Origin of the sequence: Exiguobacterium sp. s141, from assembly GCF_018618085.1 — a bacterium.
GTDB classification, from domain to species: domain Bacteria; phylum Bacillota; class Bacilli; order Exiguobacteriales; family Exiguobacteriaceae; genus Exiguobacterium; species Exiguobacterium mexicanum_A.
In genome coordinates, this window is the sequence record NZ_JACSLJ010000011.1 from 1 (window position 1) to 43,713 (window position 43,713).

Sequence of the window (43,713 nt, forward strand, 5' to 3'; positions counted from 1 at the left end):
TCCTGAGCCAGGATCAAACTCTCCAAAGAATTTGATATAGCTCTTTAAAAATGACGAAGCTTGCGCTTCATTCAAAAATTGTAAAACTTATTTTTGCCTCATCGTTCAGTTTTCAAAGTTCGTCTGTCGCTCATTGGCGACTCTTAAAATAATACAAGTCATCGACACAGTTGTCAACCACTTTTTTTATTCTTTTCCGCTGCCATCAGCGGCAACGTTTATTACTTTACCGCATCCCTAAATAGAACGCAAGAGTTTTTGCAAAAGTTTTTCTAAAAAAGTTTTTAGCCTCTTTAAACCGGCAACATTCTCCATAGAAAAACCTCTCGCCCGTAAGAGCGAGAGGTTAAAACGATTCTTTACTGTTGGTGTCTCATCGTCGGGAACAATAGAACATCACGAATCGATGGTGCATTCGTCAACAACATGACGAGGCGATCGATTCCGATTCCAAGACCACCCGTTGGTGGCATTCCGTATTCGAGCGCCTCAAGGAAATCGTTGTCCAATTCATGGGCTTCGTCATTCCCTGCTTCTTTCTCAAGAAGTTGAGCTTCGAAACGCTCACGCTGATCAATCGGATCATTCAATTCCGTGAAGGCGTTCGCATGTTCACGACGAACGATGAACAATTCAAATCGATCCGTGAAGCGTGGATCTGTATCGTTCTTTTTCGCCAATGGCGATACTTCGACAGGGTGACCTGTGACAAACGTCGGTTGTAACAATGTTTCTTCGACTTTCTGCTCAAAGAATTCATTGACGATGTGACCGAATGTCATGTGGTCTTGAATCTCGACACCGTGCTCTTTTGCAAGCGCACGTGCATCTTCATCAGACATCTGTTGCCAGAAATCGACGCCTGTTTCTTCTTTAACCAAGTCGACCATGTGCGCACGTTTCCAACCGATAGCCAAATGAATCGTATCTTCTCCATATTGAACGTCCGTCGTGCCAAGCACTTCTTGGGCTACGTGAGCTACGAGTTCTTCCGTCAAATCCATGATGTCATTATAGTCCGCATACGCTTCATACAATTCAATCATCGTGAACTCTGGGTTATGACGTGTTGAGATCCCCTCATTACGGAAGACACGGCCAATCTCATACACGCGCTCGAGACCACCGACGATCAAACGCTTCAAATGAAGCTCGATGGCGATCCGCATATATAATTCCATATCAAGTGCATTATGGTGCGTCAAGAACGGACGGGCCGCCGCTCCACCTGCGATTGTATGCAACATCGGCGTTTCGACTTCCAAGTAACCGCGATGGTTCAAGAAATTCCGAATTTCCGAGATGATGCGGCTACGCAGAATAAACGTTTGACGCGAATCGTTATTCGTAATTAAATCCAAATAACGTTGACGATAGCGTTGCTCAACATCTTTTAAGCCATGGTATTTATCAGGAAGCGGACGAAGTGCTTTTGTTAAGAGTTCGAACTCTTCAACATGAATCGACAATTCGCCGACGTTCGTCTTGAACAACTTCCCTTTCACACCGACGATGTCACCAAGGTCAGATGATTTGAATAAATCGAACGGTTCGTCACCTACGTCATTTTTACGAACGTAAATTTGGATTTGTCCTGTGACGTCTTGGATGTGGGCAAAAAAGACTTTCCCTTTTCCACGTTTCGTCATGATTCGTCCGGCAAGCGTCACTTCGACGTCTTGTTCGGCCAAGGCTTCTTTTTCAATCGCCTCATATTGTTCATGTAATTCACCGGCGTGGGCAGAACGTTCGAACCGACGTCCGAACGGGTCAAGCCCTTGTTCACGCATCTCGGTCATTTTTTCAAACCGAACCTGCATTTGGTCGTTCATTTCCAACTCGTGACTCACTACTCCATTCACTCCTCTATACGTATTGGGGATGTCTAATAAAAAACTGTCAGCCTCACGGCCAACAGCACAGCCTAAACCGTTTGCTTGTGTGGTTCACTTTTTCGCCAAACAAGCTTACCACAAATCAATTTTTTTCACTAGTTCACACTTCTTGCATTTGTCGCTCGAGCTGTTCCACAAAATGATACAACACGATGCCAAAAGCATCTCGCGATTCCGTTTCGTTGATTTGCTTCCGAACCGGGCCGCTGCCTTTCAACCCTTTCAAGTACCACGCCGCATGTTGACGCATCTCGCGAACGGCCGTCACTTCTCCTTTGATGGCAATCAAGCGATCGAGGTGCAACATACAGATGTCGATTTTTTCACGCGCCGCTGGTTCTGGCGGAAGTTCACCCGTTTCCAAATACTGCACCGTTTGATACAGCATCCATGGGTTACCAAGTGCTGCCCGCCCGATCATGACGGCATCGACACCGTAGTGATCAATCGCATGTTTTGCTTCTTGAGGTGTCGAGATATCGCCGTTACCGATAATCGGAACCGTCGCAATCTTCTTGGCTTCGCCAATCCAATCCCAATTCGCTGTTCCTTCATATTGTTGAGACCGCGTACGACCATGAATCGCAATCGCCGCCGCTCCTCCAGATTGAGCCGCCCGAACATTGTCGAGAATATAAATATGGTCTTCGTCCCAACCGAGGCGCATTTTGACCGTGACCGGCTTATCGACCGCTTGCGACACGGCGTTCACCATCTCATAAACTTTATCCGGGTCAAGCAACCATTTGGCACCCGCCTCACACTTCGTGACTTTCGGGACTGGGCAACCCATATTGATATCAATGATGTCCGCATTCGTGTTTTGATCCACGTACTGGGCCGCTCTGACGAGTGTGTCTTTCGAACCACCAAAAATCTGAAGGCTGAGCGGTTTTTCCCGTTCATCGACGTAGAGCATCCGGAGCGTTCTTGCGTTCTCCAATAAAATCCCTTTATCGCTGACCATTTCAGCACAGACGAGTCCCGCGCCAAATTCTTTAGCGATCAAACGAAACGCAGGGTTTGTCACTCCGGCCATCGGGGCAAGGACGGCGCGGTTCTTTATATCGATATTACCAATTTTGAACCCTGACACTTCTCCACTTCCTTTGCTAACGTTAAACCGAGTTGACCAATGATTGTAACGGTCCGAGACGGACGACATCTTGCCGTTCCGACTCAGGGAGGGCTTCAAGTAATGCCCGCACCGTCATTCCCTTTACCTCGACCACCGGAGCAATCTCCGCGAACGGGGCAAGTACAAAAGCGCGTTCATGCATCCGTGGATGCGGAACAGTTAACTGCTTCGATTGTATATCTTCGCTGTTATAGACCAAGATGTCAAGGTCGATTGTACGCGGTCCGTTTTTGAATAACCGCTCTCTCCCTAGGTCCCGTTCAATCTGTTGGAGTTGAAGCAAGGCCGCTTCCGCAGAAAAGGACGGCTCAACTTCGACGACCATATTGTAGAAAGATGGCTGATCTGTGTATCCGACCGGAGCCGTCTCATATACGGACGACTCTTTCATCACCTGAAGACCGTTTGCCGCCATCGCTTGAATCGCTTCTGCCAGATAGTTGGCACGCTCCCCGATGTTTGATCCCAGCGCTACGTACATCATACGTTCCGTCTCCGTGTCATCTCGATTGCGACTGAGTCATAATGACCCGGGATGGGCGGGTCCGGCTTGATCACTTTGACGGTGACGCTTTGAATCTTGTCGCTGTGGGCCAAGACAGCCGTCGTGATGCGCTCGCCCAGCGTCTCGAGCAGATTGACCGGCTCCCCAGTGACGATGTCTTCCGTCAATTGATAGAGTCCCGCGTAACTGACGCCGTCTGCCAAATCGTCCGATTGTCCGGCCGGCGCCAAATCCAACTCACACATTAAATCGATGTTGAACCGTTGACCGAGTCGATTCTCTTCTGCAAACACACCGTGATAGCCATAAAAACGCATCCCATCCACAAACATCTTATCCAATTTGTCCGCCTCCCAGCATCGCGTCCATCATGAGTGACGCTCGTTTATTCTCTCGTACGTCATGGACCCGAATCCACGCACAGCCTTTCATGATACCTAGACACGTCGTCGCCAGTGTCCCTTCCAGTCGTTCTTCGGTCGGTAGATCAAGCGCTTGCCCGATTAATGATTTCCGCGACGTCCCGAGTAACACCGGATAACCGAGGTTCGTGATCACGTCGAGTCGATTCATCAGTTCCATGTTTTGCGCATAGTCTTTCGCAAAGCCGATTCCCGGGTCTAACCAAATCATCTCATCCGGCACACCTGCCGCTTGAGCGATTTCAATCGATTCATACAAGTCACCGACGACCTCCTCGATGAAATGTCCATAATTTCGATTGTCGCGATTGTGCATCAAAATGATAGGAACATTAAACGCCCGTGCCACTTGTGCCATCGATTGATCACCCCACTTCGAGCCCCAGACGTCATTGATGATATCGGCCCCGGCTTCTAATGCTGCCTTTGCCACCACCGGTTTGTACGTATCGATCGAGATGAGCACGTCGAGCTCTTGCTTCAGTTGACGAATGACAGGAATGACTCGCTCGATTTCTTCTTCCGCCGAGACGAACCGGGCTCCCGGCCGTGTCGATTCCCCGCCGATATCAATCGCGTCCGCTCCGTCTTGAACGAGTTGCTTGGCGTGAGCGACCGCCTGTTCGAGCGCCGTATACCGTCCTCCGTCCGAAAACGAATCCGGTGTCACATTTAAAATTCCCATGATTTTTGTCATCGCGTTCCTTCCCTTTCAATCGCATGCAACAAGACAGACCAACATGCTTTAAATTTTACTCCGTCTTTTCCTGGATAACTGTTCCCGGCATAGTCTGTGACCGGAGCAATCTGTTGAACCGAATTGGTCAACCAAATCTCGTCTGCCTGTGTAAGTTCAGCAAACGTCACATCACGTTCCTTCACATCAAACGTATCCATCACCCAACGTCGCGTGACCCCAGCCAGAGGTCCCGTCGCGAGCGGCGTCGTCCAAAGTTGGTCAGCTTCGACCCAAAAGACGTTCGAAACGAGCCCTTCTACGACATGTCCTGAGTCATCGGCGAACAGTCCTTCCGCCTCCCGATCAACGAGCATGCGCTTCCCTAATATATTGTTCATATAATGATGGGATTTTAAGCGGAATGCCGCTTCGGGCCGACTTCTCGGAAACGGGATGGCTTCCAGCCGTTTTTCCGTGGGCTGGAACGATTCCGGTAACGGCTTGACGAGCAGTGTCACGTTCGGACGAGTGTAGCGTCCGTCGTAGAGTCCAAGTGGCGCCACCCCCGCGGACACGTTCAAGCGCACATACAGGTTCGGGGTCCCGTTTTGACGAACGACGTCTTGAATCGCCTGCTCCATCTCTTGTTTCGTATACGGTAAATCAATCCATAGTTCCGCTAAGCTCTTTTCGAGACGTTCCCAGTGAAGATCAAACAAGAACGGGATGCCATTGAACGTTCGAAACGTCTCGAACAGGCCCATCCCATATAAAAATCCGTGATCTTCCACCGGAATCGTTACTTCAGAGCTGCCCCGCAGTTCGCCATTATGCCAAAGCCACATGACGATACACCTCGACGAAATTACGAATCATGTCTTTGCCGTGTTCTGTCAAAACCGCTTCCGGATGAAACTGCACCCCTTCAATCGGTAACGTTTCATGCCGGAGTGCCATAATCTCTCCTAGGCCCGTCTCGGCCGTGACTTTCAAGCACGACGGTAAGGTATCTCGTTCGACCGCGAGCGAATGGTAGCGTGTCACGATTGTCTGTTGCGGGATGCCGTTAAACAGCGTGTTTCCGTCATGTTGAATCGCTGACGTCTTGCCATGCATGAGCCGCTCGGCATGGACGACTTTTCCGCCGAACGCTTGAGCAATCGCTTGATGTCCGAGACAGACGCCAAGGATTGGGAGGCGACCGGCAAACGCCTGAATCGCATCGATGCTGATACCCGCCTCACTCGGTGTGCACGGACCAGGCGAAATGACGAGATAACTTGGGGCGAGCGCTTCAATTTCCTCGATCGTGATGTCATCGTTACGACGGACGACGAGTTGTTCACCGAGCTCCCCAAAGTATTGAACTAAATTGTATGTGAACGAGTCATAGTTATCGATGAGTAAAATCATACCGTCGCCTCCGTCATTTCTTTCGCCGTCCATAGCGCTTTCGCCTTGGAAAGTGATTCGGCGTACTCCGCTTCAGGATCCGAATCAATCACAATCCCGGCACCCGCCTGAACATGGGCGATTCCGTCCTTCACGACCATCGTCCGAATCGTGATGTTGAACACGAGGTCATCATCCCAACTAAGCCAGCCGTATGAGCCGGTGTAAATCCCACGCCGGACCGGTTCGAGTTCCTCGATGATTTCCATCGTCCGGATTTTCGGCGCCCCGGTGATGGTGCCGCCCGGGAACATCGCGCCGAGTGCTTCGGCTCCCGATACGCCGTCCCGCATCAAACCGCGCACGTTCGAGACAATATGTTGGACGTGCGAGTACTTCTCGATGACCATCAGTTCATCGACATGCACTGTCCCGTAAGCCGCGACTTTGCCCAAGTCGTTTCGTTCAAGGTCGACGAGCATGACGTGTTCGGCCCGCTCTTTCTCATTGTCGAGCAGCGTCCGAGCCAGTTCCAGATCTTCCGCCTCATCCCGGCCTCGCGGTCTCGTTCCGGCGATCGGACGGGTCGAGATGGCGGCGCCATGTTTTTCAATCAACAGTTCTGGTGAAGCCGACACCATCGTGAGCGAGTCGTCAACGAAATAACCCATATACGGTGAGGGGTTCACTTTCCGGAGCGTGTCGTAGATGTGACGCGGGTGTGCGAGCAGCGGTTCCGACTGCCGGACGCTCAAATTCACTTGGAACACATCGCCCTCGACGATGTAGTCTTGAATCTTTTGCACGGCCGCAACGAATTCATCCTGTGACAGCGAACGGGATCGCTCGACCGTTCCGCTCGTAAGCGGCGGAAACGCATAATGTGTTTCTGTTCGCCAAAGGGCGGCAAAGCGCTCGAGCTTCGCCTCCGCTTGCTCATCGGCCGTGACCATCACGTATAAGAGCGATTCTTCTTCATCGAAGACCGCTACTTCATCGAACAGCAAGAATGAAACGTCCGGTGTTGCCAAATCGTCTTCCGCTTGCCGTGGTAAACGTTCGAGGGTACGGGCTACATCATAGCTCACATAACCGATCATCCCGCCGAAAAATGGGGGAGCACCAGCTGGCCGCTCGGTAGCGTAACGGGCTCGTACCGTTTCGACGATGTCGAGCGGCTCACCGTACAGTGTTTCGGTCGCCTCTACTGTGACGAACGTTCCGACCCCATCTTTCACGTGAAGCGTAGCGAACGGTTCGACACCGGCCATCGTATAGCGACCGACTCGTCCACTCTCTAGCCACGCGTAGTTGTTCTTTCCTTCGGTCAATGTCATGTACGTGTCGTACATTTTCTCTTTTGTCATGCGCATGGTTTTGAACGCTGTTTGTCTCACGCCACATTCCCCCGTTCCACTGATTCATGCCTTTAATTGTACACAAGAAAAGGCAGTTACCGAAAGAAGTTGTCTCCCGGTAACTGCCGTTTGTTTACGAGCGTACGCTATCTGATTCTTCATCGAATTGATAGAGCGGTGTGCTGAGGTAGCGTTCTCCGTTTGACGGGATAATCGCCAGCACGTTTTTCCCTTTGCCGAGACGTTTGGCCGTATCGACAGCGGCAGCGATCGCCGCCCCAGACGAGATGCCTCCGAGCACGCCGTTCGTTTTGGCCGCAAGACGTGCGTATTCGAACGCCTGATCGGTCGTGATTTGAAGGACACCTTCATAAATCTCCGTATCGAGAATCGACGGGATGAACCCGGCCCCGATCCCTTGGATTTTATGCGGGCCTGGTTTACCACCCGACAAGACCGGTGAATCGACCGGTTCGACCGCGAGGATTTGAACGTTCGGATAGTGGGCTTTCAACACTTTACCCGCTCCCGTGATTGTTCCGCCTGTCCCGACGCCGGCGATGAACGCATCGACTTGAAGGCCTGACGCATCGAATGCGTCGACGATTTCAGGTCCCGTCGTCATCTCGTGCACGTTCGGGTTGGCTTCATTGTTAAACTGCTGCGGGAGGAAATAACCGTTTTGTTCAGCCTCTTCCGTCGCACGGCGAATCGCTCCGCCCATCCCTTCAGGACCCGGCGTCAAAATGAGTTCGGCACCGTAGCCACGAAGCAAATTGCGACGTTCCATGCTCATCGTTTCCGGCATGACCAAAATCGCTTTATAGCCTTTGGCCGCACTGACCATGGCGAGACCGATTCCCGTGTTCCCACTGGTCGGTTCGATAATCGTATCTCCTGGTTTCAAGACCCCTTCTCGTTCAGCCGCTTCAATCATCGCGAGCGCAATCCGGTCTTTTACGCTAGAGCCCGGGTTCATATACTCCAATTTCAAGTAAACCGTGGCATCTTCAGCGCCAGTCAATCCATTCAACTTCACAATCGGTGTCTTTCCAATCAAGTCTGTTACTGAATCTACGATACGCATTTCATTTCCTCCTCCATAATTCCGACTATTCCGATATTGTAATCATACCCTATCAGATTCAAAATATGCAATTTGGAGCAAAGCGGTCAGCGTGCTTGTTGTTTCATCGTTTCTAACTGTTCCGCCGAGAAGTGGTATTTCTCGCCACAGAAATGACAAACCGCTTCAGCGCCGCCATCTTCTTCAATCATGTGACGAATCTCTTCGGCACCGAGTCCGATAATCGCGCTCTCCATACGGTCGCGACCACATGTGCAATTAAATTGGACCGGTTTTTGATCCAACACTTCGAGGCTGTCGCCAAGGAGCATATGGAGCATCTCTTCCGGTGTTTTCTCTTCACCGATGAGCACCGACACTGGCGGGAACGTCTTGAGCGCCTGTTCAAGCGCTTGAATCGTCTCTTCTGACGCATCCGGCATCAATTGAACGATAATGCCACCAGCCGCAAGAATCGATTCATCTTCTGGAAGGACGAGCACACCCGCACCGACGACTGACGGCACTTGTTCTGACGTCGCGAAGTAGTACGTGAAGTCTTCGCTAATCTCACCCGTTTGAATCTCAGATGAGCCGCCGACAAAGTCTTTCAAACCGAGGTCTTTAATCACCGAAATCGTCCCGCGTCCGACGGCTTCGCCGACTTTCAACTTCGTCAAACCGTGATCATTCACAAACGTGCCGCCTTCGACACGAGGATGTGACACGTAACCGCGCACGTCTCCTGCCGTATCAGCATCGACGATGATTTTCCCAATCGGTCCATCTCCTTCGACTTTGAGCGTCACGCGAGCGGCTCCTTTTTGCATCGCACCAATCATCGTCCCGATCGTCATCGTGCGTCCGAGCGCCGCTGAAGCGACCGGTGTCGTCTGGTGACGAAGTTGCGTTTCAAAGATTGTTTTCGTCGTCCGGACGGCAAACGCGCGGACTTCCCCGTTGAACCCGAGGGCACGGACGAGGTAATCGGCTTTCATTTGGTCAAGTAATGCTTGTTGTTCTGGTTGAATCATATTGAGTAACTCCTTTAAGTTTATTTCTGGTTGCGCTCATAGATGAGACGAAGCCCATCGAGCGTCAAAAATGAATCGACGACATCAATCGTCTCGGCATGCTCGCTAATCAAACGCGCGAGACCGCCCGTGGCAATCACGGTCGCTTCTCCGACTTCACGCTTCATACGACCGACAATGCCATCGACTTGTGCGACATAGCCGTAATACGTCCCGGACTGCATCGCTTGAATTGTATTTTTCCCAACGACCGTAGGCGGTGTCGCGAGCTCGATGCGCGGCAGCTTGGCCGCCCGTTGATAGAGCGCCTCGACCGAAATCATGATCCCCGGTGAAATGATGCCTCCGTGATAACGGCGGTTCTCATCAATATAGCAGTACGTCGTCGCCGTTCCGAAATCGACGATGATGAGTGGTCCATCATACTTGGCGATTCCAGCGACCGCGTTGACAATGCGGTCCGCTCCGACTTCACGCGGATTATCAACATGAATGTCGAGACCGGTTTTCACGCCGGGACCGACAACAATCGGTCGGACGTTAAAGTAGCGCTGCGACATCTGCTCGAGCGGAAAGATGACCGGTGGAACGACCGAAGACAGAATCACACCGTCAATCTGATCGAATGAGACGTTCGAATGATCGAACAGCGATTTCACGAGCATGCCGTATTCATCGGTCGTTTTCGTGCGGTCTGTCGAGATGCGCCAATGATGGACGAGTGTCTCGCCGTCATACATCCCAAGGACAATATTTGTATTCCCAACATCAATCACTAAAATCATGATAGCGTTCCTCACTTTGTTGTCAATTACAGTTCGCTCGAATTATAACACGAAAAAAGACGAATGCCTTGTTTAGGGCATTCGTCTCTTACACTTACCGTGATTCGTTGTTCGGGCGTTCCGTCGGTGTCGCTTCCGGCTTATCGCCTTCAGGGACAACGTCCGGCTTCGCTTCTTGAACGACTCCAGGCTGGTCGATGACTTGTCCGTGCTTGACGGCCGCCTCATCTTTCTTCGCTTCGTCGTTTGCATCATCTTTCGATGGTTCAGACGGCTCTTCCGGTTCGTGCGGAAGATATTCGCGCGTCTTAATCAAGTGACGAATCTGTTTCGAATCGAGCGTCTCGACTTCGAGCAACGTCTTCGCGACGAGTTCGAGATCGTCTTTACGATCCGTCAAGATTTGTTTCGCTTTCGCGTAACAACGGTTGATGATATCCCGGATTTCGAGGTCGATATCTTGTGCAATCGCATCCGAGTAGTTCTGTTCCGTTTGGAAGTCACGGCCGAGGAAGACTTGTCCACCATGGTTTGACCCAAGTTGGAGCGGCCCGAGCTTATCGCTCATCCCGTAATCCATGACCATCTTCCGGGCGATACCAGTCGCACGTTGGAAGTCATTACTTGCTCCGGTTGACACTTCACCGAAGATGACGTCTTCCGCCACACGGCCCCCGAGGAGACCGACGATTTTATCTTCAAGCTCAGGTTTCGTCATGAAGTAGCGATCTTCTTTTGGAAGCATGACGACATAGCCGCCTGCGTTACCGCGAGGAACGATCGTCACTTTATGCACTTCATCTGCATTCTCAAGTTCAATCCCGATAATCGTATGACCCGCTTCATGATAGGCGACGATTTGGCGTTCTTTCTCCGAGATGACACGGCTCTTCTTAGAAGGACCAGCGATGACGCGGTCAATCGCTTCCTCGACATCCACGACTGATACCGCTGAACGGTCAGACCGGGCTGCGACGAGCGCCGCTTCGTTCAATAAGTTTTCAAGGTCAGCACCCGAGAATCCAGGCGTCCGCTGAGCAATCGACTTCAAGTCGACTGTCGAATCAAGTGGCTTGTTGCGCGCATGAACTTTAAGAACTTCTTCCCGACCTTTGACGTCTGGACGATCAACCGTGATTTGACGGTCAAAACGGCCTGGACGAAGCAAGGCTGGGTCAAGGATGTCCGGACGGTTCGTCGCGGCAACCATGATGATGCCTTCATTATCGCTAAATCCATCCATCTCGACGAGAAGTTGGTTAAGCGTTTGTTCACGTTCGTCATGGCCGCCACCGAGACCAGCGCCACGTTGACGTCCGACCGCATCGATTTCGTCGATAAAGATGATACACGGTGCATTCTTCTTCGCGTTCTCGAACAAGTCACGAACACGTGATGCCCCGACACCGACGAACATCTCAACGAAATCAGAACCTGAAATCGAGAAGAATGGAACACCAGCTTCGCCTGCTACAGCGCGGGCGAGGAGTGTCTTACCTGTTCCTGGAGGACCGACGAGCAAGACCCCTTTCGGAATCCGCGCCCCAAGTTTCGAGAACTTGCGAGGGTCTTTCAAGAATTCAACGACTTCGATGAGCTCTTGTTTCTCTTCGTCTGCTCCGGCGACGTCTTGGAACGTCACACGGCGCTTCTCTTGGTCGTATAGTTTTGCCTTCGATTTCCCGAAGTTCATCACACGACCGCCACCGCCGCCACCTTGGGCTTGGTTAAGCAAGAAGAAGAATAAGATGAAGATGATGATGAACGGTAAGATCGCAAACACGATGCTAAACCAGTTCCCACTCGACTCCGCCTCTTCGATTTGGATGTCAGTATCCGCGCGAAGTGACGAAAGCACTTCGGCGTATTCGGCCTCGTTGGCCGGGATATTCGTTTCAAAACGCTGATCTTCGTCTCCTGTTAGATCTCCTGTAATTGAGATAGCTCCCGGAATTTCTTGTACGGTTGCCGTTTCAATCCGACCTTCTTCCACATATTCCAAGAACTTCGAATACGTAAGCGTCTCGCTCTGGCTATTCGGGTTTTGTAAATATTGAAGGAACAAGATCAAGGCTAGGAAAATCACACCGAAAACTAAGGTGTTTTTCACTGCACGATTCATTCTCTGCCTCCTATTCCGAGAAACGATGTTCTCGCCCATTCAGTATATGTGTATACTTTGGGTATTTCTTTTATCTTAACACGACGCATTTTCAAAAGAAAAACGTTAGCCCCCGTAAATGCTCGGCTTGAGCACACCGACGTACGGAAGGTTACGATATTTCTCTTCGTAATCGAGACCATAGCCGACAACAAACTCGTGCGGAATAACGAAACCGCTATAATCTGCCGACAATCCGTTCTTGCGGCCCGTCGGTTTATCGAGAAGCGTCACGATTTTAACCGATTTGGCTTTGCGGTACTTGAGCAAGTCGACGAGATAGCCGAGCGTGAGTCCACTATCAATGATATCTTCTACAATCAAGATGTCGCGTCCTTCTACAGATGTATTTAAATCTTTCTCAATTTTAACTTCACCCGTCGATGACGTTCCGCCATGGTACGTCGACACGTCCATGAAATCCATTTCTAAATGGATGTCCATTTCTTTGACGAGGTCTGACATGAATGGCATCGCACCTTTTAACACGCAGACGAGGAGTGGGAACTCTTCTTTATATTCTTCGCTAAGTGTTGTAGCGAGTTCTTTCACTTTACCTTGAATCTCTTCGCTTGAAATCAGTACTTTCTCCATATCGTTCATTAATGACATCTTAAAATCCTCCTCTTTCTTATCCGACACAATCATCATTTTACCATTAATCGTGGGCACATCGCACCCGACTTATCCGGAAAATCGGAAACTCTTACCCCTACTATAGCGATAATCCGTCCCGTTGCGTCAACTACCAATGGGACAAAAGGCCGTTTTTCTCGCGGAATCTTCGCGTCAATGAAGATGCGGGCGACTTTTTTCGTCCCGATGGACAGTTTCATTGCGTCCCCAGCCTCGACAGAGCGGATGATCAACGGCAACTCGATCGCCTCGAGCGGGATGCCGTCCGTATCATCCTCAACGTCTAGTGAGAATAATGAAGTCCCGAAAACTACATGCGCTGGGAAGGTCGTTACCACTTGTTTGTGTGGGGCTAGGAGCGATTGACCAGTTGCCTGTAACGATAAGAGCCCGTCTTGTTTCCGCAGGCCCCAGGACCCCTCTAAGTCGAAGTGGCCAGAACCTTGGGCACTCGTTAACAGACGGTCGATCGCGGTCCCCACCTCTACCCCGTAGCGCATTGATAGCAGGCGCCCGACGGTGTATCGTTCGACAGGATTTAGACACATCAAGTTATCCGATTTCACGTGAAACGCTTTCATCTCGAGTCGCACGTTGTCCTGGATCCAATTCTCCATCTGTCGGTAGCGGGTCCGCCACAATTCGCGTTGATGCCGAGCTGTTTCGCTCACAACTTGAACAAGATCCGGTTGCGACGCGAGGAGCTGGGGCACGATCTGATGCCGCACTTGATTGCGCAAATATTCGGTCGTGGCGTTGCTCGCATCTTCTCGCCATTCGAGACGATGTCGATTGGCGTAGGCAATCAGTTCCCGCTTCGGTTCCGATAAGAGCGGACGAACGAGTTCTCCTCCTGCGAACGGACGACGCTCAGGAATCCCCGTCACTTCGACGACGTTACGCTGCAGTTGAATGAGGACGGTCTCGAGTTGGTCATCCGCGTGATGGGCCGTCATCAGTTGTGTATAGTCGAACTTCTGCATAACCTGTTCAAAGAACGCATATCGTGCCGTCCGGTAACTCGCCTGCGAACCGCCGTTCGGGAAAGCGAGCCGTTTGCCATGAAAGGGCACGTCGTACTTGTCGGCCAAACGTCGCACAAATTCATACTCTTCATCCGACTCGGGACGCAGTCCATGATGGACATGGGCCACGCCCACTTCCATACCGTTCCGAATGACCCGATCCAACAAGACGACCGAATCGATTCCACCGGACACGGCAACCAATACTCTCGTCATCCGTCCGCCTCCTTGATATAACAAAAGAAGCCATCTCGAGTGAGATGGCTTCTTTTCGCTTAGGTAAGTGACCCGTACGGGATTCGAACCCGTGTTACCGCCGTGAAAGGGCGGTGTCTTAACCGCTTGACCAACGGGCCTAAATAAAATGGTAGCGGCGGAGGGAGTCGAACCCACGACCTCACGGGTATGAACCGTACGCTCTAGCCAGCTGAGCTACACCGCCATGTTATTGTTGTGTCCTAAGCACATTTTCTATAATAACCAGTACCCACGCCAGTGTCAATTCTTTTTTAAAAGTTTTTTCACAAAAAAATCGTGTATAGTGTCGTCTTATCCACTATACACGATTTTCAGTTCGTTGTGCATCACGCTTCTGACGTCGTCAGCCGATATTTTTTCTTCCAAGCGATGCGGAAATATCCCCAGAGCAGGAAGAAGCAAGCGGTTGAGACGAACGCCAAATAGATGATTGCTTGTTGCAGGTAGCTCCAGCCGTCCGCTGACAAGATTTCTTTATAGCCCGATACGGTGTATGTCATCGGCAACCAGGCGTTAAACGGTTGGAGGGCGCTCGGAATCAGTTCGAGCGGGAACGTTCCAGCCGACGTCGTCAATTGAAGGATCAATAAGACGATGGCTACGAAACGGCCCGGATTTCCGAGCGTCGTGACGAGTAGCTGCACGATTAAGAGGAACGTGATGCTGACGAGCCAACTGAATCCGAAGAACTGGAGCGGCGCCTCGACTTCAAGTCCGAGCAACATGACCATCGCCACATCCAAGACGAGCGCTTGAATAAATCCGATAACGAGCAACACACCTGATTTTGAGACGAGCCATGACAGGCTGCGTTTCGGTTTTCCAGCCGGATCGTACAGCGGATAGACGATCGAGAGCAAGAGCGCCCCGACGAATAGCCCGAGTGACATGAAGTACGGTGCAAAACCCGTTCCGTAGTTCGGGACCTTGTGAATCGATTCGTTGACGACCGTGACCGGTCCGGCCATCATGTCGACGTTATCGTCTCGGATGTCGATCGCGGCCGCTTCGGCCCCATCGGCGAGCGCGTCCCGTAACTTGCTGTTACCAGCCGCAAGTTCGGACACTCCGTCTGCGAGCTGGTCGCTACCTGACTGGAGGTCTTTACCGCCCTCTGCCAAACGTACAGCCCCGTTCGCGAGTGTATTCGTGCCCGCGCCGGCGCTCTTCGCCCCGTCTGCGAGTTTCGAACTCCCCTCTGACAAGGCGCCCGTCGCCTCGGTCAACTGCGTACTGCCGGACGCGAGTTCGGCGGTCCCGTCTTTCAACGCTCCGACGCCGGCGTTTAAGCGATTGCTTGCCGAAGCCAACTCTTTCGAACTCACGGCTGCCGTTTGCGCCCCTTGTTCCACTTGGTTCGACCCATCCGCCAACGCCTGTGCCCCGCTTGCGAGTTCGGCTTGTCCGTCACGTAACGTCAACAGTCCCGAAGCGAGTTCATTGGCACCAGCCTCTGCTTGCGTCAATCCGTCACCGAGCGCGGCCTGTCCTTCTTTCACACGCGTCGCTCCCGCGGACAGTGCATCGAATCCAGCGGCTGTCGCTGTTTGACCTTCCGCCAATTGGGCCACAATCGCCTGTAGCATCTCTGGTGAAGCAGGTTGCCCTGCCTCGGCGAGTGCTGACAGCTGGGTCATCAACTGATCTTGACTGGCCAACACTTCTGTTTTCATCTGACCGATTCCGGCCACGAGTTCCGTCTCTCCTGCCATCAAGGCGGCATTCCCTTCTTTCGCCGCCGTCATCGCGGCCGCCAATTCATTTGAACCGGCACTCAATTGCTCACTGCCGTCCTTCGAACGCTGAATCCCGGCCGCGAGTTGTTGAACGCCTTGATTGAGAGAAGCCGTCCCGCTGTGCAATTCCTCCAACTTCGAGGCGAACGTGTCTGTCCCTTCGACAAGTTGGCTCGTTCCGTCTTGAAGGGCAGAGGCCCCGTCATTCACTTGACGTGCCCCGTCTGATAAGGCGGCGCTACCTGCATAAACTTGCTGGCTTCCCTTCGCCAACTCCGTCGTCCCTGTCTCGAGTTGGGCCACACCTTCATTCAGCCGACTCGCCCCGTCAGCCAATTCTTGTTGTTTTGAAGCGAGTAATGCGGTCCCGTCGGCCAATTGGGTCGCCCCCTGTTCGGCCGTCTGCGATCCATCTGCTAGTTTTCCCGCCCCAGCCGCCGCTTCATCGAGTCCAGCAGCGGCATCTTGAATCCCGTCACGCATCGCACTGACGTACTGTTTCGCGACTTCGGTCGACAGTTCACCTTTCACTTGCTCCATCGCGGAACCGCCGATTTGAGCCGCTAAAAAGTTATACGATTCATTGGCGATATATTTGAGTTCAAGCTTCTCAGGTTGTTCGCTGAGCGCCGTCGTCGCTTTTTCTGAGAAGTTTGCCGGAATCTCAATCGCCATGTAATAGTCATGATCGTTCAACCCCGACTCGGCTTCTTGTTTCGTCGTCTCGATAAATTCGAACGCCTCAGACGTCTTTAACTTCTCAACGAGTTCGTCCCCGACGGCAAGTTGCTCCCCGTCGAACGTCGCTCCCTGGTCTTCGTTCACGATCGCCACCGGCAAGTCTTTCATCTGTCCATACGGATCCCAAAACGCCCATAAGAACATCCCGGCATACATGAGCGGGACGAGTGCGACCGCGAGAATCGGGACCCAGACCCGAGGATTCTTCCCGATGCTTCTCCATTCCGCCAACCACAGTTTCCATCCATTCATTTTCATTCTCACCTTTCACTTATAAAACATAACTATTTTTTCATGTTCCCTATTGTGCTCGCTTCTCCGAAAAAATGCAACCCTTTTTAGTTATTTTTCATAACAAAAAAAAGAATCAAAAAAAACCACAGACTATAAAAGTCTATGGTTCGCCGTCTTCTTGAGGAAGACCGTCTATCGTTACGAGTAGAAGCTGATGGTTTACGAAGGGTTACCCGCGCTTGGCTCCACGTCCACCGCGTTTTGAGTCGGTTTGACGTTTTAACGTTGTCAAGCGCTCGTCGCTATCTTTCAAGAACTTGCTCATCAACGTATCGAACGTTTCTGGTTCACGGCGTACTTCACGACGTCCGCCGCCACCACGTGGACCGCCACCGCGAGGACCGCCGCCACCGCGTGGGCCACCTTGTCCTGGACCACCTGGGCGTGGGCCGCCTTGACCCGGGCCGCCTGGGCGTGGGCCACGAGAGAAACGCTCGCCGGCTGGGCGCTCTGGGCGTTCACTGACAGGACGATCGACGGCCTTTTTGATAGACAACCCGATTTTGCCATCATTTTCGACGTTCAAGATTTTGACCGTCACTTCTTGACCGACCGTTAGAACCTCATTGATGTCTTTGACGTAAGAATCTGCCACTTCACTGATGTGCACCAAACCCGTTTTGCCATTTGGAAGCTCTACGAACGCTCCGAAATGCGTAATCCCTGTAACCTTACCTTGTACCTTGCTTCCTACTTCAATTGACATAAAATAATGTACTCCTTTTTTGATTGATTCCCTACAATTATACGAGTCGATTCGTCAACGGTCAACGAACCCACTTATTCCTCTGGTGAGAAGTAAAAAATAATCTCGCCATCTTTCGAGAACAACAACTCGTTGCGCGCTAGATTGGCGATGTATTCTTCGTCTTGTAAACGCTCGACCTGCTCTTTTAGTTCTGACTGTTCGTCCTTCGTTTCCCGAAGTTCGACTTGCGCTTCATTTTGTTTCCGTTCTTGCTCGGACACATATCCGACTTTCGAGAAGTAACTCTGACCGATGAAGACAATCATCAACAAAAAGAGAAGCGAGGCTGCAGCCAGGCGGCGTCGAAGATGGATACGTTGCCGGTTCTGTTCTTTTTCCAGCTGTTCTCTTCGTTCATCAAGAGCCCGAATCCGCTGTTTGCGTTCCATCGGGTTACGTCCATTCATCGAATCACCTTCCTCCTGTCCTGTTACGTTCAGTATACCTTTTTTTTACGCTTCCGTACCACTGTTCACCTTTTCTTCTTTGAGCAAGCGGTACATTTCTTTCGCGTCCTCTTTTCGAGCATGCTCGGCAATCGAGTCGATGACAACCGTGACGAGCTTGTTTCCGAAGCGAATTTGCAACTCGTCACCGACTTTGACGTCCGTGCTCGCTTTCGCCACTTGTCCGTTCAACTGAATTCGGCCTTGGTCGGCAACTTCTTTCGCCAATGTGCGCCGTTTAATCAAACGGGATACTTTCAAAAACTTGTCTAATCTCATAATCCCTTCTCCTTCGCTTCATCCCAGAGCCGATCCATCTCGTCGAGCGTCATCTCGTCGAGGGAGCCGTTCGCTTCAATGTATTCGAATCGTCTCTTAAATTTTTGGTTGGTCCGTTCGAGCGCCTGCTCAGCGTTCAACTTGAAATAGCGCGCCACGTTGACGATTGAGAACAGGACATCGCCAAGTTCTCGTTCATCTTCCGGCTGACTTCTCCACTCGCGGAGTTCTTCTTCCAACTTCTCGAACGCACCTTGAACATCGTCCCATTCGAAACCGACTTGTGCAGCTTTTTTCTGCAACTGCTCGGCCCGCATCAACCCGGGTTGAGTCATGAGGACACCATCTAGCTGCGATTTTCTTTTTTCCCCTTTTTCCACTTGTTTAATCGCATTCCAATTCGTCACGACGTCATCGGCATCGTTTACTATCACGTCACCGAACACGTGGGGGTGACGGCGGACCATCTTCTCGCTGACGGCGCCAATGACGTCCCGGATATCAAAATAGCCTTCGTCCGCCCCGATTTGGGCGTGGAGCATGACTTGAAGCAAAACGTCACCGAGCTCTTCGACAATGGCATCATCGTCTTCCGCGTCAATCGCTTCAATCAACTCATATGCTTCTTCAAGCAAATATTTGCGGAGCGACTCGTGCGTCTGCTTCCGATCCCATGGGCACCCGTCCGGTCCGCGGAGCGTCGCAATGATATGCTTCAACGTCGAAAACTCGCGCGCCAAATGCGTCTCATCCATGAGCGGCGGCACATAGAGCGTCGTCAAGTTGTCGACTTCTGCCACGCGGTCCATCTCGTAGAGCGGGATTTCACTGACCCGCTCGCGTTTCGTCCCGGCGGCCGTCACGAGTTTAACGATGTGCTCATCTGGATAACGTTCCATCAACTGGACTTTCACGTCTCCGGCCACGAACCCGTCATACACTTGGCCAATCAACACATGTTGGGTCACTTGAATCCGTTCGACATCGAGCGCGGTCGCATCAAGCAATTGGAAGCCGTTAATCGGATCGATGCGCAGGGCTTGGAACATGGCGTCCAAAAAGCTCTGACCGCCGAGAAACGTGACGTCCGCACCTTGCTCGACGAGCAGCTCGACCGTCCGCTCCGCTACGAACGGATGACCTGGTACAGCATAGGTGATGGCTAGCTCTTCGCTCTTTTCAAGCAACGTCTCAACGATTTTGGCATACACTTCCTCAAACGTATCGCACGACTCGTAAATCGAGTCGAACGATTCAAAGTGGACCCCTTCCGTCTCCAGCTCTTGGACAACCGGATGTTCTTTCGTGCGCAACCAAACGAGCGGTTGCTGCTTCAAATGACGATAGACACCGAGCGGTAGTTGATCAAGTTCGCCAGACCCGAGGCCGACGACCGTAATTCCGTAACTCATATCAGTTCTCCTTTTTTTCTAGCAGATTGATGAGACGACCTCCGAACGGAATCATTTCCCATTCTTCTATCGTCAAAATTTGTTCTTTCCATAACCGCCAGACATAAATGCCGGCCCCGAGCACGAGCATGAAGACGAGCCAGATGAGGGCATCGAGACGATTTGGCAGCCAGTTCATTATGATGACATTCAAACCCAACAAGACACCCCCCATTGGCGCCACCGTTTTGATGAGACGCCCATAGTGTCGAAATCGGAGCATGCCGAGCGGGATGATTTGATCAAGCCGATTGAAATTGAAGGCGGCCATCGTTAAAAAGGCAAGGGATGTCCCGAGGGCAGCCCCGGCGATGCCATAGGGAGGGACGAGCCACAGATTGCTGACGAGTTTGACACCGATCGCGAGAATCATACCGACAGCGGCCGTCCGTTCCCGGTCAATCGCCTGTAGACACGTCATACTCGCCACGGCAAGCGAAGCAGCAAACGTACTTGTCGCCAACAGAACGAGTGCCATTGTCCCAGCGGCATTTTCGAATAAGGCAATGTTTAATGGAAGCATGACACCCATCAAGCCGATGGTCGCCGCTGCGGCGACTGTCGTCGTCACACGGATCATCGAGCTGAGTCCGGATGACGTCGCCTCGACACGACCAGCCCGGTAATGGCGCACCAAATTTGGCACGTTCGCCATCCCGAGAGCCGTCGTGAAAAGAATCGCAAATTGAACAAGCGGATAACCTCGGTCAAATACCCCTTTCCCGACTTTCGCGGCGTAGTCTCCACCCATCAGATTGACAATCGTGAATGAGTCGACGAGCTGCATCCATAAAATCCCGAGCGAGGCGAAGCCAACGGCAAAGCCGGTCGTCAGTAAAATACGAAGGACAGACCGCAACGTCGCACGTTGGACCGGGACGACCCGCAGCTTCTTCGCCCATAACGATAAGATGATAATCGCAACCACACCTCCGACGAGCGTCGCCGCGTACGCGTATCGGCTCAGCGTATAGGCGTCTTGTCCAAAGCGGACACCAATCAACAGAGCGACGAGCAGAACTGTGACACGGACAAGGTTCTCGAGCACTTGCGAGATGGCGCTCGGCCTTAAGTCATCGACCGATTGGAACGAACCGCGGAGCACCGCCAACGCGGGCATAAGCAAATAGCTGAGGCTGATCACGCGTAACGTCGGTGCGAGCTGCATGTCACCGAGAAGACGGGCAATCGCCGGTGCGAGCATCCACATCGCGACGACAAGGGCGAAGCCGAGGCCGAGTAAGACATAAAAACTCCCCCACAACACCTCGAGCTTGCGTCTTGGCCCTTGGGCCCCGACACCAATTTTCGCAATCACGACCGGCATCGCGTACATGCCGAGCGAGGCGACGATCGCAGCAAACGGGTATACCGTCTGATAGGCGTATAAGCCAAAGTCTCCCGCGATGTTTTGGTACGGGACCCGATAAGCGAAGCTGATGAATTTTGAAAGATAGCCCGCAAGCGCAAATAAGATGACCCCGGTCGCAAATTTACTTGGCGACCGCATGGGCCAACCTCTTCACAAGCTCCTCGAGTACCGTATCGGCATCGTTCAACAGTTCGATGACCGGCATCCTGCCGCTAAGCGACAACTTGAGAGCACCGTTGTCTTGACCGACGCCAAGTTTCCGACCGAGCGGCATCGTCCACTCCATGAACGACGGCACGTCGAGCGCTGTCGTCGATTCGAGCGACAATACCATCTCAATGCGACCCGGCGTCTGTTTGATGCGGGCCACTTTCGCCATTTCCCCATAAATGCGCAGACGCGTCAGTTGGATGAGGAGGGCGACAGGCTCCGGGAATTCCCCGAACCGTTCGATCAACTCGTCTTGGAGGGCGAACAGCGCCTCTGGTGTATCGACATATTTGAAGCGTTTGTACATCTCGATTTTCAATTCGCTGTCTGACAAATACTCGTCCGGGATATACGCGTCCGCTTGGAACGCAATCTCCGGTTTGAAGACGACTTGTTTCGCCTGGCCGCGCATCCGGTCTTTCCGTTCTTCGATAGCTTCGGACAACATTTGCGAGTATAAGTCGAATCCGACCGAATCGATGAACCCGGACTGTTGGGCCCCGAGCAGATTGCCGGCACCGCGAATCGATAAGTCGCGCATCGCAATCTTGAACCCGCTCCCGAGCTCCGTGAACTCCTTGATGGCCTGTAGCCGGCTCTCCGCGACCTCGGTTAAGCGTTTATCTTTCCGATACGTGAAGTAGGCGTAGGCGATTCGGTTGGAACGACCGACACGACCGCGCAACTGGTACAACTGTGACAGTCCCATCTTGTCCGCATCGTGGACGATGAGCGTGTTCACGTTCGGAATATCGATGCCGGTCTCGATGATCGTCGTCGAGACGAGCACGTCGGCTTCTCCTTCGAGGAAGCTGATAAGCTGGCTCTCGAGTTCAGTCTCGGTCATCCGACCGTGTGCCGTCGCGATCCGTGCTTCCGGTAACAAAGCGCGAATCTCTTCAGCCTTCCGCTCGATACCTTCGACCCGGTTATAGAGGAAGAACGCCTGCCCGCCTCGCGCGAGTTCACGCTCGAGTGCCTCACGCAAGACGATACCGTCGTATTCCATGACGTACGTCTGCACCGGGTAGCGGTTCTCCGGCGGTGTCTCAAGCACTGACAAGTCCCGAATCCCAATCATCGACATGTGGAGCGTCCGCGGGATCGGTGTCGCCGTCAGCGTCAAGACGTCGATATTTGTCTTCAACTGTTTGAGCCGTTCTTTATGCTTAACCCCGAAACGTTGCTCTTCATCGATGATGACGAGTCCGAGGTCGGCGAACGTCACATCTTTCGACAAGACGCGGTGCGTCCCGACGACGACGTCAATCGTCCCTTCCTTTAGACCTTTCTTTGTTGCCGCCATCTCGCTTTTTGAGCGGAAACGGCTCATGACCGAGACATTGATTGGAAACTCACTGAACCGTTCGAGCATCGTCTCGTAGTGCTGTTGTGCGAGTACGGTCGTCGGCACGAGGAACGCGACTTGCTTCCCAGCGAGCACAGCTTTGAACGCGGCTCGAATCGCCACTTCCGTCTTTCCGTAACCGACATCGCCACAAAGGAGACGGTCCATCGGCCGTGATCGTTCCATATCGGCTTTGATCTCGGCGATGGAACGGACCTGGTCTTCTGTCTCTGCGTACGGGAACGAGCTTTCAAACTGACTCATCTCCTCGTCATCGGTCGGGAACGCATAACCGACGGACGCTTCCCGCGCCGCATACAACTTAATCAGCTCGTCGGCGATATCTTCGACCGATTTGGCGACTTTCGATTTGACCTTCTTCCACTCGGTCCCACCGAGTTTATATATCTTAGGCTCTTTGCCTTCCGCCCCGACGTACTTTTGGACGAGATCGATTTGGTCGACCGGGACGTAGAGCGCATCGTCACCGGCATAGACGAGATGTAAGTAGTCTTGATGAATGCCGCCGACTTCAATCGTTTTGATGCCTAGGTACTTCCCGATCCCGTGATGGATGTGGACGACGTGGTCGTTCGGCTTCAACTCTTGATAACTTTTAATCCGTTCGGCGTTCGTCAAATTCTTCGTCTGACGTTTTCGCTTCGTGACGCGTTTGAACAGCTCTTCTTCGGAGACGACGACGAGGCGACTCGTCGAGAGCTCGAATCCACCCTCGATTTGTCCAATCATGACGTGGACATGACGCGGCAACAACTCGCCGTCCACATTTGTGAACGTTGACGAGATGCCATAGTCTTCAAGTAATGCTACCACCTTGTCGGCCCGCGTTTGATCCCCTGCTAAGAAGACGAGACGATGGTCACCTTGTTGCCAACGTTCGACTTCTTGCTTCAGCAAGTGCATCTGCCCGTGAAACGCCGGGAGCGGACGGCAACTGAGGTGGACCGTGTTCGTTTCCGGAATCCCCGACCGTCTCGACGGGAGGAGCGAGAACGCCACTTGCTTCAAATCACGAAACACTTTATGCATCGGGACGGCAAGCGTATAGTTGCTGACGGATTCCCCGCGTTCGATGAGCGACGAGAACCATTCGGCTTCCTCGCGATCTTGCACGTCGGCGGCGTCTTCAATCCGGGCCACTTCATCTAAAATCAAAACAGCATCCGGTCCGACATAGTCGAGGAGTGTCGAGCTATATAGCAGCGGCGTGTACTTTCCAACTTTTTCGGGCGCCTCACCTCGGCCGAACTGTTCGATGTCCCGGGCAATCCCGTCCTCGAGTGCTTGACGAATCGTCTCCGTCTCAATCAACGAGAGCGTCCGATCATATTGACGTTCGAGTGCCTGTCCAGCTTTTTTCAATTGTTCTGTCGAAGCGATAAACTCGGTCGCCGGGGGAATGACCGCTTCGGCGACGACCCCTAGTGAGCGTTGTGTCTCAGCATCAAACGTAAAAATCGAATCGACCTCGGTGTCGAACAAATCGATGCGATACGGACGCGCCTCCGTGAGCGGATAGACATCTAAAATGCTACCGCGGACGGAGAATTCACCCGGTGCGGTGACGGTAGCCGTTCGTTCATATCCGAGCGTGATCAGCGTCTCGGCAAACGGCTTCAAATCAAGCTCTTGACCTGGTTTGATGACTCGATGGCTTGTCCGCCAGTCCGTCGGGCTCGGCATAAAGCGACGTAACCCACCGAGTGGCACGACAAGGACGCCTCCCGTTTCGTCAAGGAGACGTGTTCGAGCTTCAATCCGTGCGGCAAGAAGTTCTGGGCTCGATGTGAGTGACAGTTCTCCAGCGAGCGTCTCATCGATCGGATAAAGCAATGTTTGACTCGGGCCGACGAGCGACTCGAGCTGATCGTACATTTTTTGGGCTTGGTACATGTTATGTGTGACGACCACGAGACGTCGGGGCGAATTTTTCGCCAAACCTGCCAACACGAGCGCTTTGGCACTCGTCGTCAATCCGGTGACGAGTTGACGATCAACTTTTGGCAACCGCTCCCGAATCACATTCGTCTCAGGCAATGCCAACATGAATTTCTCTAAAGCATTCATTTTGATTTCCTCCACCTCATACGACAAAAAAGGGTACGTTGACCCTTTAGTTATATCGATTCATGAGCGCGATCCATTCCGTGTCCACAAAATCAGTCGCGGCGGACACCGCTTGATCGAGCGTATCATTCAATTCTGGCATATCTTCTTTCCGGTAGTTCATGAGCACCCAATCGACGACTTTAATCGGATGCGGCGGACGACCGATGCCGAGTTTCAGACGTTTGAAATCTTGGGTTCCCAGGTGTTGAATCAGCGACTTGATGCCGTTATGTCCACCGGCACTGCCTTTCGGACGGAATCGCAGTTTCCCTGGCACCATGTCCAAGTCGTCATAAATGACGAGCAAGTCATCAATCTCAATCTTATAATAATCTAAAATCGGACGTACCGACTCCCCTGATAGATTCATGTAGGTGAGCGGTTTGACGAGGACGACACGTTCTCCATTGATTCTTCCCGTTCCGATCAATGCTTTAAACTTGGCTTCATCAAGTTGAATCCCATGTTTGTCAGCTAAGCGATCAATCGCTAAAAAACCGACGTTGTGACGGGTCATCTCATACTTTTTGCCTGGATTCCCGAGGCCGACGATACATTTCATCTTATTCCTCCTGAACAAAAAAGCCCAAAGGCGAACGCCTTCGGGCCTCGTTTTTTAATCGAACAGCGTGCTCACCGATTTGTGCTCGTGGACACGCATGATCGCTTCCCCAAGCAAACGGGCAACCGACATCTGCTTGATTTTGCTCGAACATTCGCGACCTTCTAAATCGATCGTGTTCAAAACGACGAGTTCTTTGATTGACGAGTTGTCGATCCGTTCCATCGCCGGTCCAGATAAGACTGGGTGTGTACACGAGGCGTACACTTCTTTTGCACCAGCTTGGACGATGGCATCGGCCGCAAGCGTGATTGTTCCAGCCGTATCGATGATGTCATCAATCAAGATGGCCGTCTTGCCTTCAACGCTGCCGACGATGTTCATGACTTCAGCCACGTTCGCTTCAGGACGACGCTTGTCGATGATGGCGATTGGAGCCTTCAAGCGTTCGGCAAGCTTACGGGCACGCGTGACGCCACCGTGGTCCGGTGAAACGACGACAATGTCTTTCGCTTTAAATTCATCTGTCTCAAAATACGTCGAGATGAGTGGAACACCTAATAATTGGTCTACTGGGATATTGAAGAAACCTTGGATTTGAGCAGCATGCAAGTCCATCGTGATTAAACGCGTGGCACCTGCAACCGTCAATAAATCAGCGACAAGTTTCGCTGTGATCGGCTCACGTGAGCGCGCCTTGCGGTCTTGGCGAGCGTAACCGTAGTATGGCATGACCACGTTAATCGTCCGAACCGATGCTCGTTTCAACGCATCGATCATGACGAGTAACTCCATGAGCGTTTCGTTCACCGGTGAGCTCGTCGATTGAATGATGTACACATCATCGCCTCGCACGCTCTCCTCGATGTTGATGTAAAGTTCTCCGTCGCTAAACCGCTTCACTTGGCAATCGCTGAGCGGGATGCCAATTTCCTTGGCAATCTCTTCGGCGAGTGGGCGGTTTGAGTTTAAGCTAAATAGGCGAATTTCACGTTCATATACAGTAGACATGTTTAGGATTCTCCTCCATCGTTTTCCATAATAATAGGCAGCAACTTATCGTTTCGTGTAACCTTCTATATTTGTTTGGCGTTCGCGTGCAATCGCAAGCGCCTCTTCAGGAACGTCATCCGTGATCGTCGAACCGGCTGCTACAATTGAGCCTTTCCCGACTTTCACCGGAGCAATCAAGTTCACATTGCAGCCGACGAATGCATCGGCTTCGACGACCGTTTCGAACTTGTTCTTGCCGTCATAGTTGACCGTGATCGAGCCACAGCCGAGGTTGACTCGTTCCCCGATCGAAGCATCTCCGATATAGCTGAGATGTGATGCTTTCGCACCGTCTCCGAACGTTGATTTTTTGATTTCCACGAAGTTACCGACGCGCGTATTCGCGCCGAGGACTGCTTGTTGACGAAGGTGGGCGAACGGCCCGACCTGTGCTTCAGTTCCGACACGGCTGTCACTCACGACCGATTGACGAACCGTCGCACCGTCTTCGATGACGCTATTGCGGATATCTGAATTTGGACCAATCACGCACTCTGAACCGATAATCGTTTTCCCGAGAATGACCGTCCCTGGATAGATGATCGTATCCGAACCGATGACGGCATCTGGTGAGATGTATGTCGAAGCTGCATCCATGAATGTGACACCTTCACGCATGAGACGTTCGTTCGTCCGCTTGCGCATGACCGCTTCAGCTTGTGAAAGAGCGACACGGTCGTTGACGCCGATCGTTTCATCGAATGTCGGCGCCGTGTGTGCTGCCACGACTTCGCCTGCTTCTTTCGCAATCGAGATGACGTCCGGCAAGTAGTACTCACCTTGAGCGTTGTTGTTCCCGACTTGCTTCAATGCATCAAACAAGAGCTCGTTATCGAACACGTACGTGCCTGTGTTGATTTCACGAATTTCTAGTTCAGTGTCAGACGCATCTTTATGCTCGACGACTTTTGTGACGTTTCCGTCTTCCCCACGGATGACGCGACCATATCCTGTCGCATCGTCAGCGATGGCTGTCAGTACTGTCACTTTCGCTTGCTGGGCTTCATGATGAGCCAACAGCGCCTCGAGCGTTTCCGCTGTCAACAGTGGTGTGTCGCCGCAAACGACGAGCGTTGCGCCCGGTTTGCCTGCGAGTTCGCTTTCTGCCATCTGCACTGCATGACCTGTCCCGAGCTGTTCTTCTTGGACCGCATATTCCACGCGTGAGCCCAACGTCTCTTGTACCGCTTCAGCCCCATGGCCGACGATGACGATTTGACGACTGACCCCGATTTTGTCGAGTTGATCGACGACGTGTTCGACCATCGGTTTTCCGAGGACCGGATGAAGCACTTTATATAGCTTCGACTTCATGCGGGTCCCTTTACCTGCTGCCAAAATGACTGCAAAACGATCCATTCTTGATTCGCTCCTATCTCATATCGACTGTAATGTACTCAATTGTTCGGTTTTCTTCTACATTCAAATCTTATTTACACCGTATCTACTATATCGAAACCGTGACGTGGTTTCAACCGTTGTAACCATTCGTAACCAATGAAACGTAAAAAGGCAGCGGAAGGGTCCCCATCCGCTGTCAAAGATTACTCATTCATGGCATTGTATCGTGCTTGCGTCTCGGCAATAGCGACGTCCTCTTGGCCGTACGCCTCTAGAACAGCCGCCTCGACTTTTTGACGCATATCTCCATTAATCGGGTGAGCGATATCGCGGAAAATCCCTTCTGGCGTCCGCTTGCTCGGCATCGCTACGAAAAGACCGGTACTCCCTTCAATGATTCGAAGATCGTGTACCACAAATTCATGGTCGAGTGTAATGGAGGCCAGTGCCTTCATTCTACCTTCCGTCGCGACTTTGCGAATTTTTACGTCTGTGATCTGCATGTTTCGCATCCCCTTTTCATCGTTGTCTAGACCGTGGTGTACCTTCTAAAAGGTTGAGATGATTCCAAGCGAACCGATTGACTTCGTACGAATCTTATACCCTTTCATCATAAAACGAAATCAAATTTTTGCCAATCACTTTAAGAACTGTTCGACGTTTCCTCGCGAAATGGTGACGAGTCCTTCATCCGAATCGACGTTCGTCAATTTCATCAAACTGACGTATTCGCTTACCATCTTCTTCTCGGCGCCTTCCGCTTCCATGAGGACACCGACACCCGCGAGGTTCGCCTCGAACTCATTCAAGAGACTCATCATCCCGCGAATCGTACCGCCCGCTTTCATGAAATCGTCAATCAACAAGACGTTCGCGCCACGCGGCAAGCTGCGACGAGCGAGCGCCATCGTGCGAATCGCCTTTGACGAGCCTGATACGTAGTTGATGCTGACCGTCGAACCTTCGGTGACACGACTGTCAGAACGAACGATGACGAACGGGACACCAAGTTGCTCGGCGACAGCGTACGCGAGCGGAATCCCTTTTGTCGCGATCGTCATGACGACGTCAACTTTACGATCGGCGAACACAGAGGCGAAGACTTGCCCCATCGGCTTCACTTGACGCGGGTTCCCGAGGACATCTGTCAAATAGAGATAGCCTCCCGGAAGCAACCGTTCCGGTTTCGACAATTGCTCACATAGGCCGTCAATCATCGAGAGCGACTTTTCCTTGCTCCAGCCTGGAATGAACATGACGCCGCCGGCTGCCCCTGGCACTGTGACGAGTTTTCCCGTGCCATCATGCGAAAGCATTTCACTGACGATGACCAAATCTTCACTGATGGATGATTTGGCTGCTTTATAACGACTCGAAAACATCGATAATGAGACGAGCTGGTGTGGATGGTCCAGCAAATAACGGGTCATATCGACTAGACGACCACTTCTACGAATTTTCATACGGATTCCCCTTCACTTCTTCAATAATAGACGAATGTTCTAAACAGAATATATCATTCTCATTCGTCTTTGTTCAATGTTTTTTGCCGAGAATCCGAACGACGAACACTTCAGAACAAAATCCCTTCAGTCCATTATAGACACGATGTGCTTTTTGCTCGTGCTCAATCAATGCGAATACCGTTGGACCGCTGCCGCTCATGAGGACACCATCTGCTCCGCAGTGCAGCATCGTCTCTTTGATTTGGCGAACTTCCGGATGAAGTTCGAGAGTGACCGCCTCGAGGGCGTTTCCGAGATGTGAGCAGATGCCAGCGAAATTTCGATCCCGAATCGCCGTGACCATCGCCTCGGTGTTCGGATGCACAATCTTCTCCATCTGCACGGCACGATAGACGTCAGCCGTCGACACTCCGATTTTCGGCTTCGCCAATACGACGTAGCACGGCGGCGGTGACGGAATCGTCTCCAGCTGTTCGCCGCGTCCGCGCGCGATGGCAGTTCCTCCCATGACACAAAACGATACGTCCGATCCGACGGCGGCTCCGAGTTCGGCCAACTCTTCTAACGAGAGGCCAAGGTCGAACAATTCGTTCATACCCCGAAGTGTAGCCGCCGCATCGCTCGAGCCGCCAGCTAACCCTGCCGCCACTGGGATTTGCTTATCTAATACAATTTCGACACCCTGTTTGATATTGAATCGCTTCCGTAACAGCTCAGCCGCACGATAAGCCAAATTTCGATGGTCGTTCGGCACGTAGGCATGCTCGGACTGAATCCGAATCTCATCTGTATCGAGCACAGTCAATTCTAACCGGTCCGATAAGTCTACTGTCGTCATTACCATTTCCACTTCATGATAGCCATCTGTCCGCTTCCCGAGGACATCGAGCGTCAAGTTGATTTTTGCCGGCGCTTTCACACTGATCGTGCGCATATCGTTCACCCTTCCCATGTATCTCCTGTTCGCCATTGTACCGTAAACGAGCGCACAAAAAAAGAAGCAGCTGCCAATGCATCCGCCCCTCATTTATCGTTCAATTACTGAATTCAATTTTAACTGTATCCGTTAGGACATCAGCGTAGCTATATGAGACACGTTCCACGTTATGATGGTCTTCATCCAATTTGACGACGAACACCGCGGGATACGTCTCAACGAGCGTTCCAAACCGAGTAACGACTTTCTTACGACCGCCGTTTGCTTTCAACGTCAATCGTTCTCCAACATGCGATTCGAGTTTCTGTCTGATTTCTTGCAACGTCTTTGGCATACGCTTCACCTCACTGTTACAAGTATAACACATTCAAAAACGAAAATAAAGATTAATATTATATCGATTCGTTATCCGGTCGTCAACTGTTTTTAAGTGGTAAAATTGTGTCAGCTAACCGTGCAAACTCCTCAAGCGAAAGCGTTTCGCCTCGCCGTTTCGGGTCGATTCCGGCTTCACCTAAAAACTGTTCGATTTCCATTTTTTTGTCTTTCCCGAGGTGATTCGTCAAGTTATTTAAGATCGTTTTTCGACGTTGTGCGAAACTGGCCCGGGCAAGCTCGAAGAAGAAGGCTTCATCTTTCACGTCGACCGCCGGTTTGGGACGCATCTTCAACGTGATGACCGCTGAATCGACGTTCGGGGCCGGCATGAACACGCTTTTTGGAACAATAAAGCTCACGTTCGCCTCCGCGTAATATTGGATCGCAATCGAGAGAGAGCCGTATGCTTTCGTCCCAGGCTTCGCTCCAATGCGCTCGGCAACTTCTTTTTGAATCATCATGACGAGTGAACGGAACTTGATTTGGCTTTCCAGTAAGCGCATGATAATCGGCGTCGTCACATAATACGGCAAGTTCGCCACAACCGAGATGTCTTCGATTCCTTGACTGAAAAACTCACGCTCGACGATGTCTTGAATATCGAGCTCGAGGGCATCGCCGTGGATGACATGCACATGTGGATAAGGAGACATCGTATCTTCCAGAATCGGAAGCAGACGTTGGTCGATTTCGAGGGCGACGACCTTTTTAGCCCGCTTGGCAGACTGTTCCGTCAATGACCCGATGCCGGGACCGATTTCAAGAACCCCGCTCGCCTCTCCCAGCTCCGCGGCATCCACGATTTTATTCAAAATATTTAAATCAATTAAAAAGTTCTGCCCAAGCGACTTTTTGAAAGAGAAGCCGTGACGTTCTAGAATTGATTTCGTGCGTTGGATTGTTGCAATGTCTTTCAATGATTTTCCTCCTCTAACTGAGCCAGTGCCCGTTCCCATTCCTCAATCGTGACCCGTAACGCTTCCACGCGCTTTACAAACTGTTTGGCGTTCGGTTCACCGATTCGGAGTAACACGCCGAGCCGTTTACGACGGCGCGCAGCGTCCGTTCCGCCAATCAAATCGGCTTCGAGCACCATCTGGCGGGTGACGAGTGGCATGTCAGTCTCAACTCGCTGTTCATACACCGCTTCGAGTACACGGCGAATCGTTGCCGGTGAAGCATGTTCGACCCCAATCTTGCCACGTTTATCTTTCGCTTCGGCCCGAGGTAAATAGGCATGCTTACATCCTTTAACCTGCTCCTCGACGATGGCCCGGATTCGGTCACCCGGGTAGTCTGGGTCCGTCAAAATGATAACGCCGCGCGTTTCTTGGGCGCGTTTGATTCGTTCGATCGTCTGTTTCGAGACGGCAGATCCGTTCGTTTCAATCGTATCGACGTCATATACTTCTTGAAGCCGCGTCGTGTCATCTCGACCTTCGACGACAATCACCTCTTGTATTTTTTCACGCATCATCGTTTCCTTCTTTCTCTTCTTGCTTCGGGATAACCCAAATCGTGAGCGGCTGACGCCCAAACGTTACCGCTTCTTCTTTCGTGTCCATCATCAAGTCAATTTTATGACCTTTGATCGCACTGCCTGTATCTAAAGCAATCGCCATGCCAAACCCTTCAACGTACACACGTGTGCCAAGAGGAATAATAGCGGGGTCGACAGCAATGATTCGCATCCCTTCATACAAAATCGTATCCGTCACATCATAACCACTACGGGTCAGAACCCTGTCATCAAATGTGACCGTGTCTTCTGCATTGTTCGTATACGCGGTCGCTTCGACGAGAAGTTGTTTCGCGGAAGTGAAGTCCAGCGCATCCTCGGCACGCGGTGTCTCTTCAATCTTAATCTCCGCCTCGTCTCGAAACGGACTCGACGGTTCGGTCGTGGCGGTCGTTTCTTGATTCGTTGCCGGTTCAATCTCCGGTTCGGCCACGACTTTCGTCCCACGTTTAATGATTTGAGGGCGTACGCTTTGTAGCGTTTCCACGCTCGTTTCGGTCCGATTTGTAATTGTACCATTTTCCACTGTCAGTGCATACCGCGTCCGTTCGAGTCCCGGGATGCCGACTTGCACGACTTCGGTCTCTCCAAATTCGAGCGTATCGTCCTCTTCCATGACGATTTCAAACGGGATGAGACGACTCTCATATTGTACGACGTCTCGACTCACATTGACGCTGATGGTCATTCCATCCCGTACCGGTGTCGTGAGAGCCGGGACGACCGTATCTTGGTCAGAAACCGTCACATTCGCCTCCCGTAACGCCTGTTCGACAGTTTGAGCCATCGTATACAAGGTCTTCGCCTCGTCCCCGACGATGACATCGAGGGCGACGACAGGCTGGTAGCGAATCGTCATCCCTGATGTGACCGGTGCACGTACGCCCGGGTACACGTCGTCCCCTTCGCGTACACTCACTCCATAACGAAGCAACACGTCTTTGACGGTCCGTTCACGCGTCTCGATCGTCTCGACCTGGCCATAACCGATTTGAAGCGACACGGTACGAGCTCGTTCGATATGAATCACTCGATCCGTCGGGACGTCGGCACTTAAGGCGGGAGTCACCATATCCGCCTCGTCGATCACGATACCGGTCTCGTCAAGCACTTCTAGCACCGAATCGCCGCGGCTTTCATGCACGGTTGTCACGCCGTCGTCGACGATGGTGATCGGTTCAGGCTGCATCGCCATATAGGCGAACACTGCCGTCGCTACCACACCAATACTCAAGATGATGCGCCTGAACATCATGGGAGACGGAATAGGCGCTTCGCATTAGCGGTCGTTGCTTCAGCGAGCGCGTCATAGGACATGTCACGAAGCGATGCAATCTCTTCGGCGACGTACGTGACGTAAGCGGGTTCGTTCCGTTTACCACGGAACGGCGTCGGCGTTAAATACGGGCAGTCCGTCTCGACAAGGAGCCGATCGAGCGGGACTTGTTGCGCCACCGCCTTCGGGACTTTAGCGTTTTTGAACGTCACCGGTCCTCCGAGAGAGATATAGAAGTTCAAGCGCAGACAGCGCTCCAACAATTCGACGGACATGCTGTAACTATGGAACACGCCGCCTACCTCTTCGGCATGTTCTTCCTCTAAAATATCGAGCACGTCGGCTGTCGCTTCCCGATTATGAATCACGATGGGCATGTTCGTCCGCTTCGCGATAACGATCTGCTGCCGGAACACGCGTTGTTGGACATCTTTCTCCGACTTGTCCCAATGGTAATCGAGACCGATTTCCCCGAGCGCCATCACTTTCGGATGAGCCATTAGCGTCTCGATTCTCTTCAAATCAGCATCCGTACAATCGACGGCATCAACCGGATGCCACCCAACGATGGCATAGATATCCTCATACGTTTCCGCGAGCTCGATTGCCCGCGTGATTGTCGGGTTATCGAATCCGACGACGAGCATCGGGGAAACGCCCGCGGCACGAGCCCGCTCGATCGTCGCCTCGACATCCTCATTGAACTGCTCGGCATTGATATGGGTATGCGTATCAATCAACATGGTGCTTCCTCCTTATATAGACAAAGAGGGAGACCGAAGTCTCCCCCAAACGATTATTTGACGACGGCCCCGTTCGGCATATTCTCAGATACGGTCGCAAGCTCAAGCTTGCCGTCTTTATCAGCCGCTAAAATCATCCCTTGTGACAACTCGCCACGTAGTTTGACCGGCTTCAAATTGGCGACGACGATGACTTTCTTCCCGACCAAGTCTTCTGGCGCATACCATTCGGCAATGCCTGAGACGATTTGACGTGTCTCGCTCCCAAGGTCGACTTGGAGCTTCAACAGCTTCTTCGCCTTCTTGATTTTATCGGCCTCGACGATTTGACCGACACGGAACTCGACTTGGTCAAAGACGTCAATCGTGATTTCTGGACGGACGTCCTCATCCTCAGCATCGCTCGCCTCCACTTCGGCTTCCTCGACACGTGCTTTCGATGCTTGACGCATCATTTCCTGAATTGCATCGATCTCTTCTTTTACATCACGACGTGGGAAAATCGGTGTCCCGTCGGTGACGACCGCTCCATCGAAGGCCGCAAACGTATCGAGCGCTTCCCATGACATGTCTTTACCTTCAAGACCGAGCTGGCGGAACATTTCTTTTGGTGCCCGTGTCATGAACGGTTGAATCATGACCGCCACATGGCGAAGTACGCCGGCCAGATGCGTCATCACGGATGCGAGTTCACCACGCTTCGCTTCGTCCTTCGCAAGGACCCACGGTTGCGTCTCATCGATATATTTATTGGCACGGCTCACGAGTTGCCAAATGCTTGTGAGCGCGACGGAAAACTCCATGTGTTCCATGGCCGCTTCCGTCTTCTCTGTCGTCTCATTGACAACTTGAAGAAGCGAGGCATCAAACGCTGTTACGTTGCCCGCATAAGCAGGGATCTCGCCATCGAAATACTTCTTAATCATGGCCACGGTCCGGTTGAGCAGGTTACCGAGGTCATTGGCAAGGTCAAAATTCAAGCGATCCACAAACGCTTCCGGTGTGAACGTGCCGTCCGCTCCGAATGGAACTTCACGAAGAAGATAGTAGCGGAGTGAGTCGAGTCCGTAGCGATCGATCAGTGGAATCGGGTCGACGACGTTGCCTTTTGATTTCGACATTTTGCCGTCTTTCATGAGCAACCAACCATGTGCGAAAACTTGTTTCGGTAATGGAAGGTCTAGCGCCATGAGCAACGCCGGCCAAATGATCGTATGGAACCGGACGATTTCTTTTCCGACCAAGTGCACGTCGGCTGGCCAATAGCGGTTGAACAACTCGTCGTTGTCCGACCCATAGCCGAGGGCAGAGATGTAATTCGTGAGAGCATCGACCCATACATACACGACGTGTTTCGGGTTCGATGGCACTTGGACACCCCAGTCAAACGTCGTCCGTGAGACGGCCAAGTCTTGGAGGCCCGGCTTCAAGAAGTTGTTGATCATCTCGGTTTTGCGCGATTCTGGCAAGATGAAGTCAGGGTGCGACTCGAAGTACTCGATTAAACGATTGGCGTACTTGCTGAGACGGAAGAAATAGCACTCTTCGCGTACAAGCTCGACCGGGTGACCGCTGTCAGGGCTCTTCCCATCAACGAGCTGTGACTCCGTGTAATACGTTTCATCAGGGATCGAATACCACCCTTCGTATTCACCGAGATAGATGTCATCGTTTTTCAGAAGCGTCTCGAATACGTGCTCGACGACGGCCTTGTGGCGGGCATCGGTCGTACGAATATAATCATCGTATGAGATTTCAAGACGGTCCCATAACACTTTGATGTCTTTAACGACTTCGTCGACAAACGCTTGCGGCGTCACGCCAGCTTCTTTCGCTTTTTCCTGAATTTTTTGACCGTGCTCGTCTGTTCCCGTCAAATAACGGACGTCAAATCCTTTCAGACGCTTATAACGTGCGATTGCATCGCCAGCCACCGTCGTATAGGCGTGACCGATGTGTAGTTTGGCACTCGGATAGTAAATCGGAGTCGTAATATAAAAAGTAGGCTTCGCCATTGTATGTTCTCCATCCTTTCGACATTTGCAATTTCCATTATACACGGTTCGACAAAAGAATTTCCAAACCAATTGTTTGGAATTATTTTGTTATTACCTCATAAAAAATGTTCCAAAAAAACCCTTTCTTTGTTTCATATCCTAACTTTCGGGGAATTTTAGGTATATATCGTTCTTATATCGCCAATTTTCGAAAATGTAGATTTCCAATAGTAAGCAGTTGACTGCAATTGGAAAGTTTAGTATGCTTTTTGCTGTAGTAACATTGTCGAATTTTGACGACTCATGTCACCAAGAGATTTCGACACCATTGGAGGAGGAAACACAAAATGAAATCTACAGGTATCGTTCGGAAAGTTGATGAGCTCGGTCGTGTCGTCATTCCAATCGAATTGCGCCGCACACTCGGGATCGCTGAGAAAGACGCTCTTGAAATCTACGTCGACAACGATCAAATCGTGTTGAAAAAATACAAACCAAACATGACTTGCCAAGTGACGGGCGAAGTATCGGATGACAACTTCAAGTTGGCTGACGGTAAATTGATCCTTTCACCAGAAGGCGCACAACGCGTTCTCGTCGAGTTGAAAAACATGCTCGAAAACTACTACAGCGAAGAGTAAGCAAGGAATTCCTTGCTTACTCTTTTTTGTCGACTTGATGATAGGCGTCGTACACCTCGCCACGTGATAAACCGCGCTCTTTAGCAACTTGTTTGATAGCGGCGTTCGGCTTCAATCCGTCTTCGATATAACGATCGACGTGTTCGAGCGGCGATAACGCCTCCCACCAATCGTGTGTCGGTGCTATTTCCGTCGAACCAGCCACCATGACGACGAACTCACCACGTACCTCACCTTCACACCAAACAAGCGCTTCTTCTACCGTCCCGCGTAAAAACTCTTCAAACGTTTTCGTCAACTCTCGTCCGAGAACGAGTTGCCGATTGCCGAACGCGTCCTGAATCCCGGTCAGCATCTCTTTTAACCGATGTGGCGCTTCATAAAAAATGATGGTGCCCGGTTCATATTGCAAAGAAGATAACACATCGAGCCGCTCTTTCTTTTTACGTGGCAAGAATCCGTAATACAAAAACCGCTCGGTCGCAAGACCAGAGGCGACAAGAGCCGTCAATGCCGCGTTCGCTCCAGGAAGCACGACGACAGGGAGCTTCGCTTCAATGGCCAATCGCACGAGGTCGCTCCCCGGGTCCGAGATCCCCGGCATGCCCGCGTCTGAGACGACGGCGACTGATTTGCCGGCCTCGATGTCTTCGATTAAACGCGGGCCACTCACGTACTTATTGTGTTCATGGTAGCTGACTAGTTTCGTCTCAATGCCGAAATGGCGACAGAGCTTCATCGTTTGGCGTGTGTCTTCGGCCGCAATCAAATCAACTTCTCCTAGAATTCGAACCGCTCGATACGTCATGTCTTCTAGATTTCCAATCGGCGTCGGCACAACATAGAGCGTGGGCCCATCAGTCTGATAACTTTTCTGTGAGTTCATTACTCGTTCCCTCCATCAATTGCTGTTTTTGAGCCCGCGTGAGTTGTTTGATGGACCATTCGTACTGCATGGCTTCACGTTTGGTCGCAAACGACCTGACATATCGTAACGTCACCGGGAGACGCGCTCGCGTATATTTCGCACCTTTACCGCTGTTGTGCACGTCCATCCGCTTATCTACATCCGTCGTATATCCGGTATAGTATGTGCCATCGCTACACTCGAGAATATAGGCAAAGTGCTTACGCATCGAGGATGGCCCGCATGTCGCTCGTATACGTGTCATCTTCCTCATAAACGACAAACGGAGGTAAGATTGTGAGCCCTGCTTTTCCATCTTTCGACCCCTCTATTAAAAGTGTATTTGCGTCTCGGCCTTGTTTCGGGTAAACGAGTTGCATTCGTTTCGGTTCAATCCGATACGCCCGCATGAGCGTTAGAATATCGAGTAATCGCTCCGGTCGATGGACGAAGGCTACCTTCCCACCCGGTTTGACGAGTTGACTGGCTGAGCGGATACAGTCTTTTAACGTGCAAAGCACTTCATGACGTGCAATCGTATGATGTTCATTTTGATTACGGAGCGAAGTTTCGTTTGCTAAAAAATAAGGTGGGTTGCACGTGACAACGTCATAACGAGCATGCCCTAGTACGCTGGTCGCATGTTTCACATCGCCTTCAAGGATGTGCAGTCTGTCACTTAAATCGTTAACGGCAATGCTTCGATTCGCCATATCAACGAGACGGGGCTGGATTTCAAGTCCTGTCACCGTTCCTTTCGTCCGATACGATAAAAAGAGCGGAATAGCCCCCGTACCGGCGCATAAATCAACGAGTCTTCCTTTTTGAATCGGGACCCACACAAATTCAGCCAGCAACACCGCATCCAATGAAAACGAAAATACATCATCACTTTGAATGATTTTTCCGGGACGTCCTAACAAATCATCAAGACGTTCACCTTGTTTTACAGTCACGCCATTTCCCTCCTACATAACGTACAAAGGCGACGGACGAGTATATACCCGTCTATCGCCCCTTATTAATGTTTATTTAGCATTGACATACAGAAGAGACAATCCCCGTCTTTCCTGACTTGTCCATAGTGCAAATTGCAGATATGAAACCCTTCTTGGTATAACGCCGCCAAGTTATTTTGTCCTTTTCCAGACAAGGCAATTTGAGGATCTCCGTTAGGTGTCTCGACTTCTGCGAGTTGTTCTACTTTTTCGCGCAGATGATGGTTCTCGAGATACATGTGTTGGTTTTCTTCGAGCAAATAGGCGAGTTGCTCTTTGAGCACCCCTAAATGCTCCGTCAACAATTGCATCTGTTGCTCGATCGCATCGACCCGCATCATGACTTCCTTTTTATCCATTCTTTCCACTGCTCAGCACCCCATCACTGTTTCGACGGTTTTCGTTTGACTGCACCGACTTCGACGAGTTCGTCGATTGTATACGTCACAACACGGGTCCGATCATTCAACTCGACTTGAATCAATTGATCCAAGATGTTGAGACCGATGACACGTCCGTCACCTTCTGGAATTTTGATTCGTTTTCCGACGTCTGGCAAATCCCGCTTTAATTCTTCATACGTATCGTTCTCGTATTTTAGACAGCACATGAGACGACCGCATACACCGGAGATCTTGTTCGGGTTCAAGGATAGGTTCTGATCCTTGGCCATCTTAATGGATACCGGTTCAAATTCCCCTAAGAACGAGGAGCAACACAACACACGGCCACAAGGTCCAATTCCGCTCAGCAGTTTCGCTTCATCTCGAACTCCGATTTGGCGAAGCTCGATTCGAGTCCGAAACACACTCGCTAAATCTTTAACGAGCTCACGGAAATCAACACGGCCTTCTGCCGTGAAATAAAAGATGACTTTATTACGATCGAATGTATACTCAACATCTACTAACTTCATCTCAAGTCGATGTTCACGAATTTTTTCTTCACAGACGGCGTGAGCGTCAAAAGCGGCCAATCGATTATCTTGTACGATTTCGGCATCTTTTGAATCAGCGACACGAAGGATTGTCTTTAGCGGTAAAACCACTTCGTCTTCACCTAGTTGTTTACCAACTTGGACGATTTCACCGTACTCGATGCCTCGTACCGTCTCTACGATGACATGGTCCCCACGTTCAAGCGTTGCTTCGCCTGGTGAAAAGTAATAGATTTTTCCCGCTTCTTTAAAACGGACTCCGACTACTTCAAGCACGCTCTCCTATCCTTTCTGCAAATCGAACGTTAACCGTTCGAACGTTAATTGAGGATTGACGTTTGCCTCTAGTCGTCGAATCGCCTCATGGACAGATTCAATAGCATGGACGATTTTATGAACCGGACGATCTTTTACAAACGCGGTATATAGCGCTTGTTCTCTCGTAAACAACTCCGGGACATAGTCTGTTCGCACTTTGAAGTGGAGCGCTTGCTCCAACCAATTTCCGAACAGCTCGAGACCGACTCGCAATTCATTCCGCCCTTTAAAATGACCGAGCCATTTTTCTTGGGCGAATAAAAGCAATTCTTGCGGGCGTTTTGTCAATACTTCAACTAATTGTACCACTAGCCCATACGCCTGTACAAACCAGTCGTTGTGAAGCGCCTCACGCGCGTCTTCGAATTTCGGATATGTCTCTAAAGCAAGACGCGCTAAATCGCTCGTACATTGCACGTCTGCGACCAACGTTTCCACAAGCCGTTCTCGATCAATCGGTCGGAATACTAAATGCTGAGCTCGCGAACGAATCGTCGGTAAGAGAAGTTGTGGCTGAGTTGTTACCAAGATGGCTAGTTTCCCTACACCTGGCTCTTCAAAGAACTTCAATAGGCTGTTGGCGGCTTGTGGCGTCATCTTATGGGCTTGGTGAATCACATACACTTGACGGTCACCTTCTGCACCACGTAAAGACAAGTCACTCAATAACTGTTGCACCTGTTCTTTCTTAATGCTGGCTCCATCCGGTTCGACTTCCATGTAGTCGACAAGGTTTCCCGAATCCATTCGTCTACAGTTTCGACAGTTACCGCAGGGTTCTACCCCGTCAGGCGACTCGCAAAAAAGGGATTTCGCAAACAGCTGTGCCGTTTCAATCAAGTACGGTTCATAGTCACCTGAAAAGATATATGCATGACCGACCTTTTGAGCAACGATCGAGTTTTCAATCACTTTCGCAATAACCGTTTGAGATTTTGATAACTCCTGAAAACTCATGTTCGTGACCTTCCCCATTAAAACTGATGAAATCCTTCAATCGGCAAGACAAACACAGTCGCTCCGCCAACTTGGACTTCTACAGGATAAGGAATGTATGAATCAGCGTGTCCACCCATCGGTGAAATCGGCGTGATCATTTGATCCCTGCTCGAGCAGTTTGATTTGATTAACGCAAGTAGGTCATCTAACCGCTCTTTCGGTACACCAATCATAAACGTGGTGTTTCCTTCTTTCAAAAAACCTCCCGTTGTGGCTAATTTCGTTGCACGGAAGTCCTCTTCAATCAAAGCATCTGATAAGCGGGCACTGTCCTTATCATGTACAATCGCGATTACCATCTTCATCATTGCATCACTCCTCTTTCTTTTAATCGTTCTAACGTAATATCTAACACTTCATCCTGAATGGTTTCAATCGAGGCGTTCGCATCAATACGTACCATTCGTTCTGGATGTTGCTCTAATAATATTTGAAATCCTTCGTATACGCGTTGATGGAAAGACTCATCACGGCTCTCGATTCGATCTAATTGGCCTCTATCTTTCATGCGATGGCTCGCTTGATCCGGGGTCAAGTCAAAGAGAAACGTCAAATCTGGTTTGATCCCAGCAGTCGCCCAGTCGTTTAACGACAAAATTTGTGACAAATCATATTGGAGCCCATAGCCTTGATACGCAATCGAGGCATCCACAAATCGATCACATACGACAACTGCTCCACGGCGGAGAGCCGGTCGAATCACTTGATCAATGTTTTGAGCTCGGGATGCGGCATAGAGCATCATTTCGACTCGAGGCGTCATCTCATCATGTTCTGGCGAGAGCAAGACTTCTCGAATACTGTTTCCGACCTTCGTTCCCCCTGGCTCTCGGGTGACGACCACTTCATACCCTTGTTCAGTCAATGACTGAACTAACAATTGTAGCTGTGTTGTTTTCCCAGAACCATCTGGTCCTTCCACAGTAATAAACATACCTTTCACGCTTAAAACTCCTCTACGATAACATCAATTTGTTTCATCATAACATGTCTACTTGCCTGCAGGTTCCGTCCTAATGAAATCCATTCATTCAAAACTCGGATTTTCTCGTCTGTGATGACTTCTCCTCTTAGAATCCAGGGAATCCCCGGCGGATACGGAATAACGGTCTCTGCCGCAACAGAACCAATCGCTTGCTCAAACGGTAGACGTTCAATATCAGCGTCGTCCGATATAGAACGCAACAACGAAACGCGTTCAGTCATCGGGTAAGGATAGATTGTCTCATCTTCAACAATGAGCGGGACGTGCTGCGATGCATTTTTAATCAGTTTGACCCAATGTTGAATCTCTTGGCTTTTTAATTCCCTTAACGGCAAGCAGAATAACACGTGATCTTCTGCAGCCAGTTCCACGTCAATACCGATTGACGCTAAATGCTGACTAAAGATCAGACCATTTTTAGGGTATGTTAACACAGTCATCTTAGTGAAGTCATCGCCCACTTTGATTGAAAACCCAGCACATCTCATTTCCATGATGAATGAAAAATGACTCGTTTGAATATGAGTCCAATCTCGGTCACTCAAGTTTTCGAGGTACTCTCGGGCGTAATCAAGCGAGGCCATAATCAAGTAAGATGGGCTAGATGTTTGGAAAGATGAAAGCGCATGAAAGAGACGTTTTTCATCGATTTCTTCTTTATAATGAATCCATGCCCCCATCGTGAGAGCGGGCAATGTTTTGTGGGCTGATTGTACGACTGCGCTAGCCCCCTCGAAGATAGCTGATCGCTTTGGAAATGTAGGATGAATCAAATGAGCGCCGTGTGCTTCATCTACTAATAGGGGAATACTTAACGGACGCAAGTAAGCACTGATTTGCTGAATGTTCGCCATGTCTCCGTAATAAGTGGGAGACGTTAGGAGAAGCGCTTTTCCTCCTGGATACTGCAAGACAGCATCCTGAATTGTTTCTAGTGAAATGACAGTAGGCAAACTACTTCCTCTGTCTAATTCCGGTGTGAGTAAAATCGGTTCTAAACCAAGCCACTCAATGGCGTTCCAAACCGATTTGTGGGAATTACGTTGTACATACACTCGTTCTCCCCGTTTTACGGTTGCTGCTAATAGACTCCAATTCCCTGCAGTAGAGCCGTTTACCAACCATTTGCTTTTACTCTGGTAAAGGGATCCTAATGCCTTTTCACCTTCTAAAATAATACCTTCCGCATGGTGTAAATCATCCAAGTGACCAAGCTCTGTTAAGTCATATGGCATAATTTTTTGGAAGGCCGTCGGAAGCTTTTCATCTCTCACCGTTCCATTGTGATGGCCAGGTACATGAAAAGAAACCCGTCCTTCTCGCACATGTTGCTCAAGCGTCTCCATAAATGTAAAAGGATTATGTTTAGGTTTTCGAGTCATTTAGACACCTTCCCATCCGAATTCAATACGACATATATATACAAAAAGAGACGACCAAGCGGATGCTTGATCGTCTTTCGCGTTGGCCTGGCAACGTCCTATCCTCACAGGGGGAGACCCCCAACTACTTTCGGCGCTGAAGCGCTTAACTTCCGTGTTCGGCAT

General features: G+C 51.0%; 43 protein-coding genes, 2 tRNA genes and 1 rRNA gene. 1 reads left to right on the plus strand and 45 read right to left on the minus strand.

What is annotated here, in order from left to right; genetic code table 11:
• Positions 1-359 precede the first annotated feature (359 nt).
• The 35 genes from lysS to metG all read right to left on the minus strand — a co-directional run bounded on the left by lysS (position 360) and on the right by metG (position 36,399).
• Positions 360-1,850 (minus strand): lysine--tRNA ligase, encoded by a 1,491-nt coding sequence (gene lysS, locus KNP74_RS14260; RefSeq protein WP_214764656.1) that lies wholly within the window; start codon positions 1,848-1,850, stop codon positions 360-362.
• A gap of 145 nt (positions 1,851-1,995) precedes the next feature.
• A complete protein-coding gene (gene dusB, locus KNP74_RS14265) occupies positions 1,996-2,934 on the minus strand; it encodes a tRNA dihydrouridine synthase DusB (protein WP_233005531.1) in 939 nt (312 codons plus the stop codon).
• A gap of 79 nt (positions 2,935-3,013) precedes the next feature.
• Positions 3,014-3,517 (minus strand): 2-amino-4-hydroxy-6-hydroxymethyldihydropteridine diphosphokinase, encoded by a 504-nt coding sequence (gene folK, locus KNP74_RS14270; protein WP_214709908.1) that lies wholly within the window; start codon positions 3,515-3,517, stop codon positions 3,014-3,016.
• Complete coding sequence (gene folB / locus KNP74_RS14275) at positions 3,514-3,879, minus strand: dihydroneopterin aldolase (RefSeq protein ID WP_214709906.1); 366 nt, start codon at positions 3,877-3,879, stop codon at positions 3,514-3,516. Before folB ends, folK begins: the two co-directional genes overlap by 4 nt.
• On the minus strand, positions 3,872-4,657 hold the full coding sequence (gene folP, locus KNP74_RS14280) for a dihydropteroate synthase (protein ID WP_214764658.1): 786 nt from the start codon (positions 4,655-4,657) through the stop codon (positions 3,872-3,874). Before folP ends, folB begins: the two co-directional genes overlap by 8 nt.
• Positions 4,654-5,484: an aminotransferase class IV gene (locus KNP74_RS14285; RefSeq protein ID WP_214764659.1), complete on the minus strand. Its 831-nt coding sequence runs from the start codon at positions 5,482-5,484 to the stop codon at positions 4,654-4,656. The genes folP and KNP74_RS14285 overlap by 4 nt, the downstream gene beginning before the upstream one ends.
• Complete coding sequence (pabA, locus tag KNP74_RS14290) at positions 5,468-6,052, minus strand: aminodeoxychorismate/anthranilate synthase component II (protein WP_214764660.1); 585 nt, start codon at positions 6,050-6,052, stop codon at positions 5,468-5,470. Before pabA ends, KNP74_RS14285 begins: the two co-directional genes overlap by 17 nt.
• A complete protein-coding gene (locus KNP74_RS14295; protein WP_251127539.1) occupies positions 6,049-7,398 on the minus strand; it encodes an anthranilate synthase component I family protein in 1,350 nt (449 codons plus the stop codon). Before KNP74_RS14295 ends, pabA begins: the two co-directional genes overlap by 4 nt.
• 124 nt (positions 7,399-7,522) lie before the next feature.
• Positions 7,523-8,476 carry a cysteine synthase A gene (cysK, locus tag KNP74_RS14300; protein WP_021068192.1) on the minus strand — a complete coding sequence of 318 codons (954 nt, stop codon included), beginning with the start codon at positions 8,474-8,476 and terminating at the stop codon, positions 7,523-7,525.
• An 86-nt stretch (positions 8,477-8,562) separates the two neighbouring features.
• Positions 8,563-9,489, minus strand: coding sequence for an Hsp33 family molecular chaperone HslO (gene hslO / locus KNP74_RS14305; RefSeq protein ID WP_051627654.1), 927 nt, complete (start codon positions 9,487-9,489; stop codon positions 8,563-8,565).
• Between the two features lie 20 nt (positions 9,490-9,509).
• Entirely contained in the window at positions 9,510-10,274 is a 765-nt protein-coding gene (locus tag KNP74_RS14310; protein WP_021068190.1) for a type III pantothenate kinase, read from the minus strand.
• Between the two features lie 94 nt (positions 10,275-10,368).
• Entirely contained in the window at positions 10,369-12,396 is a 2,028-nt protein-coding gene (gene ftsH / locus KNP74_RS14315) for an ATP-dependent zinc metalloprotease FtsH (protein WP_214764662.1), read from the minus strand.
• Between the two features lie 105 nt (positions 12,397-12,501).
• Positions 12,502-13,047, minus strand: coding sequence for a hypoxanthine phosphoribosyltransferase (hpt, locus tag KNP74_RS14320; RefSeq protein ID WP_021068188.1), 546 nt, complete (start codon positions 13,045-13,047; stop codon positions 12,502-12,504).
• Positions 13,048-13,082: 35 nt separating this feature from the next.
• A complete protein-coding gene (gene tilS / locus KNP74_RS14325; protein ID WP_214764663.1) occupies positions 13,083-14,312 on the minus strand; it encodes a tRNA lysidine(34) synthetase TilS in 1,230 nt (409 codons plus the stop codon).
• 68 nt (positions 14,313-14,380) lie between these two features.
• A tRNA-Glu gene (locus KNP74_RS14330) sits at positions 14,381-14,452 on the minus strand.
• Positions 14,453-14,461: 9 nt separating this feature from the next.
• Positions 14,462-14,538, minus strand: a tRNA-Met gene (locus KNP74_RS14335).
• Between the two features lie 142 nt (positions 14,539-14,680).
• The gene (locus tag KNP74_RS14340; protein ID WP_214764664.1) at positions 14,681-17,083 is read right to left on the minus strand and encodes a YhgE/Pip domain-containing protein; all 2,403 of its coding nucleotides are present in this window, start codon (positions 17,081-17,083) and stop codon (positions 14,681-14,683) included.
• A gap of 211 nt (positions 17,084-17,294) precedes the next feature.
• Positions 17,295-17,831 (minus strand): S1 domain-containing RNA-binding protein, encoded by a 537-nt coding sequence (locus tag KNP74_RS14345; RefSeq protein WP_034781804.1) that lies wholly within the window; start codon positions 17,829-17,831, stop codon positions 17,295-17,297.
• Positions 17,832-17,905: 74 nt separating this feature from the next.
• The gene (locus KNP74_RS14350) at positions 17,906-18,280 is read right to left on the minus strand and encodes an FtsB family cell division protein (protein ID WP_034781803.1); all 375 of its coding nucleotides are present in this window, start codon (positions 18,278-18,280) and stop codon (positions 17,906-17,908) included.
• A gap of 45 nt (positions 18,281-18,325) precedes the next feature.
• Complete coding sequence (locus tag KNP74_RS14355; protein ID WP_021065741.1) at positions 18,326-18,598, minus strand: RNA-binding S4 domain-containing protein; 273 nt, start codon at positions 18,596-18,598, stop codon at positions 18,326-18,328.
• Complete coding sequence (gene yabN, locus KNP74_RS14360) at positions 18,595-20,010, minus strand: bifunctional methyltransferase/pyrophosphohydrolase YabN (RefSeq protein WP_214764665.1); 1,416 nt, start codon at positions 20,008-20,010, stop codon at positions 18,595-18,597. Before yabN ends, KNP74_RS14355 begins: the two co-directional genes overlap by 4 nt.
• 1 nt (position 20,011) lies before the next feature.
• On the minus strand, positions 20,012-21,559 hold the full coding sequence (locus KNP74_RS14365) for a polysaccharide biosynthesis protein (RefSeq protein WP_214764667.1): 1,548 nt from the start codon (positions 21,557-21,559) through the stop codon (positions 20,012-20,014).
• On the minus strand, positions 21,543-25,067 hold the full coding sequence (gene mfd / locus KNP74_RS14370; protein WP_214764669.1) for a transcription-repair coupling factor: 3,525 nt from the start codon (positions 25,065-25,067) through the stop codon (positions 21,543-21,545). The genes KNP74_RS14365 and mfd overlap by 17 nt, the downstream gene beginning before the upstream one ends.
• A gap of 46 nt (positions 25,068-25,113) precedes the next feature.
• On the minus strand, positions 25,114-25,671 hold the full coding sequence (gene pth / locus KNP74_RS14375; protein ID WP_034781796.1) for an aminoacyl-tRNA hydrolase: 558 nt from the start codon (positions 25,669-25,671) through the stop codon (positions 25,114-25,116).
• Positions 25,672-25,725: 54 nt separating this feature from the next.
• Entirely contained in the window at positions 25,726-26,682 is a 957-nt protein-coding gene (locus KNP74_RS14380) for a ribose-phosphate diphosphokinase (protein ID WP_021065746.1), read from the minus strand.
• 45 nt (positions 26,683-26,727) lie between these two features.
• On the minus strand, positions 26,728-28,083 hold the full coding sequence (gene glmU, locus KNP74_RS14385) for a bifunctional UDP-N-acetylglucosamine diphosphorylase/glucosamine-1-phosphate N-acetyltransferase GlmU (RefSeq protein WP_214764670.1): 1,356 nt from the start codon (positions 28,081-28,083) through the stop codon (positions 26,728-26,730).
• Positions 28,084-28,268: 185 nt separating this feature from the next.
• Positions 28,269-28,568, minus strand: a complete 300-nt coding sequence (spoVG, locus tag KNP74_RS14390) for a septation regulator SpoVG (RefSeq protein WP_034781793.1) — start codon at positions 28,566-28,568, stop codon at positions 28,269-28,271.
• Between the two features lie 135 nt (positions 28,569-28,703).
• Positions 28,704-29,528 (minus strand): pur operon repressor, encoded by an 825-nt coding sequence (gene purR, locus KNP74_RS14395; RefSeq protein WP_114165389.1) that lies wholly within the window; start codon positions 29,526-29,528, stop codon positions 28,704-28,706.
• Between the two features lie 73 nt (positions 29,529-29,601).
• Entirely contained in the window at positions 29,602-30,465 is an 864-nt protein-coding gene (gene ispE, locus KNP74_RS14400) for a 4-(cytidine 5'-diphospho)-2-C-methyl-D-erythritol kinase (RefSeq protein WP_214764671.1), read from the minus strand.
• Between the two features lie 100 nt (positions 30,466-30,565).
• Positions 30,566-30,802: a Veg family protein gene (locus tag KNP74_RS14405; RefSeq protein ID WP_021065751.1), complete on the minus strand. Its 237-nt coding sequence runs from the start codon at positions 30,800-30,802 to the stop codon at positions 30,566-30,568.
• Between the two features lie 82 nt (positions 30,803-30,884).
• Positions 30,885-31,763 carry a 16S rRNA (adenine(1518)-N(6)/adenine(1519)-N(6))-dimethyltransferase RsmA gene (gene rsmA / locus KNP74_RS14410; protein WP_214764672.1) on the minus strand — a complete coding sequence of 293 codons (879 nt, stop codon included), beginning with the start codon at positions 31,761-31,763 and terminating at the stop codon, positions 30,885-30,887.
• Positions 31,760-32,320 carry a ribonuclease M5 gene (gene rnmV / locus KNP74_RS14415; RefSeq protein ID WP_214764673.1) on the minus strand — a complete coding sequence of 187 codons (561 nt, stop codon included), beginning with the start codon at positions 32,318-32,320 and terminating at the stop codon, positions 31,760-31,762. The genes rsmA and rnmV overlap by 4 nt, the downstream gene beginning before the upstream one ends.
• On the minus strand, positions 32,313-33,620 hold the full coding sequence (locus KNP74_RS14420; protein WP_214764674.1) for a 3D domain-containing protein: 1,308 nt from the start codon (positions 33,618-33,620) through the stop codon (positions 32,313-32,315). The genes rnmV and KNP74_RS14420 overlap by 8 nt, the downstream gene beginning before the upstream one ends.
• Complete coding sequence (locus KNP74_RS14425) at positions 33,617-34,384, minus strand: TatD family hydrolase (RefSeq protein ID WP_214764676.1); 768 nt, start codon at positions 34,382-34,384, stop codon at positions 33,617-33,619. The genes KNP74_RS14420 and KNP74_RS14425 overlap by 4 nt, the downstream gene beginning before the upstream one ends.
• A 53-nt stretch (positions 34,385-34,437) precedes the next feature.
• Positions 34,438-36,399, minus strand: coding sequence for a methionine--tRNA ligase (metG, locus tag KNP74_RS14430; protein WP_214712703.1), 1,962 nt, complete (start codon positions 36,397-36,399; stop codon positions 34,438-34,440).
• A gap of 329 nt (positions 36,400-36,728) precedes the next feature.
• On the opposite strand from metG, the gene KNP74_RS14435 reads away from it, so the two are divergent.
• Positions 36,729-37,022 (plus strand): transition state genes transcriptional regulator AbrB, encoded by a 294-nt coding sequence (locus tag KNP74_RS14435; RefSeq protein WP_012727742.1) that lies wholly within the window; start codon positions 36,729-36,731, stop codon positions 37,020-37,022.
• Between the two features lie 16 nt (positions 37,023-37,038).
• On the opposite strand, the gene rsmI is transcribed toward KNP74_RS14435, so the two are convergent.
• From rsmI to rrf, 10 genes are all read right to left on the minus strand, one after another.
• Positions 37,039-37,908: a 16S rRNA (cytidine(1402)-2'-O)-methyltransferase gene (gene rsmI, locus KNP74_RS14440; protein WP_214764677.1), complete on the minus strand. Its 870-nt coding sequence runs from the start codon at positions 37,906-37,908 to the stop codon at positions 37,039-37,041.
• Positions 37,880-38,158, minus strand: coding sequence for a GIY-YIG nuclease family protein (locus KNP74_RS14445; RefSeq protein ID WP_034781773.1), 279 nt, complete (start codon positions 38,156-38,158; stop codon positions 37,880-37,882). The genes rsmI and KNP74_RS14445 overlap by 29 nt, the downstream gene beginning before the upstream one ends.
• Positions 38,151-38,885 (minus strand): tRNA1(Val) (adenine(37)-N6)-methyltransferase, encoded by a 735-nt coding sequence (locus KNP74_RS14450; protein WP_214764678.1) that lies wholly within the window; start codon positions 38,883-38,885, stop codon positions 38,151-38,153. Before KNP74_RS14450 ends, KNP74_RS14445 begins: the two co-directional genes overlap by 8 nt.
• 65 nt (positions 38,886-38,950) lie before the next feature.
• Complete coding sequence (gene yabA / locus KNP74_RS14455) at positions 38,951-39,286, minus strand: DNA replication initiation control protein YabA (protein WP_034781768.1); 336 nt, start codon at positions 39,284-39,286, stop codon at positions 38,951-38,953.
• 23 nt (positions 39,287-39,309) lie between these two features.
• Positions 39,310-40,140: a PSP1 domain-containing protein gene (locus tag KNP74_RS14460; protein WP_214764679.1), complete on the minus strand. Its 831-nt coding sequence runs from the start codon at positions 40,138-40,140 to the stop codon at positions 39,310-39,312.
• A 6-nt stretch (positions 40,141-40,146) separates the two neighbouring features.
• Positions 40,147-41,157: a DNA polymerase III subunit delta' gene (locus KNP74_RS14465; RefSeq protein ID WP_371816344.1), complete on the minus strand. Its 1,011-nt coding sequence runs from the start codon at positions 41,155-41,157 to the stop codon at positions 40,147-40,149.
• Complete coding sequence (locus tag KNP74_RS14470; RefSeq protein WP_029594397.1) at positions 41,157-41,486, minus strand: cyclic-di-AMP receptor; 330 nt, start codon at positions 41,484-41,486, stop codon at positions 41,157-41,159. The genes KNP74_RS14465 and KNP74_RS14470 overlap by 1 nt, the downstream gene beginning before the upstream one ends.
• Positions 41,486-42,124, minus strand: a complete 639-nt coding sequence (gene tmk, locus KNP74_RS14475) for a dTMP kinase (protein ID WP_214764680.1) — start codon at positions 42,122-42,124, stop codon at positions 41,486-41,488. The genes KNP74_RS14470 and tmk overlap by 1 nt, the downstream gene beginning before the upstream one ends.
• A gap of 2 nt (positions 42,125-42,126) precedes the next feature.
• Complete coding sequence (locus KNP74_RS14480; RefSeq protein WP_251130208.1) at positions 42,127-43,548, minus strand: aminotransferase class I/II-fold pyridoxal phosphate-dependent enzyme; 1,422 nt, start codon at positions 43,546-43,548, stop codon at positions 42,127-42,129.
• Between the two features lie 85 nt (positions 43,549-43,633).
• Positions 43,634-43,713, minus strand: a 5S ribosomal RNA gene (gene rrf / locus KNP74_RS15135); the annotation flags it as partial.

Bases quoted from the DNA above. Each gene is read 5' to 3' on its own strand.
- hslO (WP_051627654.1), bottom strand. From the start codon at position 9,489: ATGATTCAACCAGAACAACAAGCATTACTTGACCAAATGAAAGCCGAT.
- rnmV (WP_214764673.1), bottom strand. From the start codon at position 32,320: ATGCGTGAAAAAATACAAGAGGTGATTGTCGTCGAAGGTCGAGATGAC.
- yabA (WP_034781768.1), bottom strand. From the start codon at position 39,286: ATGGATAAAAAGGAAGTCATGATGCGGGTCGATGCGATCGAGCAACAG.
- KNP74_RS14295 (WP_251127539.1), bottom strand. From the start codon at position 7,398: ATGACAAAAGAGAAAATGTACGACACGTACATGACATTGACCGAAGGA.
- KNP74_RS14355 (WP_021065741.1), bottom strand. From the start codon at position 18,598: ATGAGATTAGACAAGTTTTTGAAAGTATCCCGTTTGATTAAACGGCGC.
- KNP74_RS14470 (WP_029594397.1), bottom strand. From the start codon at position 41,486: ATGAAGATGGTAATCGCGATTGTACATGATAAGGACAGTGCCCGCTTA.
- KNP74_RS14285 (WP_214764659.1), bottom strand. From the start codon at position 5,484: ATGTGGCTTTGGCATAATGGCGAACTGCGGGGCAGCTCTGAAGTAACG.
- KNP74_RS14310 (WP_021068190.1), bottom strand. From the start codon at position 10,274: ATGATTTTAGTGATTGATGTTGGGAATACAAATATTGTCCTTGGGATG.
- rsmI (WP_214764677.1), bottom strand. From the start codon at position 37,908: ATGAACTCACAGAAAAGTTATCAGACTGATGGGCCCACGCTCTATGTT.
- KNP74_RS14380 (WP_021065746.1), bottom strand. From the start codon at position 26,682: ATGTCTACTGTATATGAACGTGAAATTCGCCTATTTAGCTTAAACTCA.
- KNP74_RS14345 (WP_034781804.1), bottom strand. From the start codon at position 17,831: ATGTCAATTGAAGTAGGAAGCAAGGTACAAGGTAAGGTTACAGGGATT.
- KNP74_RS14445 (WP_034781773.1), bottom strand. From the start codon at position 38,158: ATGCGTAAGCACTTTGCCTATATTCTCGAGTGTAGCGATGGCACATAC.
- KNP74_RS14465 (WP_371816344.1), bottom strand. From the start codon at position 41,157: ATGGGGAAGGTCACGAACATGAGTTTTCAGGAGTTATCAAAATCTCAA.
- purR (WP_114165389.1), bottom strand. From the start codon at position 29,528: ATGAAAATTCGTAGAAGTGGTCGTCTAGTCGATATGACCCGTTATTTG.
- KNP74_RS14405 (WP_021065751.1), bottom strand. From the start codon at position 30,802: ATGCCAAAGACGTTGCAAGAAATCAGACAGAAACTCGAATCGCATGTT.
- hpt (WP_021068188.1), bottom strand. From the start codon at position 13,047: ATGTCATTAATGAACGATATGGAGAAAGTACTGATTTCAAGCGAAGAG.
- KNP74_RS14480 (WP_251130208.1), bottom strand. From the start codon at position 43,548: ATGACTCGAAAACCTAAACATAATCCTTTTACATTTATGGAGACGCTT.
- pabA (WP_214764660.1), bottom strand. From the start codon at position 6,052: ATGATTTTACTCATCGATAACTATGACTCGTTCACATACAATTTAGTT.
- dusB (WP_233005531.1), bottom strand. From the start codon at position 2,934: ATGGCCGGAGTGACAAACCCTGCGTTTCGTTTGATCGCTAAAGAATTT.
- KNP74_RS14365 (WP_214764667.1), bottom strand. From the start codon at position 21,559: ATGCGGTCGCCAAGTAAATTTGCGACCGGGGTCATCTTATTTGCGCTT.
- KNP74_RS14420 (WP_214764674.1), bottom strand. From the start codon at position 33,620: ATGATGTTCAGGCGCATCATCTTGAGTATTGGTGTGGTAGCGACGGCA.
- folK (WP_214709908.1), bottom strand. From the start codon at position 3,517: ATGATGTACGTAGCGCTGGGATCAAACATCGGGGAGCGTGCCAACTAT.
- KNP74_RS14350 (WP_034781803.1), bottom strand. From the start codon at position 18,280: ATGAATGGACGTAACCCGATGGAACGCAAACAGCGGATTCGGGCTCTT.
- spoVG (WP_034781793.1), bottom strand. From the start codon at position 28,568: ATGCAGATCACAGACGTAAAAATTCGCAAAGTCGCGACGGAAGGTAGA.
- folP (WP_214764658.1), bottom strand. From the start codon at position 4,657: ATGACAAAAATCATGGGAATTTTAAATGTGACACCGGATTCGTTTTCG.
- cysK (WP_021068192.1), bottom strand. From the start codon at position 8,476: ATGCGTATCGTAGATTCAGTAACAGACTTGATTGGAAAGACACCGATT.
- KNP74_RS14425 (WP_214764676.1), bottom strand. From the start codon at position 34,384: ATGTTGATTGATACGCATACCCATATCAATGCCGAGCAGTTCAATGAG.
- KNP74_RS14435 (WP_012727742.1), top strand. From the start codon at position 36,729: ATGAAATCTACAGGTATCGTTCGGAAAGTTGATGAGCTCGGTCGTGTC.
- mfd (WP_214764669.1), bottom strand. From the start codon at position 25,067: ATGAATGCTTTAGAGAAATTCATGTTGGCATTGCCTGAGACGAATGTG.
- KNP74_RS14340 (WP_214764664.1), bottom strand. From the start codon at position 17,083: ATGAATGGATGGAAACTGTGGTTGGCGGAATGGAGAAGCATCGGGAAG.
- ispE (WP_214764671.1), bottom strand. From the start codon at position 30,465: ATGCGCACGATCAGTGTGAAAGCGCCGGCAAAAATCAACTTGACGCTC.
- tilS (WP_214764663.1), bottom strand. From the start codon at position 14,312: ATGACGAGAGTATTGGTTGCCGTGTCCGGTGGAATCGATTCGGTCGTC.
- glmU (WP_214764670.1), bottom strand. From the start codon at position 28,083: ATGGATCGTTTTGCAGTCATTTTGGCAGCAGGTAAAGGGACCCGCATG.
- ftsH (WP_214764662.1), bottom strand. From the start codon at position 12,396: ATGAATCGTGCAGTGAAAAACACCTTAGTTTTCGGTGTGATTTTCCTA.
- metG (WP_214712703.1), bottom strand. From the start codon at position 36,399: ATGGCGAAGCCTACTTTTTATATTACGACTCCGATTTACTATCCGAGT.
- yabN (WP_214764665.1), bottom strand. From the start codon at position 20,010: ATGAGTTACGGAATTACGGTCGTCGGCCTCGGGTCTGGCGAACTTGAT.
- pth (WP_034781796.1), bottom strand. From the start codon at position 25,671: ATGAAATGTATCGTCGGCCTCGGGAATCCAGGCAAAAAGTATGAGATG.